General features: G+C 50.0%; 32 protein-coding genes (1 of these 32 only partly in view). 15 read left to right on the top strand and 17 right to left on the bottom strand.

The features are described from left to right. Window positions 1-214 precede the first annotated feature (214 nt). Genes FPG75_RS23215 through FPG75_RS23200 form a run of 4 tightly spaced genes read right to left on the bottom strand, consistent with a single transcriptional unit; the run spans window position 215 to window position 14,093 of the window. Entirely contained in the window at window positions 215-2,698 is a 2,484-nt protein-coding gene (locus FPG75_RS23215) for a Calx-beta domain-containing protein (RefSeq protein WP_143310391.1), read from the bottom strand. Window positions 2,699-2,730: 32 nt separating this feature from the next. Further along, on the bottom strand, window positions 2,731-4,842 hold the full coding sequence (locus FPG75_RS23210) for an OmpA family protein (protein WP_161596896.1): 2,112 nt from the start codon (window positions 4,840-4,842) through the stop codon (window positions 2,731-2,733). 30 nt (window positions 4,843-4,872) lie between these two features. Then, window positions 4,873-5,784 carry a PorP/SprF family type IX secretion system membrane protein gene (locus FPG75_RS23205; RefSeq protein WP_143310393.1) on the bottom strand — a complete coding sequence of 304 codons (912 nt, stop codon included), beginning with the start codon at window positions 5,782-5,784 and terminating at the stop codon, window positions 4,873-4,875. A gap of 14 nt (window positions 5,785-5,798) precedes the next feature. After that, a complete protein-coding gene (locus FPG75_RS23200; RefSeq protein ID WP_143310394.1) occupies window positions 5,799-14,093 on the bottom strand; it encodes a Calx-beta domain-containing protein in 8,295 nt (2,764 codons plus the stop codon). Window positions 14,094-14,531: 438 nt separating this feature from the next. Between FPG75_RS23200 and ahcY the strand changes: the two genes are divergently transcribed. Together ahcY and FPG75_RS23190 are read left to right on the top strand one after the other, a co-directional pair. Further along, the gene (gene ahcY / locus FPG75_RS23195) at window positions 14,532-15,860 is read left to right on the top strand and encodes an adenosylhomocysteinase (protein WP_143310396.1); all 1,329 of its coding nucleotides are present in this window, start codon (window positions 14,532-14,534) and stop codon (window positions 15,858-15,860) included. A gap of 69 nt (window positions 15,861-15,929) precedes the next feature. Continuing rightward, on the top strand, window positions 15,930-16,661 hold the full coding sequence (locus tag FPG75_RS23190) for a pyridoxine 5'-phosphate synthase (protein WP_143310398.1): 732 nt from the start codon (window positions 15,930-15,932) through the stop codon (window positions 16,659-16,661). A 515-nt stretch (window positions 16,662-17,176) separates the two neighbouring features. Here the strand turns inward: FPG75_RS23190 and lon (FPG75_RS23185) are convergent. The 4 genes from lon (FPG75_RS23185) to FPG75_RS23170 form a co-directional block, all read right to left on the bottom strand. After that, window positions 17,177-19,582, bottom strand: coding sequence for an endopeptidase La (gene lon / locus FPG75_RS23185; RefSeq protein ID WP_143310399.1), 2,406 nt, complete (start codon window positions 19,580-19,582; stop codon window positions 17,177-17,179). Window positions 19,583-19,774: 192 nt separating this feature from the next. Beyond that, a complete protein-coding gene (locus FPG75_RS23180) occupies window positions 19,775-20,392 on the bottom strand; it encodes a porin family protein (RefSeq protein ID WP_143310401.1) in 618 nt (205 codons plus the stop codon). A gap of 103 nt (window positions 20,393-20,495) precedes the next feature. Beyond that, a complete protein-coding gene (locus tag FPG75_RS23175) occupies window positions 20,496-21,458 on the bottom strand; it encodes a hypothetical protein (RefSeq protein WP_143310403.1) in 963 nt (320 codons plus the stop codon). A gap of 77 nt (window positions 21,459-21,535) precedes the next feature. Continuing rightward, a complete protein-coding gene (locus FPG75_RS23170) occupies window positions 21,536-22,801 on the bottom strand; it encodes a metallophosphoesterase (RefSeq protein WP_143310404.1) in 1,266 nt (421 codons plus the stop codon). 354 nt (window positions 22,802-23,155) lie between these two features. Here FPG75_RS23170 and FPG75_RS23165 point away from each other — a divergent pair, with 354 nt between their 5' ends. The 9 genes from FPG75_RS23165 (at window position 23,156) to FPG75_RS23125 (ending at window position 30,741) form a co-directional block, all read left to right on the top strand. Then, on the top strand, window positions 23,156-23,836 hold the full coding sequence (locus tag FPG75_RS23165) for a metal-dependent hydrolase (protein WP_143310406.1): 681 nt from the start codon (window positions 23,156-23,158) through the stop codon (window positions 23,834-23,836). Window positions 23,837-23,883: 47 nt separating this feature from the next. Next, window positions 23,884-24,705 carry a ParA family protein gene (locus FPG75_RS23160; protein WP_143310408.1) on the top strand — a complete coding sequence of 274 codons (822 nt, stop codon included), beginning with the start codon at window positions 23,884-23,886 and terminating at the stop codon, window positions 24,703-24,705. Next, window positions 24,689-25,609 (top strand): ParB/RepB/Spo0J family partition protein, encoded by a 921-nt coding sequence (locus FPG75_RS23155; RefSeq protein WP_143310410.1) that lies wholly within the window; start codon window positions 24,689-24,691, stop codon window positions 25,607-25,609. The genes FPG75_RS23160 and FPG75_RS23155 overlap by 17 nt, the downstream gene beginning before the upstream one ends. Beyond that, window positions 25,602-26,327, top strand: a complete 726-nt coding sequence (locus tag FPG75_RS23150; RefSeq protein WP_143310412.1) for a DUF5683 domain-containing protein — start codon at window positions 25,602-25,604, stop codon at window positions 26,325-26,327. Before FPG75_RS23155 ends, FPG75_RS23150 begins: the two co-directional genes overlap by 8 nt. A gap of 42 nt (window positions 26,328-26,369) precedes the next feature. Next, window positions 26,370-27,086, top strand: coding sequence for a 4-hydroxy-tetrahydrodipicolinate reductase (gene dapB, locus FPG75_RS23145; protein WP_143310413.1), 717 nt, complete (start codon window positions 26,370-26,372; stop codon window positions 27,084-27,086). 110 nt (window positions 27,087-27,196) lie between these two features. After that, on the top strand, window positions 27,197-27,616 hold the full coding sequence (locus tag FPG75_RS23140; RefSeq protein ID WP_143310415.1) for an RrF2 family transcriptional regulator: 420 nt from the start codon (window positions 27,197-27,199) through the stop codon (window positions 27,614-27,616). A 199-nt stretch (window positions 27,617-27,815) separates the two neighbouring features. Continuing rightward, entirely contained in the window at window positions 27,816-28,499 is a 684-nt protein-coding gene (locus FPG75_RS23135) for a phosphoadenylyl-sulfate reductase (RefSeq protein WP_143310416.1), read from the top strand. A 43-nt stretch (window positions 28,500-28,542) separates the two neighbouring features. Further along, window positions 28,543-29,451, top strand: a complete 909-nt coding sequence (gene cysD / locus FPG75_RS23130; RefSeq protein ID WP_143310418.1) for a sulfate adenylyltransferase subunit CysD — start codon at window positions 28,543-28,545, stop codon at window positions 29,449-29,451. 42 nt (window positions 29,452-29,493) lie between these two features. After that, on the top strand, window positions 29,494-30,741 hold the full coding sequence (locus FPG75_RS23125; RefSeq protein ID WP_143310419.1) for a sulfate adenylyltransferase subunit 1: 1,248 nt from the start codon (window positions 29,494-29,496) through the stop codon (window positions 30,739-30,741). 66 nt (window positions 30,742-30,807) lie between these two features. Here FPG75_RS23125 and FPG75_RS23120 read toward each other — a convergent pair whose 3' ends face one another. The 9 genes from FPG75_RS23120 to FPG75_RS23080 form a co-directional block, all read right to left on the bottom strand. After that, on the bottom strand, window positions 30,808-32,055 hold the full coding sequence (locus FPG75_RS23120; protein WP_143310419.1) for a sulfate adenylyltransferase subunit 1: 1,248 nt from the start codon (window positions 32,053-32,055) through the stop codon (window positions 30,808-30,810). Between the two features lie 42 nt (window positions 32,056-32,097). Then, window positions 32,098-33,006 carry a sulfate adenylyltransferase subunit CysD gene (gene cysD, locus FPG75_RS23115; RefSeq protein WP_143310418.1) on the bottom strand — a complete coding sequence of 303 codons (909 nt, stop codon included), beginning with the start codon at window positions 33,004-33,006 and terminating at the stop codon, window positions 32,098-32,100. 43 nt (window positions 33,007-33,049) lie between these two features. Further along, window positions 33,050-33,733, bottom strand: a complete 684-nt coding sequence (locus FPG75_RS23110) for a phosphoadenylyl-sulfate reductase (RefSeq protein ID WP_143310416.1) — start codon at window positions 33,731-33,733, stop codon at window positions 33,050-33,052. A gap of 199 nt (window positions 33,734-33,932) precedes the next feature. Then, the gene (locus FPG75_RS23105; protein WP_143310415.1) at window positions 33,933-34,352 is read right to left on the bottom strand and encodes an RrF2 family transcriptional regulator; all 420 of its coding nucleotides are present in this window, start codon (window positions 34,350-34,352) and stop codon (window positions 33,933-33,935) included. Window positions 34,353-34,462: 110 nt separating this feature from the next. After that, the gene (dapB, locus tag FPG75_RS23100; RefSeq protein WP_143310413.1) at window positions 34,463-35,179 is read right to left on the bottom strand and encodes a 4-hydroxy-tetrahydrodipicolinate reductase; all 717 of its coding nucleotides are present in this window, start codon (window positions 35,177-35,179) and stop codon (window positions 34,463-34,465) included. Window positions 35,180-35,221: 42 nt separating this feature from the next. Further along, complete coding sequence (locus tag FPG75_RS23095; RefSeq protein WP_143310412.1) at window positions 35,222-35,947, bottom strand: DUF5683 domain-containing protein; 726 nt, start codon at window positions 35,945-35,947, stop codon at window positions 35,222-35,224. Then, window positions 35,940-36,860, bottom strand: coding sequence for a ParB/RepB/Spo0J family partition protein (locus tag FPG75_RS23090; protein WP_143310410.1), 921 nt, complete (start codon window positions 36,858-36,860; stop codon window positions 35,940-35,942). The genes FPG75_RS23095 and FPG75_RS23090 overlap by 8 nt, the downstream gene beginning before the upstream one ends. After that, on the bottom strand, window positions 36,844-37,665 hold the full coding sequence (locus FPG75_RS23085; protein ID WP_143310408.1) for a ParA family protein: 822 nt from the start codon (window positions 37,663-37,665) through the stop codon (window positions 36,844-36,846). Before FPG75_RS23085 ends, FPG75_RS23090 begins: the two co-directional genes overlap by 17 nt. Before the next feature lie 47 nt (window positions 37,666-37,712). Further along, on the bottom strand, window positions 37,713-38,393 hold the full coding sequence (locus FPG75_RS23080; RefSeq protein ID WP_143310406.1) for a metal-dependent hydrolase: 681 nt from the start codon (window positions 38,391-38,393) through the stop codon (window positions 37,713-37,715). Window positions 38,394-38,747: 354 nt separating this feature from the next. On the opposite strand from FPG75_RS23080, the gene FPG75_RS23075 reads away from it, so the two are divergent. The 4 genes from FPG75_RS23075 to lon (FPG75_RS23060) form a co-directional block, all read left to right on the top strand. Then, window positions 38,748-40,013 (top strand): metallophosphoesterase, encoded by a 1,266-nt coding sequence (locus tag FPG75_RS23075; protein ID WP_143310404.1) that lies wholly within the window; start codon window positions 38,748-38,750, stop codon window positions 40,011-40,013. Between the two features lie 77 nt (window positions 40,014-40,090). Next, window positions 40,091-41,053, top strand: a complete 963-nt coding sequence (locus tag FPG75_RS23070; RefSeq protein WP_143310403.1) for a hypothetical protein — start codon at window positions 40,091-40,093, stop codon at window positions 41,051-41,053. A gap of 103 nt (window positions 41,054-41,156) precedes the next feature. Further along, the gene (locus tag FPG75_RS23065; RefSeq protein ID WP_143310401.1) at window positions 41,157-41,774 is read left to right on the top strand and encodes a porin family protein; all 618 of its coding nucleotides are present in this window, start codon (window positions 41,157-41,159) and stop codon (window positions 41,772-41,774) included. 192 nt (window positions 41,775-41,966) lie between these two features. Next, window positions 41,967-42,935: the 5' end (the start) of an endopeptidase La gene (gene lon, locus FPG75_RS23060; protein WP_143310399.1), read on the top strand. The gene runs 1,437 nt beyond the window's last position; 969 of the gene's 2,406 nt are visible here — the first part of the coding sequence; its start codon is at window positions 41,967-41,969; the stop codon falls past the right edge of the window.

The following is a 42,935-nucleotide window of genomic DNA, read 5'->3' as shown; positions in this document are numbered from 1 at the left end:
TTTTTCATCAGATTAAATAAGGATTCACGAAGATCAAATCGAAATAATCTTCGTGAATCCTTATTTAATCTGATGAAAAAAATCCTTATAATCCTTTTAATCAGTATAATCCTGAGCAAAGACAACCTTCGCACAAAGAAATTCCCGCAAGGCGAAAGCCATGCGGGAATGTGTTGGTGCTTGAAACGCGTATATCGGTAATAGTATCAAGCCATTATTTGGCGGAGAGCATGGTGCCGTCGTCGGTATCGTCATCGTGGATGACGGCAACGGCTTTGTTGAGTTTAATATCCGGTGAAACGTGCAACTGGCCGGCAGTAGCGGCGGCGGTGGCATCACGGAGTTTTACGACTACGAGCGCATCGGGTTCTTTGATACGGTCGTTCACGAGGGCCACCTGGATATCAGTTTCGCTGAAGGCACAGTCGCCGGTGATCTTCACCATATCGCCGTTCATGATGATGTATTTTTTGCCGTAACGCGCCGTGCTGGATGAATCAACACCGAAATAGATATTGATATCGCTGCCGGTGCAATTGGTTTGTACGGACTGGTCGGCGGCTTTCACCAGTATACATTTGAACATGCTTACCGGAGCAGTGGCTGATTCGTTGGCGTCAGTAAGTTTGACAAGCGTTACGTAGGCCGGCTGATCCTGGATGTATTGTGATGCAGAGATGGACGTTACATCACCATTATATCCAACTACCGCTTCGTTGTCTGCTTTGATCTCGCTCAATACCAGCACTACTGTTTCTGCGAGCTCAAAACGGTTGTCGTCTTTCACTTTCACATTCAGACTGGCGGTGGAAGCGCCGCTATCAATGACGAAAGGCGCTTTGATGCTGTTCACGAAATCCGCGCCAGGCAAGGCGGTACCGTTACCGAACTTGTAGGTGAGACGTACCGGTTTAGCGGTAGCGTTGATCAATGGCGAGTTGTCGCGTTTGAAGATACCGGCGGAGAACACCACATCGGTGTTAGGTTCTGCGCCATTGCTGCCTCCTACAAATTTCACGATGGCAGGCTGGTCGAGGATAGTCACTTCTCCTTTGGCTTTGGTAAGATAGAGATCAGAGGCATCGAGCACTTCTACGTGGAAGGCTTCTTTTCCTTCGAGGAGGTTATCGCTCTTGATCGGTATCTGGATGGTTTTGGAGATGATAGCGCCGGCAGCAAATTCAGATGGAACAAAAGAGATCGTACCTTCCGTTACGTCAAAATCGCCGGGGCCCGCGCCATTCTTATGCGGGATAGTTTTATAATGTACATTCACAGGCGTGCGCACACCATTGTTTCTCAGGAAGCCGGAGAGGGTGATGGTGAGCGTGGCATTTGACAAGCCATTGAGCGGCTCTGATACTACGATATCATTGATAGATACACCGTGGCTGATCTTGATGATGCGGTTACCATCTTCATCACCGCCGCCAGCGGCGAGGATTTCGCCGGCAGGGCTCATCACCAGTGATGCCAGCGATGTTTTGGCATCGTATTTACCGAGTTGTTTGTCGAACATCAGTTCCCCGTCAGGACTGAGTTTCAGCAGGCGGTAACCTTCTTTGGTGACTACGCACATTTCATCATCTTCCGTGAGCAGCAGGTGCTGGAATACGGAGCCGATGTTTTTATTAACGACCATGCTACCGTCGGGCAGGAGTTTCACGATTTTGCCGGTACCGTTGCCGAGGTTACCACCGGCGGCCACTACTTTACCGTTCTTGCCTACTTCGAGGGCATAGAGGGCGGCATCTACTTCTTTGTTGAAAAGCTCGGTGCCATCGGGGCGGAGCTTCACGATGCGACCTTTATCTTTCTCTTCTGCGCAGGCGAATATCTGGCCGAGGTCATTTACTTTCATCGCGTTGAACTTACCGTCTACCGTGCTGTATTCTTTGTCGAATACTACTTGTCCTTCCGCGTTGATCTTGGCGATGCGGCTGGCATTGCCGGTACCATAGGCTCCGCCGCCCATAGCGAGGATAGCGCCATCTTCGAGGAGCAGCATCTTTTCAAATACGGCGCCGGGTTTGCCGAAGCTGAGTTCATATTGTTTTTCTCCCTTACCATCTACCTTCACGATGAAAGCCTTGCCCTGTCCATCTCCTACGTCGCCGCCTACGGCAACGATGTTTTCATCTTCATCGATCAGTACATTGGTGAATACGTTATGTGCGCCGAAGCCTTTATCAAATTCTACTTTACCATCGGGTGCAAACTTGGTGATGCGGGCCTGTGCAGGCTTGCTGCCATCTACGCCTACGGCGATCAGGCCACCACGGCGGTCGGCGATGATCTTGTCAAAATAGCCGCCCTGGCCATTGCCGATGCTTTTGTCAAACACTACTTCACCGGTGGCCGACAGCTTCGTGATACGGGCATTGCCGTATGCGATGGTACCGCCGCCTACCACTACCAGCTCGTTCTTTGGCAGCAGCAGCAGGTCCTGGTAAGCTACCAGCCCGCCTTTGTTCAGTTTGGTGTTATAAATAAGATTTCCACTGGCCGACAATTTGGTAATGCAACCATTGTCTGTACCGCCACCGATAGCTACAATTGCATTGTTCTCTGCAATTGCCAGTTTCTTGTACTGGTTCTTCGGCGTACCGAAGCTTTTGTTGAAGACTACCGGCATTTCCTGTGCAATGGCCTGTGCGCCTATTGCCAGGAAGAGCATTAATGAAGCAATTTTGTTCATCTCTGTAATTTTGATATACGCAAAAAAGTTATTTACAAGATCCTCACTTCACAGCGGCGGTTCACGCCCTGTACCTTTATGAACAGCTCCCTGTCGGCTGCCAGGGAATATTGTTTGGCGATCATCACCGGTTTCGTAGAGCCGTAATAGTTAACCCGGATACGGTCCGGATCCACTCCCCTGCTGCGCAGGCATTCCTGTATGTATACGGCGCGGTTCCTCGACAATGCCAGGTTATATTTCTCTGCGCCGATCACATCGGTGTGGCCATTGATCAGGATGAGGCGTTGCGGATGCGCTTTCCATACCTGGAAGATGGAATCCAGCTTGCGCCATTCCCGGTCTTGCGGCACATACGAGTTGAGATCGAAATAGATCACCCCGGGGATATGCCACAATACCCCGGCTACTTTGGCGAGGCTGTCGCCTTTCTGGGTAGCGGGATTCGGGTTTTCAGGCTGGCGCCATCCGATCCTGTCGGGAGCGGCATTGGCGCTGCGGCTGTCGCTGAAGGCGGCGGGCGCGGCTTGCGCGGCCGCTGCTGTTGGCGCTGTTACAGTGTTCACGGTATTTTGCCAGGGAATGATCTCTGGTGAGCTGTTCACGGGTTCATCGGCATAGTCCGCAACCGGGCGCTCGTTGTTGGCAATAACGGGCTCGGCTACACGTTTCACAGGCACAGGTAAAGGCTGCTGAACGGAATCATTTGAGATGTTGTCGTAGCGCTTGTCTCCTACTAAAGTCTGCTGACGGCGATCATCCGTCTGGTTCATCGTATAGGGCACTTTATCGTCATCTTTCAGCGGCTTGCCGGGATCGGGCAGGTCCAGCTGTTTCAAAGGATTTTTCTTCAGGTTGAGCACATAAATATGATCATTGTCGTGCACACCGGAGCGGTCAGAGGTAAAGTACAACAGCCGCTTATTCACATCCAGCACGGGATTCAGGTCATCGAACTGTGTATTCACCGGGTAAGGCAGATGCGCCACCCCTTCTTCCGGTTTCTTCACATTGATCACAAATATATCTTGTCCGCCAAAACCTTGCAGACCATTGGAAGAGAAAAATAACTGGTCTCCGGATACGAACGGATAAAGTTCATTACCATTGGTATTCACCGCAGGACCCATATTTACCGGCGCTTTCCACCGCTTCTCTTCCTTGTCCCAGTCGGTATAGTAGATGTCTGTTCCGCCATAACCGCCGGGCATATCGGATGCAAAGTACAAACGTTTCCCATTCGGAGCAACAGATGGATGCAGGAAAGAATAGTTATCTGCATTTTTCCCGATCTTCACCGGCACGGGTTTGCTCCAGTTGTCGTGCTCCGGCTGATAAGTGGCCTGGAGCAACTGGGTATTGTTGTTATAATTGATATAGGAATTTTTCTCGTTCTTCACCGCATCGAAACGATTGGAAGTATAGATCACTTTTTTACCATGATCGAAGAAAGAGGCCGGCCCTACTTGCAGTACGCCTTTCAGGCTGTTGCTGAAGGGTTCTACGCCATCTTCCGACACCATGTATAATTTTGAATTGGTGTAGAACGACTGTGCATCGTTCTTTTTAAAATCATTCGACAGAAATACGATGTTGTCGTTATACAATGCCAGTCCGTACTGATACCCCGGAAGGTTCAGCCGTAAACTGTCTACCCGCACATTCCGCATGGAATCGCGGTTAAAGAAAGTGTAGTAGTTCGTCAGTGATTCCTGCAGGTTGGTGAAACGTGCGTTATTCTTGTAGTTCTTCGCATAGGTTTCGGCCACTTCTTTGGCTTTGAGCACGCGGCCGGTGCGCTTCAGCAGGTCCATGTAATTGGTCACATCGCTTACCAGCACATCATTGCCGGGTTTGTACAGCAGCTCATCATAGAGGCTGAGCGTTTTTTCGAACTGCCGTGTTTCAAAATAGATGCGCGCCAGCTGCAGCTTGGCCGCGCGTAATACTTCTTCTCTTCCGCCGTTGTTGATCACGTCATTGCACAGGCTCACTGCATGCTCATATTCCTGTCTTTTGAACAGGCGGTCCGCACGCCTTACTTTGGCCATGCCATTTCCGCCTGTATGATCTTTCACGAATGCACAGGAAACAAACAGGATTACCGTACTCAGGAAAAGTATGAAGTTTCTAAAAGTTAGCATACGATCCATGATTGATGAATAGTTATTTTGTTAGAAATATCTTGGCGCTACCACTTTCCATTTCGACCAGGCGAAGCGATAGTTTACCATCAGCTCGTGCGATACGGTTTGCGCGCCCTTCAGGTTCGATTGCGTGGGCGTATCATACGAATAGCCGATCTGCAGGTTTTTGGTGGCCTGCACCTGCACCAGGCCTGTCACGGTTTTTTCAGAACGCCAGGAAGCGCCCAGCCATACCAGGTTTTTCAGCAGTATATTGGCATTGAGGTCGTATTGTACCCCACTGCCTTTTACCGCACGGATCAAAATGTTCGGCTTGATCTTTACCGCATCATTGATCGTGAAGAGATAAGCAGTTTGCAGATAGTAATGCGATTGCACCGCTACTTTATTTACACTGTTGCCCAGGTCAAAACTTTTGAAGGTGGGAGAAGAGACGCCCACAAAGAAATGATCGGTGAACAGCATGAAACCGAAGCCCACATCCGTTTTCCAGTAACTCTGGTTTTTTGCAAATACAGGATCGGAAGTGTTGAGCGCCCAGTTATCTTCCTTGTACTGCGATACGCCTCCTTTGATACCCATCGCCAGGTACAGCTTCTCATTCAGTTTCACACGCTGCGATACATTGAAGTTGACCTGCGTTTGTGAGTTCACCGTGATCTTTTCATTCATCAGCGAAAAACCCAGGCTGGTATTGGTGGCCTTCACAGGCGTATAAAATGAGGCCGTAGCCGTTTTAGGTGCACCATCCACGCCCACCCACTGGTTGCGGCCCACAGCCGTGAGGCTGGACGACTCGTCCATAGAAGGATACGCAGGGTTGATCACCATGTTGTTGAACATATATTGCGAGTAGATAGGCTCCTGCTGCGCCTGCACTTTCGCGCCGCAACAGCAGATGACCACTATACCTAGCGCTTTTATGATGTACTTTTTCATAGGTATCAACTTGTTTAACGTTTGATGACAATGTAGCCCGTATACCTTTCCGTTTTACCATTGGTACGTACCTCGATCACATAGAAGTAAGAACCATCCGGCACCTCTTGTCCCGAGCTGCCGCCGGTATTGGCATGGCCGTCAAAGTTGTTGGACTTGTTATCGTAGTTGTTTGTTTTGAAGACAGTGCCGCCCCAACGGTTGAAGATCACCACCTTGTTATCCGGATATTTATTGATGTTCTCAATGTACATCACCTCATTACCCATGCCATCATGATTCGGCGAAATACCAGGATACACGCGGATCTTGCCATCTACCCCATCTACATAATTGAGCTGGCGGTTTTTGTCGAGATAGAACCTGCTCACGGAATCCGGTACGCCATCGTTGGCAGAATCCAGGTCGAGGAAGTTGGGGATACCATCTCCATCGCTGTCATCATCCCAGGGGTTACCATTGTGGTTGATATCTTCCTGGTCATTGGTCAAACCATCGCCATCGGTATCACAAGGGCCGCACATCGGATCATCATTGAGGATCACACCGGTGGCCTTTACAGGATCAGTGAGTGTGGGCGTATTCTGGCCGGAAGGCACAGATACCGTCATCATATGTACAATGAACGACTGATCCATTTCAAACACGGTATCACCAATCATGCGCACAGTGAGCGTACCTTCCGACGCCATCGGCGGGATGATAGTTTGTGTGATGTTATCTTCGAAATCCTTACCAGGTATGGCTTTGTAGCTCATGAAAGGCATCTCGGTACCATTGGTATCTTCTTCAAACACATAGTTCACCGTGATCGGGCGCGAGCTCTTCCGGCTCATCTTCAGTTTGAAGTCGAGCGGCAGGCGTTCACCGAGGTTACCTTCTTTCGCAGAGAATTTAAGCGCAGCGAAAGAGATGCTCAGCGGATCATTATCTGTAATCGCTACCTGTGCAACATTATTGGCGCCGGCTGTATACAGCGGCGTACTGTTGCTGCCATTATAAGGCAGGATCGTCGCCTTCAGGAATCCGTTATCATCATTTACGTCATTATCAGTAACGGTGATGGTAAAGGTGTACTGCGTTTGCATAGCGGGCAGGTTCACCGTAAGAACGTTACCGGAGAGCGTACCGGCGCTGGTGGCGAAGCTGCGGGCCGAATCCTGATCGATCTGCAGGCGTACCGGCACATCGGACTTGGCGCGGGTAGGCGAGTTGAACGTAAACTGTATCGCGTCGCCTTCTACCGCTGTGGCAACGGCGCTGGCGATATTGAGCACCAGCGTGTCGTTATCGTGGATGATCACATCGGCGGTGGATTGTGAAGAGATAGGCCAGGTCACGCCTGCGAGCGTGCTGCTCACCGTCTTCAGTTGCAGTTGCACATTTTCATCTCCCTCTACGATATTATCATCTATCGGATTCACTGTTACAATCGCTTCATGCTGGCCCGCCGGGATGGTAACGCTGCCACCCAGTTTTTGATAACGTACATCGGGCGTAGCGCTGCCGCCAACGGTATAATTCACAGTTACATCTTTCACGGCAGAGAGCTGCGTATCTGTGAAGCGGATGCGGAAAGCGCCTTGTGTGGCCGGTTCGGCGGCATCTTTTACTTTTTCCACGAGCATCTGGCGGGCAAGGGCTTTAGGGCCGGTAGCGTCGCTCTCATCATCATGTACCGTCACTATTACGGTATCTGCTTCGTTGACGTTGAAGCCGATGAACTTGTTGAAACGTTTCATCTGTGCCAGCATCAGGGCGGCTTTCACCTGCTCATCGCCTTCTATCACATAGTTATCGATCACATTAACGGGAACGGATACACTGGTTTTACCGGCAGGTATCGTTACCGATGTGGGTATAGGTGCAATATTGGTGGTACCTGCGATGCTGCTAACGTAGAACACTACTTTCACATCGGCGGCGGCGGTGTCGGTACCGGGCAGGCTGAACACGAAACTGCCATTGGTGGCGGGTTCCGCGGCATCGCTGCCTTTGGTAAGTATTACGCGCATATCGCCGGTTTCAGGGATCAGCACCGCGGCAGGCTGTTGCAGCGTATAGGCAAAGCTGCCGGGTTGCAGTGCGGCTTTGAACACCAGCTGCTCATCGCCTTCGAGTGCATGATCGTTGATGGCGTTCAAAGTATAAGTAAGGCTATGCGTGCCCGCCGGCAGTTTCACCTGCGCCGGCATGCCGCTGTAATCTGCATCATCAGCGGTAGATGAAGGATCACGGGCAATATTGATGATGATATCTTCTGAGGATACAATCTGATCGGCAGTGAAGCCAACAGTTACCTGGCTGCTATGGCCTTCCATCAGGGAAGTAGAATCGATCTTCACCGCGAGTTGCAGATTGGCGGGATCGCGGCGGGTAGCATCATCTATCGTCAGGTCTATATGATCGCTTGTAAGGCCCGGATAGTTTTGAGATACAGCTACAAGGCGCAGCAACTCATCCGGCTCAATTACCTTGTCTGCCACCGCAGTAAAGGAGAACTGTACTGCTGATTGACCCGCAGGTATCACCACTGTTGAAGGCAGGCCGCTGACATCTGTTGCTTTGGCGGCAGATGCAGGGTCTATCGATATGCCTACGGCGATATCCCGGTTACAGGTCACGCCAGGCGCCAGGCTCACCTGCAGGGTGTAGCTGTTGCCTTCAAGCACATGTGTGCCGGTGGTGATGCCGGTCAGCTTCAGCACATTGTACAGCGGGTTCTCATGTGTCTTATCTCTGATGATCACCGTGGTATCACGTACCGGCATATTTATATCTCCGGTATTTCCCTGAACGATCAGGCTTTCGTTATCTTCCAGTACCAGGTCGCTGTAGGCGCTCACGAGCGTAGACGAAGCCGTTTCATTATCTCCCGGGTTCATCGTAATAGATGCAGGCAATGCGCTGTGATCGTTGGTGGTGGCCGTAGATGCCGCGCCTTTGTTGAGGTTCACCGTGATCAGCCTGCCCGCTTGCCAGCCATTCGGCAATTGCACAGAGAGCTTCGTGCCGGCGCCACCTTCATCAATACTGTCTGGCGTAGCCTTGATCAATATCGGCGATGGCAAGGGATATTGTTTATCAGTAATCGTATAGTCGAGCGGGTTAATCGTGAATGTAGAGATGCCATCTGTTGCAGTAGCCGGGATATTCAGTGTTTCCGGCCCTTCTACGAGATTATCGTTCAACAGGTCCAATACGATTACCGTGTCTTTGTTATAGATGATGGCGTTAGGAAGATTATAATCTGCGCCTGATTGTGCGGTGCCATTACGCGGTTGCAGGGTAATGTTGATGGGCACTTCTGTTGTTACGCCGGTAGGCAGGGTAACATTCAGGTTTACTTTATCGCCTTCCTTATAAGGTGCAGGCGTTTGTGCGGCTACGCTCAAAGTAGTATTGGCGGCCGATGCGCGCGTCATATCCTTGATAGTCAGCGGCACATTATTGACCACAAACGGGGCGGCAGCGCCATCGAGTATATAAGATTTATCTCGTTCCAATACCAGGTCGGTATTGGCTTTCAGCACGCCGGCGAATGTTTGTGAATGGGTGGCGGCTGGCAATACCAGCTGGGTAGTGGTAAGCGTAGCATCGCTATTGCCGGCCACAGAAGCCGCATCCCTGCTGAGGGTAACGGTGATCGGCGTTTTGGAAACATAAGAACCTGCCAATGATATCGTGATATCCGCACTGCTGCCTTCCGGCACTATGCTGATATTGGAGCTCATCGTCATCTGGTTGGCGCCTGGCTGGTTGATGGTATTATCTGCCACCGTGATGGTATCGGGCCGCACTTTTATATTATTATCTGAAGTGGAGCCGGTAACAATGATGGTACCGCCGTCGCCCAGCATATTGTTGGCAAAGGCGGTGATGGTGGCCGGTGTTGCTGCGGTCTGACCTTTCTTGATCACGAAAGTGCCCGGCACGGCGGAGTGGTCAGTATTGGCCAAAGTGGAAGCGGCATCTTTTATAACGTTAACGCTTATATCAAAACCGGCGATCCAGTTATTAGGCAAGGTAACGTTAAGCGCGGTCTGGTCGCCTTCCTTGATAGAGGCCGGCGTAGCGGTGAGTTGCAATGTTACCGGGTATTGCGCATCAATGATCGTCACATCTGCGGCGCCAATGGTATACACATAAGCGCTGCCATCGGTCACGGAAGGCGCAACATGGATGGTTTCCGGCCCTTCTACGATATTATCGGTCTTGATCACCAGCGGCACATGTACCGTATCGCCGGAAGAGAGTGTAGCCGTTGCCGGTAGTGTATAGTCTGCGCCGGCTGTGGCGGTACCGGAGGTGCTGAAGTTGATCGTCAGCGGGATTTCGGTGGTTACGCCTGCCGGCAAACTGATGATATAATCATTGCTGGCGCCTTCTGCCAGCTGCTGTGTAGCAGGGGCAATGGTGAGCGCCCTGTTGGCAGCTACCTGGCGCGTCATATCTTTAATGATGAAAGAAGCAGATGCTACGGTGTAATTGGCTGCCGTACCATCGATGATCAGCTGTTCATCATTTTCAATGATCTTATCCTGTAAAGCATTGATCACCGTAAACGGCGTAGTGGTATTGTTGGTGAATTTTGGTAATACAATGTTAGGTGACCTGAAACTGAAGTCAGTTGCGGATGCCGCAGAACCAGTGTTGCGTGAAAGCGCAATGCTCACATCTTTGGCAGAGGTAATGCCAGCGGGCAACGACAATACAAATCGGGTACTGTCGCCTTCATTCAGCGGGTCCGTTTGCGCCGTCATCGTGATCTTGTTACTGCCCGGCGAAGTGATCCTCGTTTTATCTGCAATGCTCAATTTCAGGCTGTCGCCCGTCGCAATATTCGGGTCCGCACTGGCCAGCGTTATGATTACATAGGAGTCATCATCAAGTACCGTATTGGCAGGCGCGGTGATCGCCACCGGCAGCGATGCATTTTTACCGGCAGGGATGGTGATGGTTGCCGGCAACGCAGTGTACGCGCCATTAGCGGCAGTGGTTGTAAGGCCCTTGCCTATATTAAAAGTGAAATCTTTACCGGCGATCAATCCTCCCGGGAAAGCCACGGTGAGATTGGTACCGGTGGTATTGCCTTCATCAATGCTGTTGGTAGTAAGCTGCAAGGTCACCGGTGTGGTCAGCGGATAGTTTGCATCTTTGATGATCAGGGTAGTATCCTTCACGGTGAAAGCCGTGCTGGTGCCATCTGTTACGGTAGCGCTCAGGATCAGGGTCTGATCGCCATCGATCCGGTTATCGGTCGGCACATTCAGGTCAAAGTTGGCAGCGTGATTGGTGATGGTCAGCGATTGCGGCGTCAGCGTATAGTCGGTACCGTAAGTGGCGGTGCCGCTGTAAGTAAGGTTGACGGTGATCGGCACTTCTGTTGTCACATTATCAGGCAGGGAAGCGCTGAAATGATACAGGTTGCCTTCCTTGATTTGTGTAACTGCGGGATCCTTCTTAAAGGAGATGACCGTATTAGCCGCATTGAGGCGGGTCATATCTTTTATCTTGAAAGCGGCAGATGTGATCGTGTAATTTGGTGCAGTACCGTCGATGATCAGCTGTTCGTCTGTTTCCAGCACCAGGTCTGATGTTGCAGTAACAACGGTGTAATCAGTGAGCGCGCTGTTCAGGCCCTTGCGCAGAACGATGTTCGGCTGGTTCAGCGTGAAATCCGCCGCGGTAGCCACAGAGGCCGGGTTGGCCGCTAAACTGATCTGAATATCTTTCGCTGAAGTAATGCCTGTTGGCAAGGCGATCTGGAATTTCGTACTGTCTCCTTCGTTCAGCAGTGCGGTTTGTGCCGTCAGCGTGATCTTGTCGCTGCCAGGTGAGGTACTTCTTGTTTTATCCGCGATCACCAGTTTGAGGCTGTCGCCTGTTTTGATGTTCACATCCGGATGCGAGAAATTGATCACCAGCATGGAACTGTCATCCAGCACGAGGTTAGCCGGCGCTGTGATCTTCACCGGGGCAGAGGCATTTTGTCCGGCCGGTATCGTAATCGTTGCCGGCAGGCCACTGTAGGCTGTGTTGGCGGCGGTACCGGTCACTCCCCTGCTGATGTTGAAGACCATGTCCTTACCTGCTTTCAGGCCGTTGGGCAGTACCAGTGTGATGTCCGCACCTGTTGCATTGCCTTCGTCAATGGCAGTGGCAGTGGTATGCAAAGTAACCGGACTGGTCAACGGGTAGTTCGCATCTATAATGGTCAGCGTGGTATCGTTTACATGATAGGTGTTGGTGATACCATCGTTACCGGTGCCGCTGAGCTGCAATGTCTTATCGCCATCTATCACACTGTCTTTCGGCACATCAATATTCAGCGTAGTGGAATGGTTGGCGATCACCAATGGCGATGGCGACAGCGTATAGTCTACACCGTTAGTGGCCGTGCCGGCAGGCGCCAGGGTAACGGTGATCGGGATATCAGTAGTGACGTTGAACGGTAATGATGCGGTAAAGTGATAGAGGTTGCCTTCTTTGATTTCCGTTACCGCCGGGTCCTTTATCAGCTGGATGGCTGTTAAGGTAGGATCGAGGCGGGTCATATCATTGATGGTGATATCGGCGCCGGTAACAGTAGCCGGATGACCCAGCACTACTGCATCTGCCTTCACACGGAACAACTCAGGGCGCTCCAGCACACTGTCTTTCACCGCGCTGATCGTGATATTGGCCGATCCTTTATTAATATCGATCAACACGCTGTCCGGCAGGATATAATCCAGTTTAGGCGTGGCCGTTACTCCGGTCGTTGGCGCGATGCCGCTGAGTTTTACCCAGAATGCCTCCGTAGTGGTAACACCGGATTGCAGGCTCACCTGCGCAGTGGCGGTGTTACCCTCATCGATCGATGCCGGTGATGGCGGCGTGAAGAAGATGTTATGGTTCTCGTCATCCTGTATCACGTAAGTGGCCACCACCTTGGGGCCCAGCGTAAGGAGGCCGTTACAGCCAACGGGCACCAATTGCACTTTAAAATGACGGTCGTATTCCAGTTTGTTATTACCGATCACGGTAAAACCATTCACCGTAACAGGGGTAGGCGTGCTGTAATCTCCGGGCGGTATCATAAAACCATTCTGGAAATTGGTATAGTCCACGCCGTCTATTGCCACATGCGTATCGCCCGGCGTGGCAGGTACCACCTGCATCTTCACGTACAAGGGCGCAGTGATCTTGCCGCCCGATACAATGATATTGAAGTTATGAGGATCATGATTATCACCTGTATTACCTTCCAGCCCGGCGAGCGTATCCTGTGCAAATTGCACGATCACCGGCGTGGAACCGGTGCTCACAGGCCTGCTGGCCATAGCGGCTTGCAGGGGAATATAATCTGAATTAAATGTGGTATCTGTACCATAGCCTACCAATACCGATGTTCCCTGCGCAACATTTCCTTGCAGGGGTTTGTTTTGATCGGAGATCTCCACGGCAATACCGCGGTTGGTGCTGGGCAGCTGTCCGAAGTTACAGGTGTTATAAAGACTGAAACCATCCGTTTTCTTCTGGTTGCGGGAATTTACCACACCGGAATAATAAGTAGAGAACTGGTCGCGTGCAGCCAATACATGTGTGAATGGTCCGGAAGCCGGTGTGCCAATACCTCTGAAAAGCCCTACCAGCTTGGGCGTGGTGCCTGTCGGTACTGGCGGCGGTATCTCAATGAATCCTTTGGTGTACAGGGCCGCTGCGCCAGGATAGCCGGGCGCGGTGGGCGCCAGAGCTTCCTGTAATACATTGTATTCAGACAAATAAAGGTGCGGCACTGCATTGAGGCCGCCCGGCATATCTGCTGCTGCTACAAAAAAAGTATAGTCGAGGTAGAAATAATTGGTCCCGCTTACATAACTGATGGTGATCATCATCGTCATGTTATTGAAGAAGTTGAACCCCGCGCCGCTAACGGTACCGATCATATTCACCCGGTAAGGTTCTGCCGTGGTTCCTTTCCCCATCACGTCAGATATCTCACAGATGCTCGGCGTCAGCTCACTGCTCACGTACAGGTTATCAAGATCCTGGAATATCATGGTGCTCACGATACCCGTTGGTATTTTCTGATATGTTTCTGCATTGCCCAAACGGTAAACGCTGTAGCTGCCACTGGGATCGATCTCGATCCTCAGGTCATTGGTAGTAGCAAGGCCTCCTCCGGGGTTAATGATTTTTTTCGTTTGTGCGTGTGCGTTAATCACGAAGCCAATTATCCAGACCAGCACCATACCGCAACGTGCTGCGATACGACAGGGCATAGCTTTCTTCGTTGATTTCATAGGATGGGAAAGGAGTAACATAAAAACGTGTAAAATTTCTATTTATACATATAGATTTTAAGTCAGAAAAATGAATACAGTCCTTTGTAAAACCCTATATGCCTGTATGTAAATTGGCTCTCCCGGCACCAAGCTGTTATTCCTTGTAAATTCTGAAAAACCTTTGCCGGTGGTTATTTTGTTATATACTCAGCGTGTAGCGAAGATCGACATGACTTTATAACTTTCCATATATTCTATAGATTGTCAACTATAAAAAAACAGTTTGTTATAAAATCATATATTATAATAAGCAAATTTATATCATAAATTATATTTAATCAAATTAATTTGTTTAGCAAGATGAGATAGAAGGCAGAAGGCTGCTTAACAAAACTTTAGGGGAGAAAGGGAGAAATTTACTACGAATGATTATGTAAAAAGATAAAATAACCATAGATTTGCCAAAAAAAGAACAGAATGTCTACAATTGCTAAATCTAACATTGACTTTGACCTGAAATATAAGGTAAAAGATATGTCTCTTGCTGCCTGGGGCCGCAAAGAGATCGAGCTGGCAGAAGCCGAAATGCCCGGCCTCATGTCGCTCAGAGAAGAATATGGCAATAGCCAGCCACTGAAAGGCGCACGCATCGCCGGCTGTCTGCATATGACTATCCAGACTGCCGTACTGATCGAAACCCTGGTACACCTGGGCGCCGAAGTACGCTGGAGCTCCTGCAACATCTTCTCTACACAGGACCACGCCGCTGCCGCTATCGCCGCTGCCGGTATTCCTGTTTTCGCCTGGAAAGGCCTCAACGAACAAGAGTTCGACTGGTGCATTGAACAAACCCTGTTCTTCGGTTCTCCCGATCGTCCGCTCAATATGATCCTGGATGATGGCGGCGACCTCACCAACATGGTGCTCGACAAATACACAGAACTGATCCAGCACATCAAAGGCCTCAGCGAAGAAACCACTACCGGCGTTCACCGCCTCTACGAGCGCATGAAGAACGGTACCCTGCCGATGCCCGCTATCAACATCAACGACTCCGTTACCAAATCCAAATTCGATAACAAATACGGTTGCCGCGAATCCTGCGTAGATGCGATCCGCCGTGCTACCGATGTAATGATCGCTGGTAAAGTGGCGGTAGTAGCCGGTTTCGGCGATGTTGGTAAAGGTTCCGCTGAATCCCTCAGAGGCGCCGGCGCCCGCGTGATCGTTACAGAGATCGATCCGATCTGCGCACTGCAAGCCGCCATGGAAGGTTATGAAGTGAAAAAAATGAGCGATGCCATCAAAGAAGCCGATATCGTAGTAACTACTACCGGCTGCCGCGATATCATCACCGGCGAACACTTCAAACTGATGAAAGATAAATGTATCGTTTCCAATATCGGTCACTTCGATATCGAAATCGATGTAGCATGGCTCAACAAAAACTACGGTAACACCAAAGTGGAAATCAAACCACAGGTAGATAAATACACCATCGACGGTAAAGATATCATCCTGCTGGCAGAAGGCCGCCTGGTAAACCTCGGTTGCGCTACCGGCCACCCTTCTTTCGTAATGAGCAACTCCTTCACCAACCAGACGCTCGCGCAGCTGGAACTGTGGCTGAACGCAGACAAATACGAAAACAAAGTATACGTACTGCCTAAACACCTCGATGAAAAAGTAGCCCATCTCCACCTGAAAAAAATCGGCGTGGAACTGGACGTGCTCAGCGACGCACAGGCAGCCTACCTCGGCCTGCCTAAAGAAGGTCCGTTCAAACCAGACTACTACCGTTACTAATCGTAAGGGTATAATATATCAAAAAGCGTTCTGTCAAAAACAGAACGCTTTTTGTTTTAATTTTGCACCATGACAAAGCTCAGTGTAAACATCAACAAATTTGCTACGCTGCGCAATGCGCGCGGCGGCAATCTCCCCGATATATTGAAAGTGGCCCAGGACTGCGAACGCTTCGGCGCCGATGGCATCACCGTACACCCACGCCCCGATGAACGTCACATCCGCTACAAAGATGTGCGCGACCTGAAACCCCTCGTTACCACCGAATTCAATATCGAAGGCTATCCATCAAAAGAATTTATGGACCTCGTACTGGAAGTGAAACCACACCAATGCACACTGGTGCCCGATCCGCCAGACGCCATCACTTCCAACACCGGCTGGGACACCGTCCGCTATCAGTCGCAGTTGAAAGATGTGATCTCCACACTCAAAAAGGCAGGTATCCGTGTATCTATCTTCCTCAACCCGGAAGCAGACAAAGTAGCTGGCGCCAAAACCGCCGGCGCCGATCGCATCGAACTCTACACCGGCCCTTACGCGGAAGAATATACGAATGCACGCACACAACCGCAGAACCTCCAGCTGTTCAACGACTATAAGAACACCGCCCGCGAGGCCACTGCCGCCGGCCTGGAAATCAATGCCGGCCACGATCTTAACCTCGACAACCTCCGCTTCTTTAAACTGCATATCCCCCAGCTGAAAGAAGTGTCTATCGGCCACGCCCTCGTTGCTGATGCACTCTACTACGGCCTGGAAAACACGATACAGCTTTATAAGCGCCAGCTCATCGATTAATTACGGAGTACGCAATAAGCATGATGGCATCGTTGCGTAAATTTGTCGCCCCGGGGGCTACCGAGCTATCGCTCCTACGGAGCTTAGTGCAGCGGAACATACGGTTTATCTACCGGGCTTTCGCCCCTACGGGGCGATATATTGGTAGCGGATATTGTGTCTACCAATATGCCGCCCCGTAGGGGCGGTAGCAATCGCATTGATCAAGCTCCGTAGGAGCGAAAGCCCGGTAGATAAACCGTATGTTCCGCTGCACTAAGCTCCGTAGGAGCGATAGCTCGGTAGACCCGGGTGGAACCCGGGGTCCACAAACCCACAAACCCGTGGCCGCGGCCGGTCCCGGGGTACGGCAAATTCATGCAACAACCGACATTAATAACAAAGCCATTCCCTTCCAGGAATGGCTTTGTTTTAACCCTTAAAACAATCAACATGAAGTTCATACCGGGGTCACAACAAACCAGCATGAACTCTTCTATAGTTTACCGTCATGAGTGACAGCAATGTTACGTGTGTTACTTCTTTAATAACGCTATTTCGAGCACTTGGTTCATTTGTTTTACATAATGAAACTTCAGTCCTTTGATATAGTCGGGATTAATTTCTTTGATATCTTTCTCATTCTGCCAGCAGAGGATGATCTCGCGGATACCGGCACGTTTGGCAGCCAGTATTTTTTCTTTGATGCCTCCTACCGGCAACACCTGCCCTCTCAGCGTAATTTCGCCGGTCATCGCGAGATACGATTTTACTTTACGGCCGGTGAAAATAGAGGTCAGCGCCGTGAGCATCGTGATACCCGCGCTGGGACCGTCTTTCGGAACGGCGCCTTCCGGGATGTGCACATGCACGCTCTTCTGCGCAAACAGTTTCGGATCGATCTTATACTGGGCAGCATTGGCCTGCAGGTAAGTGAGGGCCGTTATTGCAGACTCTTTCATCACCTGGCCGAGGTTACCGGTCAGCTTCAGTTCGCCCTTGCCTTCACTCAGGCTGCTTTCGATAAAGAGGATATCGCCGCCAACATAGGTCCAGGCGAGGCCTACAGCCACTCCCGGAGGATTACCCACTTTATATATTTCGTTGGAGTAACGCGGCTTGCCTAATATTTTTTCAATATTTGCATCGGTGATATTCTCCGGCAGCGGACGTTCCAGCGCTACCTCCTTCGCCAGGTTACGCATGATGGAGGCAAAGAGCCGGTCCAGCTCCCGCACGCCGCTCTCGCGGGTATAGTCCGCGATCACATGCTCTATAACGCTGTTGCTTATACGAAATTTTGTATCCTTTAACCCGTGCGCTTCCTTCTGCTTCGGCAAGAGGTGGCGTTTGGCGATCTCCACTTTCTCTTCAATAGAATAGCCGCTCAGGTCAATGATCTCCAATCGGTCGCGCAGCGCCGGGTGGATCGCATTGATGTTGTTGGCTGTCGCGATGAACAATACTTTGCTCAGGTCGTATTCCAGTTCGAGGTAATTATCATAGAAAGAGCTGTTCTGCTCCGGGTCCAGCACTTCCAGCATGGCGGAACTGGGATCGCCGCGCAGGTCATTGCCGATCTTGTCGATCTCATCGAGGATCATTACCGGGTTAGATGATTTGATCTTCCGGATAGATTGAATGACCCTGCCCGGCATCGCGCCGATATAGGTTTTCCGATGACCGCGTATCTCGCTTTCATCATGCAGGCCGCCAAGGCTCAGGCGCACGTACTTGCGGCCCACTGCATTGGCGATCGAGCGTCCCAGCGAGGTTTTGCCGATACCCGGAGGGCCTACGAAACAGAGGATCGGAGATTTCATGTCTCCTTTCAGTTTCAGTACAGCCAGGTATTCCAATATCCTTTCTTTGATCTTTTCCATGCCGTAATGGTCATGGTCCAATATTTTTTTCGCCTTCTTCAGGTCGTAGCTATCGGTGGTATAATCGCCCCAGGGCAGGTCCAGCAAGAGATCCAGGTGATTGTACACTACGCTGTAGTCCGGCGTGGTGGGATGCATGCGCTCCAGCTTTTCAATGCCTTTTGCGAAGGCTTCCGCCGCGGCCGGCGACCATTTCTTCTCTTCTGCCTTGCGCTTCATCTCCCTGATCTCACGATCATTGGCATCTCCGCCCAACTCTTCCTTGATGGATTTCATTTGCTGTTGCAGGAAGTAGTCGCGCTGTTGTTTGTCAAGATCCGCCTTGGTTTTGTTGGTGATCTTGTTTTTCAGCTCGGCCAGCTGCAATTCTGTTTGCAGCAATTTCATCAGCAGCTCCGCGCGGGTGCGCAGGTTGTTGATCTCCAGCAATTGCTGTTTATCTTTTAATTCGGAGTTGAGGTTGGAAGACACAAAATGCACAAGGAACGACGGGTTCTCGATATTCTTCAGGATGATGCCAGCTTCTGAAGGCAGGTTGGGCGACAGGTTGATGATCTGCGCAGCCAGGTCTTTGATAGAAGAAACATAGGCGTCAAATTCCGTATCCTCGGCTACCGTCTCTTCCGGCAGTACCGTGATCCTGGCTTTGAAATACGGATCTTCTGTAACGATCTCGTTTATTTTGAATCGTTTGCGTCCCTGGATGATGATGGTGGTGCCGCCATCCGGCATTTTGATGAGTTTCACGATACGGGCCACAGTACCTACTTCTGTGAGATCGGCCACATTGGGATCTTCTACAGTACTGTCTTTTTGCGCTACTACACCGATCATTTTGTCAGTCTTGTACGCATCGCTCACTGCTTTTATGGACTTGTCCCTGCCAACGGTGATGGGCAATACCACCCCGGGGAATAATACTGTATTTCGTAATGGTAACAATGCCAGTTCATCGGGGATTTTGCTGTCATCCTCTTGCGCATCCCCATCTTCATTCAAAGGGATAATAGGCATGAACTCCATTTCATCTTCCGAATTTCCTAAATAAAATCTGTTCATCTGAGTTATTTAAAGCCTCCGAGGACATTCTGTCATAAAATACGGCTACAGTCCTCATTATTTAGAGCAGGGGTACATTGTCAAGTTTAATGCCAAGTGCCGGCATGGCAGCAGGAGTGATGACCGGAAAAAGCGATGTCCCGGCAAATTGCCGGGACATCGGAAAATAACTTAATGGCATTCCGTAAATAATTACAAGGTAACGCCAACGCCAATCTGGATCGCCTGGTTTTTCCAGTTGCTGGTGTTGGTTACGCTGTTCAGGTCTTTCACGTCATTAAAGCCAATGATGTAACGCGCACTGATGTTGATGATAGGCAATTGCAACCATAAGCCAGCCACACCGGAAATATCGCCGCCTTTGAAGGCCTGGTTAACAGCGCCGGAAGAACCAAACACTTTCTTGTCGCTCACCAACGCACTGAATTGTGGACCTACCTGCAATTTAATGCGGGGACTGCCCAGGTCGATGTTGGCCAGCAAAGGAATGCTCAGGTAATTCATGTTGATCGTTTTTCCGTTGTCGCTCAGATTACCAGTATTGTAGATCTGGCTAAAATCGTCTGTGGTCTTGGTTTTGGTAGAAGAGAAAACAAATTCACCCTGTACTCCGAAACCTTTTACCAGGTGCAATTGCGCGAAAGCGCCAATGTGATAGCCCAGTTTAAAACCATCCTGGTAGCCGGTACCATCTAATTTACCAAGGTTAGCTCCACCTTTGACACCAAAACGGAGCAATCTGTCTTGCGCTTTAACGGTTGAAACGGCAGTTGCGGTTAGCAGCACGACTGCGAGAAACAGTTTTTTCATAAAATTGCTTTAAATAATAATGGTTAAAATATAGACGTACATCACAACATTTACCCCTACGCGACTAATTGTGATTGGCTAACTACAAATTTTATGCTCAATATTAAAAACTATACGCCACACGCGCAGTGAAATAGCTCATGATGTGCTGGTCTTCTCCGGTGAAAGGCTTGAAAACAGTGAAGGCGGGGGCGATATTCAATTTGCCGACGAGATAGGAAAAATTAAGTGTGAGATCAAGTGCGCGCGGCTCAAAACCGGAATGATCTTCCAATGCAATTTCTTTTCCGCGATGTACAACGGTCTTCTTTAACTTGGGAGAACGGGTAATATATTGAAAGGCTTTGAGGTTGCTGAAATAGTTGGCGGTGCCGCAGGTAAAGCCGATGGAGGGCGCCAGCAATATGGCATCTGTGCCGCTCAGGATGCCATTGAACAGGAAGGGATGCCGCACGGCGAAGATGACGTTGAAGTCGTTACCACGCAACGAACTGTGGGTATGCTCTCCGCTCTCATCATGCTTGCCCCAGCCGTAATCCACACTGATACCGGGTTCCAGCCACCACTTGCGGTAATAGAAATAAGCGAATATCTCATTGGTGATGGGCGTTTTAGGCACATCGCTGGAATCTGCGAAGAAATATTTAGTGTAAGAAATACCGGTGAGTACGTTATCACTTTTCGTATAGTCGTAACCGGCAGTGAGGTCCCATTCAAACCAGGGATGTTCATTGGCATTTACCAGGTAATAGCTGCTAACGCCGCCATAGAAGCCGCTTTTATGATAGTAGGTCAATGAAGGCGCCAGGAAGGTCTTCATTACTATCGGCCATTCATAGTTGGTGGTTTTGCTGCCGTAGGCGGGATTATTGCCATATCCCACTGCTGCAACCAGTTCACTCTTATCTTTTTTGCGTAACAACGAATCGAGCTGTTTTTCCAGCTCGGCTAAAGTTTGGCCCGCCGCGATACGGCTGCATAACAGCAACAGGAATATAAAGTAAACGCGCATGAACATGCTTTTTCCTTGTACTACGTTCACCGCAAGATAGGTGTAATTCCGCATTTAAATGCAGTTGACAGTCGAAGAGGGCATAACTGTAGTTGTATGATGGTTATTTGTCGATAAACTCCATTTTTCGGTTAAACGAGATCGATGACGGTAATCTCCGGCAATACGCCTACCCTGCCGGGGTAACCGAGGAAACCGAAGCCCCTGTTCACATACAGGTGTTGATCGCCTTCCTTGTAAAGGCCGGCCCACTCTTTATAGATATACTGCGCCGGGCTCCATTTAAGACCGGGAATCTCTATACCGAACTGCATGCCATGGGTATGGCCGGCCAGCGTAAGGGCGATGTCCGGGAAATCCGTGCGTACCTGGGCATCCCAGTGGGTAGGGTCGTGCGACATCAGTATTTTAAAGGGGATATGTTCAATGCCTTCATAGGCGCGCTTGAGGTCACCATGACGGGGAAAACGGCTCATGGCGCTCCAGTTTTCCACGCCCAGCAGGGCGATCTGCTCTCCACCCTTCTCCAGCACTGCGTTTTCATTCATCATCAATTTCCAGCCCAGTTCGCCATGTACCTGTTTCAAACGTTCCAGGTTCTGGTGCTGAAGGGCGCTATAGCCGTTGGGCGTCTTGTCGGGCCAGGGGTAATAGTCGCCATAGTCATGATTGCCCAAGGTGGAATACACGCCCATAGGGGCTTTCACCTGACGGAACACATCCATCCAGGGCTCCATTTCGCTGGCGCGATCGTTGACCAGGTCGCCAGTGAAGAGGATGAGATCGGCCCGCTGGTCGTTGATCAGCTGCACGCCTTTGATCACTGCCTCGCGGTTGGCGAAGCTGCCGGAGTGGATATCGGATATCTGCACGATGCGCATGCCTTTAAAGGAGGCGGGCAGGTTTTTGAGCGCCAGCTTTATTTTGTGCACACGATAATTATACTTGTTGGAAAATCCGTACACGAGCGTAGCAAAGAGGCCGCCGCCCGCGATGAGCCCCAGCCTGTTGAGGAACTGGGAGCGGGAAAGGCCATTCACGGCGGTTTCCGGGCTAATGGTTTTGGCCGCGCTGAAGCGACGGACTACCCAGGTGAGGGCGCGGCGTACATCATCCAGCAAGAGGAACACGGCGGTGAGCAGCTTGGCCACCACCAGCCCGATGATCACGGCCAGTACATAGGAACGCACGGCGGTGGGCCAGTTATGCCATTTGATGTAAGGCAGCAATGCTACGGTAATCAGGCAGGCCAGCGAAACAAACCAATATATGCTGTAAGTGACGGTACGTACCCTGGGGCTGGACATGTACACGATGGCCCGTACGGCCTGGAACACGTAAATATCCAGCAATAAAAGAAAGATCAGTAAAAAAACGGAATTAAACCCCGATCGCATGATGAAAATATTATATAAATATATGATAGGACAGCAAGTTAATGCAGTTTTGCTGGTCCAAAAAGTTAAAACCTTGCTGGCAGGATACGCCCTGTTTCAAGCCAGTATAAAGCCAGTATAGAGCATGTAGACGAATAACAAGCGGGGAGATTGTATGTTCTTTTAAAATTTTTCCCGGGCAGGGCGGACAGTTTGTGAATAAATAAATATACTGCCACGCCGGACTTTTGGGTAATCGTTGTATTTTTGTCCGATTGGCGAAATAAGGTAAATGGTAATTTGTAAATGGTAAATCGTAAATTACGGGGTACCATTGGCTGATTACATTTTTACTATTCAAACCGGTTCAAGCATATGAAATACACCTGTTACGGACATTCCTGCTTTGCGATTGAAGTGAAAGGCAAGAGGATATTATTTGATCCTTTTATCAGACATAATGAGCTGGCGAAGAAAGTAGACATTGATGCCATAACGGCGGATTACATTTTTGTTTCTCATGGTCATGAGGATCATACGGCCGACCTGATCGAGCTGGCAAAGCGTACAGGCGCCACCGTGGTATCGAATTTCGAGATTGTGACCTGGGTGAGCAAGCAGGGAGTGGAAAAGGTACACCCGATGAATACCGGCGGCAAGTGGAAATTTGATTTCGGTACGGTAAAATGCGTGGTGGCACAGCATTCCAGCAGTTTGCCCGACGGCGCTTACGGCGGCAACCCCATGGGTTTTGTATTCATCACCGACGATGCCAACTTTTATTATAGCGGCGATACCGCGCTCACTTTCGATATGGAACTGGTACCGTCTATCGCCACGCTCGATTTTGCCGTGCTGCCGATCGGCGATAATTTCACCATGGGCGTGGAAGATGCCATCGCCGCAGCTGAGCTGATCGAATGTGATAAAATAGTAGGCGTACACTACGATACCTTTGGTTACGTTAAGATAGACAAGAAAGCGGCACAACAACAATTTGACGAAGCTGGCCTGGAACTGTTGCTGCCTGAAATAGGAAGCACCATAGAGGTTTGATTTATCCTTTATCCTATAAATAAACCTTAGAATTTTTAATTTACACAATGGCTAGAATAATCGCAATCGCTAACCAGAAAGGTGGCGTAGGAAAAACTACAAGTGCAATAAACCTGGCAAGCAGCCTGGCTGTGCTGGAATTTAAGACACTGCTGGTTGATGCCGATCCTCAGGCCAACAGCACTACAGGACTGGGCTTCGACCTGCGCAATGTACAGCAGAGCCTTTACGATTGTATGGTGAATGACGTGCAGGCAAAAGATGTAGTGCTGGAATCCGATACCCCCAACCTGAAAGTACTCCCCTCACATATAGACCTGGTAGGCGCCGAACTGGAACTCATCAATCATCCCAACAGGGAAAGAGTGATGAAACAGGTGATCGACAGCGTGAAAGATGATTACGATTTCGTGATCGTAGACTGCTCTCCTTCTCTCGGCCTGATCACCGTAAATGCCCTGGTAGCCTCCAATTCCGTGATCATCCCCGTACAGTGCGAATTTTTTGCACTGGAAGGTTTGGGCAAACTGCTCAATACCATCAAGATCGTACAAAGCCGCCTGAATACCGACCTGGAAATTGAAGGTATCCTGATGACCATGTACGACGGGCGTTTGCGCCTGAGCAACCAGGTAGTGGATGAAGTAAAACAACATTTCGAGGAAAGCGTATTCAATACCATCATACACCGTAATACCAAACTGGGTGAGGCGCCCAGCTTTGGCAAATCCGTGATTATGTACGACGCTGCCAGCACCGGGGCCATCAATTACCTCAACCTGGCCAAAGAGATCCTGCAGAAACATAATTACACACAAATAAAATCCAAAGACAAAATCTTAGCTATTAACGATGACCAATCCAAGTAAGAAAGAGGCGTTGGGTAAAGGCATCCGCTCGCTGCTCCAAAACATTGACACCGATCTGAAACAAACTGCCGGCGCGCTGGGCGACAAAGCCGTGGCGGCCGCTACCGGCATTGAACGTGTTCCGTTAGACCAGATCGTGACTAACCCGAAGCAGCCGCGCCGTGACTTTGATGAGCTGTCATTACAGGAGCTGAGTCAGTCGATAAAACTGCACGATGTCATCCAGCCCATCACCATTGCCAAAATAAGCAACAAAAAGTACCAGCTGATTGCCGGCGAGCGCAGACTGAGAGCCAGCAAGATGGCGGGCCTGAAAGATATTCCTGCATATATCCGCCAGGTGAATGACCAGGAACTGCTGGAACTGGCCCTGCTGGAGAACCTGCAGCGTGAAAACCTCAACGCGATCGAGGTGGGCCTGAGCTATAAAAGGCTGATGGAAGAATGTTCCCTCACACAGGAACAGGTGGCCGAACGTATGGGCAAAGAAAGAAGCACAGTTACCAACTATATCCGCCTGCTCAAACTGCCGCCGGATATCCAGGTGGCGGTGCGCAACACGCAGCTGAGCATGGGCCATGCCCGCGTGCTCACCGGTGTGGAGAATGTGGAGAACCAGTTATTCATCTATAACGAAATATTGAGGAGCGGCCTTTCTGTACGACAAACAGAGGAGCTGGCCCGCAAAGTGAACCAGGCTGCTGAAAAAAATCCGCAGCTGAAAGCCGCCAAAGCCAAGCTGCCACCGGCTTTCCAGAAGATCCAGGACAACCTGGCCTCCCACTTTGCCACAAAAGTTAAACTGGACAGAGGAAGAAACGGAAAAGGAAGTATTTTGATCGAATTCTATTCAGATGAAGAACTGGATAGTATCCTGGAAAAAATAGATATATACGGTGGCTAAGCTGGCTGGAAACATCATCAATTTAGTACGTAGCGCTTTACTGATCCTGGCAATATTCCTGGCCGCTCCTGCCGGAGCCGCGCCCACACCGCAAGGTATGGCAGATACCACTGTAGCGGCCGCACCCCGTGTAGCCGACACCGTGAAACCATTGCAGCATATTGCCACAGATACCGCTAAAAACATCGCTCCCAGGCGCGATTCCATCGTGTTCAGACCAGATATGCCCCTGCCGCACAGCCCGCGCAAAGCGGCTCTGTACTCGGCTATACTGCCCGGGCTCGGACAGGCCTACAACAGGGAGTACTGGAAAATTCCGCTGATATACGCCGCCATGGGCACCTGTACCGGTTTCTTCATCTTCAATATGGACCAGTACAAACAATACCGCGATGCCTACCGCATCCGCATGGCCGGCAACCCGGATGTTAAAGACAAGTTCATTGTACAATATCCAAATGCACAATCCCTGAAAGTGTTGAGAGATACCTACCGTGAGTGGGTTGACTATTCCGTGCTGTTCTTCGTATTATCGTACGGCCTGAATATCATTGATGCCACTGTGTTTGCGCACCTGCGCACCTTTGACATCTCCAATGATCTCACCTTGCAGGTGACGCCAACGATCATCAATAACCGCACGCCGGGGATCGGTGTTAATATTTCATTGGGAGGCAAAAAGGCCAGCAGAAAGGCTTTCTACTATGCGGGCCGTTGAGCCGCATCTCCCTTTATCATAAAATCATAACAGATCAGGGACATGAAAATTGCGCTTATCGGCTATGGCAAAATGGGTAAAGCTATCGATGCCATCGCTACAGCAAAGGGTCACGAAGTAATTTTAAGGGTGGAGCATAATACCCCGCAGCTGCTCGACAAGGAGCACCTGGGGCAGGCAGATGTAGCCATCGAATTCACTACGCCGGAAACGGCCTACCATAACGTGCTCAAATGCTTCGAGGCCAATGTGCCCGTGGTTTGCGGCACCACCGGCTGGCTGGATAAATTGCCGGAAGTGGAAAAACTTTGCAAAGAAAAAAAGCAGGCTTTTTTACACGCCACCAATTTCAGCATCGGCGTAAATATCTTTTTTGAAGTGAACAAGCGACTGGCCGCTCTGATGGCCAGTCAGCCGCAATACGACGTGTGGATGGAAGAGATCCACCACACCCAGAAGAAAGACGCGCCCAGCGGCACTGCGCTCACCCTGGCCGAACAACTGATGGCCAGCGTTAGCCGCAAGAAAACCTGGGTGAATGAGGAAAGCCATGAAGCGGGCGTGCTGTCGATCATTTCCAAACGTATCGATCCCGCGCCAGGCACGCATTCCATCACGTATACCTCCGCCATCGACGACATTACCATCACGCATACGGCCCATTCCCGCGAGGGTTTTGCCGCCGGCGCCGTGATCGCCGCCGAATGGCTGAAAGGCAAAACAGGAGTGTTTTCCATGAAGGATGTACTGAACCTCTAACAGCTGCTAAACAACAAGCCGCTGTTTACCATTCACTTTTACTTATATTTGTTAAGTTAAAAATGTTCGTGCAATCTTAGTACATCCGGGAGGGATGCAAATCAGTCAGTATGTTATCTAAAAAAACGCAATACGCATTTCACGCTTTAATTTACCTGGCAGAGAATGTAGATAAAGGTCCTATCCTTATTTCCGAAATTGCGCAGGAAAAGAATATCTCCATCAAATTTTTGGAAAATATCCTGCTGGAGCTGAAAAACTCCGGTATCCTCGGCAGCAAAAAAGGAAAGGGTGGCGGCTATTACCTGATGCGGCCTCCCAAAGAGATCGCGTTGGCCAGGATTATACGTCTGCTGGATGGTCCGATTGCGCTGCTCCCCTGCGTTAGCCTCAACTATTATGAGCGCTGCGAAAACTGCCGGGACGAAGCAGTTTGCGGACTGAATGAAGTGATGGGGAAAGTGAGGGACTCCGCATTGAAAATTCTCGAAAACAAAACTTTGAAAGATATCCTCACCCGGGGCAGCTGAGGCAAATCCCGGTATCAACTTTAAAGCCCTTGAAGCGCCTGGAGCGCTTCAAGGGCTTTTTGTTTTGCTACGGCCTCAAGCCCTTTTTTAATTATTTCTCCTTTTAGTCTATCTTTTTTATAGGATTTATGTATTTTTGTAGACGATCCCGCTAAAAACGGGAACTGGCACTAGGCATTTCACAATAAGGAAGATTTACATGACAGACATTACCACAGCGCTGGACAATAAGTCGGTGGTGGAGTCGATACAATACCTGGCGGAACAATACCCCGGTGGCGTGGCCTTCTCCACTTCTTTTGGCCAGGAAGACCAGGTGATCGCTGATATTATCTGGCGCAATCAATTGCCCGTTAGAGTATTCACACTGGACACAGGAAGGCTGTTCCAGGAAACGTACGACCTCATAGACCTCACCATGGCGCGCTACAAGCAGCCAATAGATGTGTATTTCCCCGACACCGCAGCCGTGGAGAAACTGGTGGGCGCCAAAGGCCCCAACAGCTTCTACGAATCCGTTGAAAACCGCAAGGAATGCTGTGGCATCCGCAAAGTAGTGCCCCTCAACCGCGCACTGGAAGGCGTGAAAGTATGGATCACCGGCCTCCGTGCCGAACAATCCGAGAACCGCCACGATATGCAAGTGATCGAATGGGACGAAAAACGTCATCTCTATAAATATAATCCCCTCATCCATTGGGGCTACGACGAAGTAGTGAACTACCTCAAAGAAAATAAAGTGCCTTACAACAAGCTGCACGACAAAGGCTTCATCAGCATAGGCTGCGCGCCGTGTACACGCGCCATCGAGCCGGGAGAACATCCGCGCGCCGGCCGGTGGTGGTGGGAACAATCGCACAAAGAGTGCGGATTGCACGGATAATATACCTGTAACAACATTTGAACATTACACTTAATTATAGTCTATGACGAATCAGATCAATTGGGAATTTCCGCAGGCACTGGAAGATGAAGCGATCTACATTCTTCGTGAAACAGCCGCCCAGTTTGAAAAGCCCGTGCTGCTCTTCTCCGGCGGCAAGGACTCCATTACCCTTGTACGCCTCGCCCAGAAAGCTTTCTACCCGGGCAAGATACCTTTTGCTTTATTACATGTAGATACCGGTCACAATTTTCCTGAAACCATCGAATTCCGCGACTGGCTCGTCAATTCACTTGGTTTGGATATCATCGTGAGAAACGTGCAGGACAGCATCGACCAGGGCAAAGTACAGGAAGAAACCGGCAAATACGCCAGCCGTAACGCTTTGCAGACCGTTACCCTCCTCGATGCCATCGAAGAAGGCAAGTTCGACGCCTGCATCGGCGGCGCACGCCGCGATGAAGAAAAAGCGCGCGCCAAAGAAAGGATCTTCTCCGTACGCGATGAATTTGGCCAATGGAACGCCAAAATGCAGCGCCCGGAACTATTCGATATCCTCAACGGAAAAATTAATATAGGCGAGAACGTGAGAGTATTCCCCATCTCCAACTGGACAGAACTGGATGTATGGAACTATATCCGCCGGGAAGGCCTCCGCATCCCTTCTATCTATTTTGCGCATGAAAGAGAGATCATCGAACGCGATGGCCTCTACTGGCCGTATTCTACGTTCCTCAACACTACCGCCGACGAAGTACCGTTCCGCCAAAAGGTGCGCTTCCGCACCGTAGGCGATATGACCTGTACCGCCGCCGTATTATCCGAAGCCGACAAACTGGAAGATATCATCGCTGAAATCATGGAAGCCAAGATATCCGAACGGGGCGCCCGCATCGATGATAAACGCTCCGAAGCCGCCATGGAAAAGAGAAAACAGGCCGGCTACTTCTAATTGTTACACGCATTTTCAACACAGGAAATAAAAATATTGATCATGGAAGTTTTACGTATAGCCACTTCCGGTAGTGTAGATGACGGCAAAAGCACATTGATTGGCCGCTTGTTGTATGATACCCATTCCATCCCGCAGGATAAAATGGAAGCGCTGCACGCCGCCAGTAAACGCAAAGGGCTTGATTTCACAGACCTCTCGCTGCTCACCGACGGCCTCGTAGCCGAGCGTGAGCAAGGCATCACCATCGATGTGGCGCATATCTACTTCTCCACCCCTACCCGTAAATACATTATCGCCGATACGCCCGGCCATATTGAATATACCCGCAACATGGTCACCGGCGCTTCCAATGCGCAGGTATCGCTCATCCTCATCGATGCGCGCAAAGGCATCGTGGAGCAAACTTACCGTCACTTTTTCATCGCCAACCTGCTGCGTATCCCGCACCTGGCCGTATGCGTGAACAAGATGGACCTGGTAGAATACAGCGAAGCGCGCTTCAACCAGATCGTGGAAGACTTCCAGCAATTGCTGAACAATGCGGCCTTCAAAGGACAAGAGGTAGCTTTCATCCCGGTATCTTCCCTCTATGGCGAAAACGTAGCGGCCAGCAATGGCGCCATCAACTGGTACAAAGGCCCTACCCTGCTGGATTACCTGGAGCAGATATCTTTTGATCATGAAGATAAACAGCATCCGGCCCGCTTCCCCATCCAGAGCGTGATACGCCCCAGAACAACGGAATATCACGATTTTCGCGGCTTTGCCGGCAAAGTAGCCAGCGGCCATTTCAGTGTAGGCGATGAAGTGGTATCACTGCCTTCCGGACAAAAAAGCCGGATCAAAACCATCGAACAATTTGAAAAGCAACTAACGGCAGCGCATACACGTGAAAGCGTGGTGATCACATTGGAAGATGAGATCGACAGCAGCCGCGGCAACATGCTCGTAAAGCCTGATCAGCAGCCGCAGCAGCTGAAAGAGATCAGCGCCAGCATCTGCTGGATGGACCAGCAGAAACTTACCCCGGGCAAAACCTATCTGCTGCAGCACGGCGTAAACCGCGTGAAAGCAAAGGTGCAGCAGATCAACTACGTTACAGATGTGACCAATCATCTGCAAACCATCGATAAAAATGAAATGGGCCTGAACGATATTGGTAAAGTAACGTTGAAGACCGCACAGCCCATCTTCGCAGATACTTATCAGTCCAACCCCGCCAACGGTGCATTCATCCTGATCGATGAATATAATAACACCACGGTGGGCGTAGGATTCATCGAATAGATTACAATAAAAAGAAGAAGGGATTGCCCGCAGCTGCGGGCAATCCCTTCTTCTTTTTATTGTAATCTATTCGATGAATCCTACGCCCACCGTGGTGTTATTATATTCATCGATCAGGATGAATGCACCGTTGGCGGGGTTGGACTGATAAGTATCTGCGAAGATGGGCTGTGCGGTCTTCAACGTTACTTTACCAATATCGTTCAGGCCCATTTCATTTTTATCGATGGTTTGCAGATGATTGGTCACATCTGTAACGTAGTTGATCTGCTGCACCTTTGCTTTCACGCGGTTTACGCCGTGCTGCAGCAGATAGGTTTTGCCCGGGGTAAGTTTCTGCTGGTCCATCCAGCAGATGCTGGCGCTGATCTCTTTCAGCTGCTGCGGCTGCTGATCAGGCTTTACGAGCATGTTGCCGCGGCTGCTGTCGATCTCATCTTCCAATGTGATCACCACGCTTTCACGTGTATGCGCTGCCGTTAGTTGCTTTTCAAATTGTTCGATGGTTTTGATCCGGCTTTTTTGTCCGGAAGGCAGTGATACCACTTCATCGCCTACACTGAAATGGCCGCTGGCTACTTTGCCGGCAAAGCCGCGAAAATCGTGATATTCCGTTGTTCTGGGGCGTATCACGCTCTGGATGGGGAAGCGGGCCGGATGCTGTTTATCTTCATGATCAAAAGATATCTGCTCCAGGTAATCCAGCAGGGTAGGGCCTTTGTACCAGTTGATGGCGCCATTGCTGGCCGCTACGTTTTCGCCATAGAGGGAAGATACCGGGATGAAAGCTACCTCTTGTCCTTTGAAGGCCGCATTGTTCAGCAATTGCTGGAAGTCTTCCACGATCTGGTTGAAGCGCGCTTCGCTGTATTCTACCAGGTCCATCTTGTTCACGCATACGGCCAGGTGCGGGATACGCAGCAGGTTGGCGATGAAAAAGTGACGGTAAGTTTGCTCCACGATGCCTTTGCGCGCATCGATGAGGATGAGCGATACCTGCGCATTGGAAGCGCCGGTGACCATGTTGCGGGTATATTCAATATGGCCGGGCGTATCGGCGATAATGTATTTACGGGTAGGGGTGGAGAAGTAGATATGCGCCACATCGATGGTGATGCCTTGCTCACGCTCGGCTACGAGGCCGTCGGTGAGCAGCGAGAGGTCTGTGAAATCAAGCCCTTTGCGTTTACTGGCGGCGTGCAGCGCTTCCATTTTATCCTGCGGGATGGAATGGGTATCATACAACAAGCGGCCAATCAATGTGCTTTTGCCGTCATCTACACTACCGGAAGTGGCTATACGTAAAACTTCCATGATCAATATTTTTATTTCCTGTGTTGAAAATGCGTGTAACAATTAGAAGTAGCCGGCCTGTTTTCTCTTTTCCATGGCGGCTTCGGAGCGTTTATCATCGATGCGGGCGCCCCGTTCGGATATCTTGGCTTCCATGATTTCAGCGATGATATCTTCCAGTTTGTCGGCTTCGGATAATACGGCGGCGGTACAGGTCATATCGCCTACGGTGCGGAAGCGCACCTTTTGGCGGAACGGTACTTCGTCGGCGGTAGTGTTGAGGAACGTAGAATACGGCCAGTAGAGGCCATCGCGTTCGATGATCTCTCTTTCATGCGCAAAATAGATAGAAGGGATGCGGAGGCCTTCCCGGCGGATATAGTTCCATACATCCAGTTCTGTCCAGTTGGAGATGGGGAATACTCTCACGTTCTCGCCTATATTAATTTTTCCGTTGAGGATATCGAATAGTTCCGGGCGCTGCATTTTGGCGTTCCATTGGCCAAATTCATCGCGTACGGAGAAGATCCTTTCTTTGGCGCGCGCTTTTTCTTCATCGCGGCGTGCGCCGCCGATGCAGGCGTCGAACTTGCCTTCTTCGATGGCATCGAGGAGGGTAACGGTCTGCAAAGCGTTACGGCTGGCGTATTTGCCGGTTTCTTCCTGTACTTTGCCCTGGTCGATGCTGTCCTGCACGTTTCTCACGATGATATCCAAACCAAGTGAATTGACGAGCCAGTCGCGGAATTCGATGGTTTCAGGAAAATTGTGACCGGTATCTACATGTAATAAAGCAAAAGGTATCTTGCCCGGGTAGAAAGCTTTCTGGGCGAGGCGTACAAGGGTAATGGAGTCCTTGCCGCCGGAGAAGAGCAGCACGGGCTTTTCAAACTGGGCGGCTGTTTCACGAAGAATGTAGATCGCTTCATCTTCCAGTGCCTGCGGAAATTCCCAATTGATCTGATTCGTCATAGACTATAATTAAGTGTAATGTTCAAATGTTGTTACAGGTATATTATCCGTGCAATCCGCACTCTTTGTGCGATTGTTCCCACCACCACCGGCCGGCGCGCGGATGTTCTCCCGGCTCGATGGCGCGTGTACACGGCGCGCAGCCTATGCTGATGAAGCCTTTGTCGTGCAGCTTGTTGTAAGGCACTTTATTTTCTTTGAGGTAGTTCACTACTTCGTCGTAGCCCCAATGGATGAGGGGATTATATTTATAGAGATGACGTTTTTCGTCCCATTCGATCACTTGCATATCGTGGCGGTTCTCGGATTGTTCGGCACGGAGGCCGGTGATCCATACTTTCACGCCTTCCAGTGCGCGGTTGAGGGGCACTACTTTGCGGATGCCACAGCATTCCTTGCGGTTTTCAACGGATTCGTAGAAGCTGTTGGGGCCTTTGGCGCCCACCAGTTTCTCCACGGCTGCGGTGTCGGGGAAATACACATCTATTGGCTGCTTGTAGCGCGCCATGGTGAGGTCTATGAGGTCGTACGTTTCCTGGAACAGCCTTCCTGTGTCCAGTGTGAATACTCTAACGGGCAATTGATTGCGCCAGATAATATCAGCGATCACCTGGTCTTCCTGGCCAAAAGAAGTGGAGAAGGCCACGCCACCGGGGTATTGTTCCGCCAGGTATTGTATCGACTCCACCACCGACTTATTGTCCAGCGCTGTGGTAATGTCTGTCATGTAAATCTTCCTTATTGTGAAATGCCTAGTGCCAGTTCCCGTTTTTAGCGGGATCGTCTACAAAAATACATAAATCCTATAAAAAAGATAGACTAAAAGGAGAAATAATTAAAAAAGGGCTTGAGGCCGTAGCAAAACAAAAAGCCCTTGAAGCGCTCCAGGCGCTTCAAGGGCTTTAAAGTTGATACCGGGATTTGCCTCAGCTGCCCCGGGTGAGGATATCTTTCAAAGTTTTGTTTTCGAGAATTTTCAATGCGGAGTCCCTCACTTTCCCCATCACTTCATTCAGTCCGCAAACTGCTTCGTCCCGGCAGTTTTCGCAGCGCTCATAATAGTTGAGGCTAACGCAGGGGAGCAGCGCAATCGGACCATCCAGCAGACGTATAATCCTGGCCAACGCGATCTCTTTGGGAGGCCGCATCAGGTAATAGCCGCCACCCTTTCCTTTTTTGCTGCCGAGGATACCGGAGTTTTTCAGCTCCAGCAGGATATTTTCCAAAAATTTGATGGAGATATTCTTTTCCTGCGCAATTTCGGAAATAAGGATAGGACCTTTATCTACATTCTCTGCCAGGTAAATTAAAGCGTGAAATGCGTATTGCGTTTTTTTAGATAACATACTGACTGATTTGCATCCCTCCCGGATGTACTAAGATTGCACGAACATTTTTAACTTAACAAATATAAGTAAAAGTGAATGGTAAACAGCGGCTTGTTGTTTAGCAGCTGTTAGAGGTTCAGTACATCCTTCATGGAAAACACTCCTGTTTTGCCTTTCAGCCATTCGGCGGCGATCACGGCGCCGGCGGCAAAACCCTCGCGGGAATGGGCCGTATGCGTGATGGTAATGTCGTCGATGGCGGAGGTATACGTGATGGAATGCGTGCCTGGCGCGGGATCGATACGTTTGGAAATGATCGACAGCACGCCCGCTTCATGGCTTTCCTCATTCACCCAGGTTTTCTTGCGGCTAACGCTGGCCATCAGTTGTTCGGCCAGGGTGAGCGCAGTGCCGCTGGGCGCGTCTTTCTTCTGGGTGTGGTGGATCTCTTCCATCCACACGTCGTATTGCGGCTGACTGGCCATCAGAGCGGCCAGTCGCTTGTTCACTTCAAAAAAGATATTTACGCCGATGCTGAAATTGGTGGCGTGTAAAAAAGCCTGCTTTTTTTCTTTGCAAAGTTTTTCCACTTCCGGCAATTTATCCAGCCAGCCGGTGGTGCCGCAAACCACGGGCACATTGGCCTCGAAGCATTTGAGCACGTTATGGTAGGCCGTTTCCGGCGTAGTGAATTCGATGGCTACATCTGCCTGCCCCAGGTGCTCCTTGTCGAGCAGCTGCGGGGTATTATGCTCCACCCTTAAAATTACTTCGTGACCCTTTGCTGTAGCGATGGCATCGATAGCTTTACCCATTTTGCCATAGCCGATAAGCGCAATTTTCATGTCCCTGATCTGTTATGATTTTATGATAAAGGGAGATGCGGCTCAACGGCCCGCATAGTAGAAAGCCTTTCTGCTGGCCTTTTTGCCTCCCAATGAAATATTAACACCGATCCCCGGCGTGCGGTTATTGATGATCGTTGGCGTCACCTGCAAGGTGAGATCATTGGAGATGTCAAAGGTGCGCAGGTGCGCAAACACAGTGGCATCAATGATATTCAGGCCGTACGATAATACGAAGAACAGCACGGAATAGTCAACCCACTCACGGTAGGTATCTCTCAACACTTTCAGGGATTGTGCATTTGGATATTGTACAATGAACTTGTCTTTAACATCCGGGTTGCCGGCCATGCGGATGCGGTAGGCATCGCGGTATTGTTTGTACTGGTCCATATTGAAGATGAAGAAACCGGTACAGGTGCCCATGGCGGCGTATATCAGCGGAATTTTCCAGTACTCCCTGTTGTAGGCCTGTCCGAGCCCGGGCAGTATAGCCGAGTACAGAGCCGCTTTGCGCGGGCTGTGCGGCAGGGGCATATCTGGTCTGAACACGATGGAATCGCGCCTGGGAGCGATGTTTTTAGCGGTATCTGTGGCAATATGCTGCAATGGTTTCACGGTGTCGGCTACACGGGGTGCGGCCGCTACAGTGGTATCTGCCATACCTTGCGGTGTGGGCGCGGCTCCGGCAGGAGCGGCCAGGAATATTGCCAGGATCAGTAAAGCGCTACGTACTAAATTGATGATGTTTCCAGCCAGCTTAGCCACCGTATATATCTATTTTTTCCAGGATACTATCCAGTTCTTCATCTGAATAGAATTCGATCAAAATACTTCCTTTTCCGTTTCTTCCTCTGTCCAGTTTAACTTTTGTGGCAAAGTGGGAGGCCAGGTTGTCCTGGATCTTCTGGAAAGCCGGTGGCAGCTTGGCTTTGGCGGCTTTCAGCTGCGGATTTTTTTCAGCAGCCTGGTTCACTTTGCGGGCCAGCTCCTCTGTTTGTCGTACAGAAAGGCCGCTCCTCAATATTTCGTTATAGATGAATAACTGGTTCTCCACATTCTCCACACCGGTGAGCACGCGGGCATGGCCCATGCTCAGCTGCGTGTTGCGCACCGCCACCTGGATATCCGGCGGCAGTTTGAGCAGGCGGATATAGTTGGTAACTGTGCTTCTTTCTTTGCCCATACGTTCGGCCACCTGTTCCTGTGTGAGGGAACATTCTTCCATCAGCCTTTTATAGCTCAGGCCCACCTCGATCGCGTTGAGGTTTTCACGCTGCAGGTTCTCCAGCAGGGCCAGTTCCAGCAGTTCCTGGTCATTCACCTGGCGGATATATGCAGGAATATCTTTCAGGCCCGCCATCTTGCTGGCTCTCAGTCTGCGCTCGCCGGCAATCAGCTGGTACTTTTTGTTGCTTATTTTGGCAATGGTGATGGGCTGGATGACATCGTGCAGTTTTATCGACTGACTCAGCTCCTGTAATGACAGCTCATCAAAGTCACGGCGCGGCTGCTTCGGGTTAGTCACGATCTGGTCTAACGGAACACGTTCAATGCCGGTAGCGGCCGCCACGGCTTTGTCGCCCAGCGCGCCGGCAGTTTGTTTCAGATCGGTGTCAATGTTTTGGAGCAGCGAGCGGATGCCTTTACCCAACGCCTCTTTCTTACTTGGATTGGTCATCGTTAATAGCTAAGATTTTGTCTTTGGATTTTATTTGTGTGTAATTATGTTTCTGCAGGATCTCTTTGGCCAGGTTGAGGTAATTGATGGCCCCGGTGCTGGCAGCGTCGTACATAATCACGGATTTGCCAAAGCTGGGCGCCTCACCCAGTTTGGTATTACGGTGTATGATGGTATTGAATACGCTTTCCTCGAAATGTTGTTTTACTTCATCCACTACCTGGTTGCTCAGGCGCAAACGCCCGTCGTACATGGTCATCAGGATACCTTCAATTTCCAGGTCGGTATTCAGGCGGCTTTGTACGATCTTGATGGTATTGAGCAGTTTGCCCAAACCTTCCAGTGCAAAAAATTCGCACTGTACGGGGATGATCACGGAATTGGAGGCTACCAGGGCATTTACGGTGATCAGGCCGAGAGAAGGAGAGCAGTCTACGATCACGAAATCGTAATCATCTTTCACGCTGTCGATCACCTGTTTCATCACTCTTTCCCTGTTGGGATGATTGATGAGTTCCAGTTCGGCGCCTACCAGGTCTATATGTGAGGGGAGTACTTTCAGGTTGGGGGTATCGGATTCCAGCACTACATCTTTTGCCTGCACGTCATTCACCATACAATCGTAAAGGCTCTGCTGTACATTGCGCAGGTCGAAGCCCAGTCCTGTAGTGCTGTTGGCCTGAGGATCGGCATCAACCAGCAGTGTCTTAAATTCCAGCACAGCCAGGCTGCTTGCCAGGTTTATTGCACTTGTAGTTTTTCCTACGCCACCTTTCTGGTTAGCGATTGCGATTATTCTAGCCATTGTGTAAATTAAAAATTCTAAGGTTTATTTATAGGATAAAGGATAAATCAAACCTCTATGGTGCTTCCTATTTCAGGCAGCAACAGTTCCAGGCCAGCTTCGTCAAATTGTTGTTGTGCCGCTTTCTTGTCTATCTTAACGTAACCAAAGGTATCGTAGTGTACGCCTACTATTTTATCACATTCGATCAGCTCAGCTGCGGCGATGGCATCTTCCACGCCCATGGTGAAATTATCGCCGATCGGCAGCACGGCAAAATCGAGCGTGGCGATAGACGGTACCAGTTCCATATCGAAAGTGAGCGCGGTATCGCCGCTATAATAAAAGTTGGCATCGTCGGTGATGAATACAAAACCCATGGGGTTGCCGCCGTAAGCGCCGTCGGGCAAACTGCTGGAATGCTGTGCCACCACGCATTTTACCGTACCGAAATCAAATTTCCACTTGCCGCCGGTATTCATCGGGTGTACCTTTTCCACTCCCTGCTTGCTCACCCAGGTCACAATCTCGAAATTCGATACCACGGTGGCGCCTGTACGCTTTGCCAGCTCGATCAGGTCGGCCGTATGATCCTCATGACCATGAGAAACAAAAATGTAATCCGCCGTTATGGCATCAATGTCTACTTTCTTCGCCAGCTCATTATGTCTGATAAAAGGATCAAATAATATCCTCTTGCCTTTCACTTCAATCGCAAAGCAGGAATGTCCGTAACAGGTGTATTTCATATGCTTGAACCGGTTTGAATAGTAAAAATGTAATCAGCCAATGGTACCCCGTAATTTACGATTTACCATTTACAAATTACCATTTACCTTATTTCGCCAATCGGACAAAAATACAACGATTACCCAAAAGTCCGGCGTGGCAGTATATTTATTTATTCACAAACTGTCCGCCCTGCCCGGGAAAAATTTTAAAAGAACATACAATCTCCCCGCTTGTTATTCGTCTACATGCTCTATACTGGCTTTATACTGGCTTGAAACAGGGCGTATCCTGCCAGCAAGGTTTTAACTTTTTGGACCAGCAAAACTGCATTAACTTGCTGTCCTATCATATATTTATATAATATTTTCATCATGCGATCGGGGTTTAATTCCGTTTTTTTACTGATCTTTCTTTTATTGCTGGATATTTACGTGTTCCAGGCCGTACGGGCCATCGTGTACATGTCCAGCCCCAGGGTACGTACCGTCACTTACAGCATATATTGGTTTGTTTCGCTGGCCTGCCTGATTACCGTAGCATTGCTGCCTTACATCAAATGGCATAACTGGCCCACCGCCGTGCGTTCCTATGTACTGGCCGTGATCATCGGGCTGGTGGTGGCCAAGCTGCTCACCGCCGTGTTCCTCTTGCTGGATGATGTACGCCGCGCCCTCACCTGGGTAGTCCGTCGCTTCAGCGCGGCCAAAACCATTAGCCCGGAAACCGCCGTGAATGGCCTTTCCCGCTCCCAGTTCCTCAACAGGCTGGGGCTCATCGCGGGCGGCGGCCTCTTTGCTACGCTCGTGTACGGATTTTCCAACAAGTATAATTATCGTGTGCACAAAATAAAGCTGGCGCTCAAAAACCTGCCCGCCTCCTTTAAAGGCATGCGCATCGTGCAGATATCCGATATCCACTCCGGCAGCTTCGCCAACCGCGAGGCAGTGATCAAAGGCGTGCAGCTGATCAACGACCAGCGGGCCGATCTCATCCTCTTCACTGGCGACCTGGTCAACGATCGCGCCAGCGAAATGGAGCCCTGGATGGATGTGTTCCGTCAGGTGAAAGCCCCTATGGGCGTGTATTCCACCTTGGGCAATCATGACTATGGCGACTATTACCCCTGGCCCGACAAGACGCCCAACGGCTATAGCGCCCTTCAGCACCAGAACCTGGAACGTTTGAAACAGGTACATGGCGAACTGGGCTGGAAATTGATGATGAATGAAAACGCAGTGCTGGAGAAGGGTGGAGAGCAGATCGCCCTGCTGGGCGTGGAAAACTGGAGCGCCATGAGCCGTTTTCCCCGTCATGGTGACCTCAAGCGCGCCTATGAAGGCATTGAACATATCCCCTTTAAAATACTGATGTCGCACGACCCTACCCACTGGGATGCCCAGGTACGCACGGATTTCCCGGACATCGCCCTTACGCTGGCCGGCCATACCCATGGCATGCAGTTCGGTATAGAGATTCCCGGTCTTAAATGGAGCCCGGCGCAGTATATCTATAAAGAGTGGGCCGGCCTTTACAAGGAAGGCGATCAACACCTGTATGTGAACAGGGGCTTCGGTTTCCTCGGTTACCCCGGCAGGGTAGGCGTATTGCCGGAGATTACCGTCATCGATCTCGTTTAACCGAAAAATGGAGTTTATCGACAAATAACCATCATACAACTACAGTTATGCCCTCTTCGACTGTCAACTGCATTTAAATGCGGAATTACACCTATCTTGCGGTGAACGTAGTACAAGGAAAAAGCATGTTCATGCGCGTTTACTTTATATTCCTGTTGCTGTTATGCAGCCGTATCGCGGCGGGCCAAACTTTAGCCGAGCTGGAAAAACAGCTCGATTCGTTGTTACGCAAAAAAGATAAGAGTGAACTGGTTGCAGCAGTGGGATATGGCAATAATCCCGCCTACGGCAGCAAAACCACCAACTATGAATGGCCGATAGTAATGAAGACCTTCCTGGCGCCTTCATTGACCTACTATCATAAAAGCGGCTTCTATGGCGGCGTTAGCAGCTATTACCTGGTAAATGCCAATGAACATCCCTGGTTTGAATGGGACCTCACTGCCGGTTACGACTATACGAAAAGTGATAACGTACTCACCGGTATTTCTTACACTAAATATTTCTTCGCAGATTCCAGCGATGTGCCTAAAACGCCCATCACCAATGAGATATTCGCTTATTTCTATTACCGCAAGTGGTGGCTGGAACCCGGTATCAGTGTGGATTACGGCTGGGGCAAGCATGATGAGAGCGGAGAGCATACCCACAGTTCGTTGCGTGGTAACGACTTCAACGTCATCTTCGCCGTGCGGCATCCCTTCCTGTTCAATGGCATCCTGAGCGGCACAGATGCCATATTGCTGGCGCCCTCCATCGGCTTTACCTGCGGCACCGCCAACTATTTCAGCAACCTCAAAGCCTTTCAATATATTACCCGTTCTCCCAAGTTAAAGAAGACCGTTGTACATCGCGGAAAAGAAATTGCATTGGAAGATCATTCCGGTTTTGAGCCGCGCGCACTTGATCTCACACTTAATTTTTCCTATCTCGTCGGCAAATTGAATATCGCCCCCGCCTTCACTGTTTTCAAGCCTTTCACCGGAGAAGACCAGCACATCATGAGCTATTTCACTGCGCGTGTGGCGTATAGTTTTTAATATTGAGCATAAAATTTGTAGTTAGCCAATCACAATTAGTCGCGTAGGGGTAAATGTTGTGATGTACGTCTATATTTTAACCATTATTATTTAAAGCAATTTTATGAAAAAACTGTTTCTCGCAGTCGTGCTGCTAACCGCAACTGCCGTTTCAACCGTTAAAGCGCAAGACAGATTGCTCCGTTTTGGTGTCAAAGGTGGAGCTAACCTTGGTAAATTAGATGGTACCGGCTACCAGGATGGTTTTAAACTGGGCTATCACATTGGCGCTTTCGCGCAATTGCACCTGGTAAAAGGTTTCGGAGTACAGGGTGAATTTGTTTTCTCTTCTACCAAAACCAAGACCACAGACGATTTTAGCCAGATCTACAATACTGGTAATCTGAGCGACAACGGAAAAACGATCAACATGAATTACCTGAGCATTCCTTTGCTGGCCAACATCGACCTGGGCAGTCCCCGCATTAAATTGCAGGTAGGTCCACAATTCAGTGCGTTGGTGAGCGACAAGAAAGTGTTTGGTTCTTCCGGCGCTGTTAACCAGGCCTTCAAAGGCGGCGATATTTCCGGTGTGGCTGGCTTATGGTTGCAATTGCCTATCATCAACATCAGTGCGCGTTACATCATTGGCTTTAATGACGTGAAAGACCTGAACAGCGTAACCAACACCAGCAACTGGAAAAACCAGGCGATCCAGATTGGCGTTGGCGTTACCTTGTAATTATTTACGGAATGCCATTAAGTTATTTTCCGATGTCCCGGCAATTTGCCGGGACATCGCTTTTTCCGGTCATCACTCCTGCTGCCATGCCGGCACTTGGCATTAAACTTGACAATGTACCCCTGCTCTAAATAATGAGGACTGTAGCCGTATTTTATGACAGAATGTCCTCGGAGGCTTTAAATAACTCAGATGAACAGATTTTATTTAGGAAATTCGGAAGATGAAATGGAGTTCATGCCTATTATCCCTTTGAATGAAGATGGGGATGCGCAAGAGGATGACAGCAAAATCCCCGATGAACTGGCATTGTTACCATTACGAAATACAGTATTATTCCCCGGGGTGGTATTGCCCATCACCGTTGGCAGGGACAAGTCCATAAAAGCAGTGAGCGATGCGTACAAGACTGACAAAATGATCGGTGTAGTAGCGCAAAAAGACAGTACTGTAGAAGATCCCAATGTGGCCGATCTCACAGAAGTAGGTACTGTGGCCCGTATCGTGAAACTCATCAAAATGCCGGATGGCGGCACCACCATCATCATCCAGGGACGCAAACGATTCAAAATAAACGAGATCGTTACAGAAGATCCGTATTTCAAAGCCAGGATCACGGTACTGCCGGAAGAGACGGTAGCCGAGGATACGGAATTTGACGCCTATGTTTCTTCTATCAAAGACCTGGCTGCGCAGATCATCAACCTGTCGCCCAACCTGCCTTCAGAAGCTGGCATCATCCTGAAGAATATCGAGAACCCGTCGTTCCTTGTGCATTTTGTGTCTTCCAACCTCAACTCCGAATTAAAAGATAAACAGCAATTGCTGGAGATCAACAACCTGCGCACCCGCGCGGAGCTGCTGATGAAATTGCTGCAAACAGAATTGCAGCTGGCCGAGCTGAAAAACAAGATCACCAACAAAACCAAGGCGGATCTTGACAAACAACAGCGCGACTACTTCCTGCAACAGCAAATGAAATCCATCAAGGAAGAGTTGGGCGGAGATGCCAATGATCGTGAGATCAGGGAGATGAAGCGCAAGGCAGAAGAGAAGAAATGGTCGCCGGCCGCGGCGGAAGCCTTCGCAAAAGGCATTGAAAAGCTGGAGCGCATGCATCCCACCACGCCGGACTACAGCGTAGTGTACAATCACCTGGAT

This window comes from Chitinophaga vietnamensis, from assembly GCF_902167635.1.
In the GTDB taxonomy this organism is placed as follows: Bacteria; Bacteroidota; Bacteroidia; order Chitinophagales; family Chitinophagaceae; genus Chitinophaga; species Chitinophaga vietnamensis.
This window is presented reverse-complemented; position numbering and strand designations above follow the sequence as displayed.

Coding starts and splice junctions, on each gene's coding strand:
- FPG75_RS23215 (WP_143310391.1), bottom strand. CDS start 2,698: ATGAACAAAATTGCTTCATTAATGCTCTTCCTGGCAATAGGCGCACAG.
- FPG75_RS23210 (WP_161596896.1), bottom strand. CDS start 4,842: ATGCTAACTTTTAGAAACTTCATACTTTTCCTGAGTACGGTAATCCTG.
- FPG75_RS23205 (WP_143310393.1), bottom strand. CDS start 5,784: ATGAAAAAGTACATCATAAAAGCGCTAGGTATAGTGGTCATCTGCTGT.
- FPG75_RS23200 (WP_143310394.1), bottom strand. CDS start 14,093: ATGTTACTCCTTTCCCATCCTATGAAATCAACGAAGAAAGCTATGCCC.
- ahcY (WP_143310396.1), top strand. CDS start 14,532: ATGTCTACAATTGCTAAATCTAACATTGACTTTGACCTGAAATATAAG.
- FPG75_RS23190 (WP_143310398.1), top strand. CDS start 15,930: ATGACAAAGCTCAGTGTAAACATCAACAAATTTGCTACGCTGCGCAAT.
- lon (WP_143310399.1), bottom strand. CDS start 19,582: ATGAACAGATTTTATTTAGGAAATTCGGAAGATGAAATGGAGTTCATG.
- FPG75_RS23180 (WP_143310401.1), bottom strand. CDS start 20,392: ATGAAAAAACTGTTTCTCGCAGTCGTGCTGCTAACCGCAACTGCCGTT.
- FPG75_RS23175 (WP_143310403.1), bottom strand. CDS start 21,458: ATGCGGAATTACACCTATCTTGCGGTGAACGTAGTACAAGGAAAAAGC.
- FPG75_RS23170 (WP_143310404.1), bottom strand. CDS start 22,801: ATGCGATCGGGGTTTAATTCCGTTTTTTTACTGATCTTTCTTTTATTG.
- FPG75_RS23165 (WP_143310406.1), top strand. CDS start 23,156: ATGAAATACACCTGTTACGGACATTCCTGCTTTGCGATTGAAGTGAAA.
- FPG75_RS23160 (WP_143310408.1), top strand. CDS start 23,884: ATGGCTAGAATAATCGCAATCGCTAACCAGAAAGGTGGCGTAGGAAAA.
- FPG75_RS23155 (WP_143310410.1), top strand. CDS start 24,689: ATGACCAATCCAAGTAAGAAAGAGGCGTTGGGTAAAGGCATCCGCTCG.
- dapB (WP_143310413.1), top strand. CDS start 26,370: ATGAAAATTGCGCTTATCGGCTATGGCAAAATGGGTAAAGCTATCGAT.
- FPG75_RS23140 (WP_143310415.1), top strand. CDS start 27,197: ATGTTATCTAAAAAAACGCAATACGCATTTCACGCTTTAATTTACCTG.
- FPG75_RS23135 (WP_143310416.1), top strand. CDS start 27,816: ATGACAGACATTACCACAGCGCTGGACAATAAGTCGGTGGTGGAGTCG.
- cysD (WP_143310418.1), top strand. CDS start 28,543: ATGACGAATCAGATCAATTGGGAATTTCCGCAGGCACTGGAAGATGAA.
- FPG75_RS23125 (WP_143310419.1), top strand. CDS start 29,494: ATGGAAGTTTTACGTATAGCCACTTCCGGTAGTGTAGATGACGGCAAA.
- FPG75_RS23120 (WP_143310419.1), bottom strand. CDS start 32,055: ATGGAAGTTTTACGTATAGCCACTTCCGGTAGTGTAGATGACGGCAAA.
- cysD (WP_143310418.1), bottom strand. CDS start 33,006: ATGACGAATCAGATCAATTGGGAATTTCCGCAGGCACTGGAAGATGAA.
- FPG75_RS23110 (WP_143310416.1), bottom strand. CDS start 33,733: ATGACAGACATTACCACAGCGCTGGACAATAAGTCGGTGGTGGAGTCG.
- FPG75_RS23105 (WP_143310415.1), bottom strand. CDS start 34,352: ATGTTATCTAAAAAAACGCAATACGCATTTCACGCTTTAATTTACCTG.
- dapB (WP_143310413.1), bottom strand. CDS start 35,179: ATGAAAATTGCGCTTATCGGCTATGGCAAAATGGGTAAAGCTATCGAT.
- FPG75_RS23090 (WP_143310410.1), bottom strand. CDS start 36,860: ATGACCAATCCAAGTAAGAAAGAGGCGTTGGGTAAAGGCATCCGCTCG.
- FPG75_RS23085 (WP_143310408.1), bottom strand. CDS start 37,665: ATGGCTAGAATAATCGCAATCGCTAACCAGAAAGGTGGCGTAGGAAAA.
- FPG75_RS23080 (WP_143310406.1), bottom strand. CDS start 38,393: ATGAAATACACCTGTTACGGACATTCCTGCTTTGCGATTGAAGTGAAA.
- FPG75_RS23075 (WP_143310404.1), top strand. CDS start 38,748: ATGCGATCGGGGTTTAATTCCGTTTTTTTACTGATCTTTCTTTTATTG.
- FPG75_RS23070 (WP_143310403.1), top strand. CDS start 40,091: ATGCGGAATTACACCTATCTTGCGGTGAACGTAGTACAAGGAAAAAGC.
- FPG75_RS23065 (WP_143310401.1), top strand. CDS start 41,157: ATGAAAAAACTGTTTCTCGCAGTCGTGCTGCTAACCGCAACTGCCGTT.